43 protein-coding genes, 1 pseudogene and 1 riboswitch (1 of these 45 running past the window's edge) are annotated in these 57,671 nt (G+C 46.4%); of the genes and pseudogenes, 24 read left to right on the plus strand and 20 right to left on the minus strand.

What is annotated here, in order from left to right; all coding sequences use genetic code 11:
• Positions 1-166 precede the first annotated feature (166 nt).
• The 5 genes from ACTQ16_RS11620 to ACTQ16_RS11640 all read left to right on the plus strand — a co-directional run bounded on the left by ACTQ16_RS11620 (position 167) and on the right by ACTQ16_RS11640 (position 5,816).
• Positions 167-526 carry a Fic family protein gene (locus tag ACTQ16_RS11620; RefSeq protein ID WP_441937517.1) on the plus strand — a complete coding sequence of 120 codons (360 nt, stop codon included), beginning with the start codon at positions 167-169 and terminating at the stop codon, positions 524-526.
• A 105-nt stretch (positions 527-631) separates the two neighbouring features.
• Positions 632-2,122: a DUF262 domain-containing protein gene (locus tag ACTQ16_RS11625; protein WP_441937518.1), complete on the plus strand. Its 1,491-nt coding sequence runs from the start codon at positions 632-634 to the stop codon at positions 2,120-2,122.
• 8 nt (positions 2,123-2,130) lie between these two features.
• Positions 2,131-4,197, plus strand: coding sequence for a DUF262 domain-containing protein (locus ACTQ16_RS11630; protein ID WP_441937520.1), 2,067 nt, complete (start codon positions 2,131-2,133; stop codon positions 4,195-4,197).
• 28 nt (positions 4,198-4,225) lie between these two features.
• Positions 4,226-4,792, plus strand: coding sequence for a hypothetical protein (locus ACTQ16_RS11635; RefSeq protein WP_441203754.1), 567 nt, complete (start codon positions 4,226-4,228; stop codon positions 4,790-4,792).
• A complete protein-coding gene (locus tag ACTQ16_RS11640; RefSeq protein ID WP_441937522.1) occupies positions 4,773-5,816 on the plus strand; it encodes a radical SAM/SPASM domain-containing protein in 1,044 nt (347 codons plus the stop codon). Before ACTQ16_RS11635 ends, ACTQ16_RS11640 begins: the two co-directional genes overlap by 20 nt.
• Before the next feature lie 202 nt (positions 5,817-6,018).
• Here ACTQ16_RS11640 and pepI read toward each other — a convergent pair whose 3' ends face one another.
• Both pepI and ACTQ16_RS11650 read right to left on the minus strand, forming a co-directional pair.
• Positions 6,019-6,906, minus strand: a complete 888-nt coding sequence (gene pepI, locus ACTQ16_RS11645) for a proline iminopeptidase (RefSeq protein ID WP_288283590.1) — start codon at positions 6,904-6,906, stop codon at positions 6,019-6,021.
• A gap of 54 nt (positions 6,907-6,960) precedes the next feature.
• A complete protein-coding gene (locus ACTQ16_RS11650) occupies positions 6,961-8,145 on the minus strand; it encodes a PDDEXK nuclease domain-containing protein (RefSeq protein WP_294972357.1) in 1,185 nt (394 codons plus the stop codon).
• A 201-nt stretch (positions 8,146-8,346) separates the two neighbouring features.
• On the opposite strand from ACTQ16_RS11650, the gene ACTQ16_RS11655 reads away from it, so the two are divergent.
• Positions 8,347-8,949: a riboflavin synthase gene (locus ACTQ16_RS11655; RefSeq protein WP_294972355.1), complete on the plus strand. Its 603-nt coding sequence runs from the start codon at positions 8,347-8,349 to the stop codon at positions 8,947-8,949.
• A gap of 137 nt (positions 8,950-9,086) precedes the next feature.
• Here the strand turns inward: ACTQ16_RS11655 and ACTQ16_RS11660 are convergent, their stop codons facing one another.
• On the minus strand, positions 9,087-10,253 hold the full coding sequence (locus ACTQ16_RS11660) for an adenylyltransferase/cytidyltransferase family protein (protein ID WP_441937524.1): 1,167 nt from the start codon (positions 10,251-10,253) through the stop codon (positions 9,087-9,089).
• Positions 10,254-10,613: 360 nt separating this feature from the next.
• Here ACTQ16_RS11660 and ACTQ16_RS11665 point away from each other — a divergent pair, with 360 nt between their 5' ends.
• From ACTQ16_RS11665 to ACTQ16_RS11675, 3 genes are read left to right on the plus strand one after another with little or no spacing between them, the layout of a single operon-like run.
• On the plus strand, positions 10,614-11,483 hold the full coding sequence (locus ACTQ16_RS11665; protein WP_006847063.1) for an electron transfer flavoprotein subunit beta/FixA family protein: 870 nt from the start codon (positions 10,614-10,616) through the stop codon (positions 11,481-11,483).
• A 13-nt stretch (positions 11,484-11,496) separates the two neighbouring features.
• The gene (locus ACTQ16_RS11670) at positions 11,497-12,519 is read left to right on the plus strand and encodes an electron transfer flavoprotein subunit alpha/FixB family protein (RefSeq protein WP_154482077.1); all 1,023 of its coding nucleotides are present in this window, start codon (positions 11,497-11,499) and stop codon (positions 12,517-12,519) included.
• Between the two features lie 35 nt (positions 12,520-12,554).
• Complete coding sequence (locus tag ACTQ16_RS11675) at positions 12,555-14,258, plus strand: acyl-CoA dehydrogenase family protein (RefSeq protein WP_295347360.1); 1,704 nt, start codon at positions 12,555-12,557, stop codon at positions 14,256-14,258.
• 100 nt (positions 14,259-14,358) lie between these two features.
• On the opposite strand, the pseudogene ACTQ16_RS11680 reads toward ACTQ16_RS11675, so the two are convergent.
• The 3 genes and pseudogenes from ACTQ16_RS11680 to ACTQ16_RS11690 all read right to left on the minus strand — a co-directional run.
• Positions 14,359-14,730 (minus strand): annotated as a pseudogene (locus tag ACTQ16_RS11680) (hypothetical protein); the annotation flags it as partial.
• A 384-nt stretch (positions 14,731-15,114) separates the two neighbouring features.
• A complete protein-coding gene (locus ACTQ16_RS11685; RefSeq protein WP_441937527.1) occupies positions 15,115-16,020 on the minus strand; it encodes an Rpn family recombination-promoting nuclease/putative transposase in 906 nt (301 codons plus the stop codon).
• Between the two features lie 111 nt (positions 16,021-16,131).
• On the minus strand, positions 16,132-17,037 hold the full coding sequence (locus tag ACTQ16_RS11690; protein ID WP_441937528.1) for a hypothetical protein: 906 nt from the start codon (positions 17,035-17,037) through the stop codon (positions 16,132-16,134).
• A 1,034-nt stretch (positions 17,038-18,071) separates the two neighbouring features.
• Here ACTQ16_RS11690 and ACTQ16_RS11695 point away from each other — a divergent pair.
• From ACTQ16_RS11695 to ACTQ16_RS11715, 5 genes are all read left to right on the plus strand, one after another.
• Complete coding sequence (locus ACTQ16_RS11695) at positions 18,072-18,737, plus strand: DUF4476 domain-containing protein (RefSeq protein WP_441937529.1); 666 nt, start codon at positions 18,072-18,074, stop codon at positions 18,735-18,737.
• Positions 18,738-19,000: 263 nt separating this feature from the next.
• Positions 19,001-20,335, plus strand: a complete 1,335-nt coding sequence (locus tag ACTQ16_RS11700; RefSeq protein WP_441937530.1) for a TolC family protein — start codon at positions 19,001-19,003, stop codon at positions 20,333-20,335.
• 138 nt (positions 20,336-20,473) lie between these two features.
• Positions 20,474-21,247: an ABC transporter ATP-binding protein gene (locus ACTQ16_RS11705; RefSeq protein WP_295345871.1), complete on the plus strand. Its 774-nt coding sequence runs from the start codon at positions 20,474-20,476 to the stop codon at positions 21,245-21,247.
• Between the two features lie 126 nt (positions 21,248-21,373).
• Positions 21,374-22,612, plus strand: a complete 1,239-nt coding sequence (locus ACTQ16_RS11710) for an ABC transporter permease (RefSeq protein WP_441937532.1) — start codon at positions 21,374-21,376, stop codon at positions 22,610-22,612.
• Between the two features lie 102 nt (positions 22,613-22,714).
• The gene (locus ACTQ16_RS11715; protein ID WP_441937534.1) at positions 22,715-23,503 is read left to right on the plus strand and encodes a class I SAM-dependent methyltransferase; all 789 of its coding nucleotides are present in this window, start codon (positions 22,715-22,717) and stop codon (positions 23,501-23,503) included.
• Between the two features lie 116 nt (positions 23,504-23,619).
• Here ACTQ16_RS11715 and ACTQ16_RS11720 read toward each other — a convergent pair whose 3' ends face one another.
• The 3 genes from ACTQ16_RS11720 to ACTQ16_RS11730 all read right to left on the minus strand — a co-directional run bounded on the left by ACTQ16_RS11720 (position 23,620) and on the right by ACTQ16_RS11730 (position 28,251).
• Positions 23,620-24,273: an MgtC/SapB family protein gene (locus ACTQ16_RS11720; RefSeq protein ID WP_153125516.1), complete on the minus strand. Its 654-nt coding sequence runs from the start codon at positions 24,271-24,273 to the stop codon at positions 23,620-23,622.
• 671 nt (positions 24,274-24,944) lie between these two features.
• Complete coding sequence (locus ACTQ16_RS11725; RefSeq protein WP_441937535.1) at positions 24,945-26,102, minus strand: YncE family protein; 1,158 nt, start codon at positions 26,100-26,102, stop codon at positions 24,945-24,947.
• A 43-nt stretch (positions 26,103-26,145) separates the two neighbouring features.
• Complete coding sequence (locus tag ACTQ16_RS11730) at positions 26,146-28,251, minus strand: TonB-dependent receptor plug domain-containing protein (RefSeq protein WP_441937536.1); 2,106 nt, start codon at positions 28,249-28,251, stop codon at positions 26,146-26,148.
• A gap of 106 nt (positions 28,252-28,357) precedes the next feature.
• Positions 28,358-28,610, minus strand: a riboswitch (cobalamin riboswitch).
• 112 nt (positions 28,611-28,722) lie between these two features.
• Here ACTQ16_RS11730 and ettA point away from each other — a divergent pair.
• The gene (gene ettA, locus ACTQ16_RS11735) at positions 28,723-30,420 is read left to right on the plus strand and encodes an energy-dependent translational throttle protein EttA (RefSeq protein ID WP_006847047.1); all 1,698 of its coding nucleotides are present in this window, start codon (positions 28,723-28,725) and stop codon (positions 30,418-30,420) included.
• Between the two features lie 151 nt (positions 30,421-30,571).
• The gene (gene bglX / locus ACTQ16_RS11740) at positions 30,572-32,914 is read left to right on the plus strand and encodes a beta-glucosidase BglX (RefSeq protein ID WP_295345877.1); all 2,343 of its coding nucleotides are present in this window, start codon (positions 30,572-30,574) and stop codon (positions 32,912-32,914) included.
• 182 nt (positions 32,915-33,096) lie between these two features.
• On the opposite strand, the gene ACTQ16_RS11745 is transcribed toward bglX, so the two are convergent.
• The 5 genes from ACTQ16_RS11745 to ACTQ16_RS11765 form a co-directional block, all read right to left on the minus strand.
• Positions 33,097-33,774 carry an HAD family hydrolase gene (locus ACTQ16_RS11745; RefSeq protein WP_441937538.1) on the minus strand — a complete coding sequence of 226 codons (678 nt, stop codon included), beginning with the start codon at positions 33,772-33,774 and terminating at the stop codon, positions 33,097-33,099.
• A 145-nt stretch (positions 33,775-33,919) separates the two neighbouring features.
• Positions 33,920-35,113 (minus strand): glycerate kinase family protein, encoded by a 1,194-nt coding sequence (locus tag ACTQ16_RS11750; RefSeq protein WP_441937540.1) that lies wholly within the window; start codon positions 35,111-35,113, stop codon positions 33,920-33,922.
• Positions 35,114-35,119: 6 nt separating this feature from the next.
• The gene (locus tag ACTQ16_RS11755) at positions 35,120-35,851 is read right to left on the minus strand and encodes a response regulator transcription factor (protein ID WP_441937542.1); all 732 of its coding nucleotides are present in this window, start codon (positions 35,849-35,851) and stop codon (positions 35,120-35,122) included.
• Between the two features lie 103 nt (positions 35,852-35,954).
• Positions 35,955-37,460, minus strand: a complete 1,506-nt coding sequence (locus tag ACTQ16_RS11760; RefSeq protein ID WP_441937543.1) for a sensor histidine kinase — start codon at positions 37,458-37,460, stop codon at positions 35,955-35,957.
• A gap of 40 nt (positions 37,461-37,500) precedes the next feature.
• Complete coding sequence (locus tag ACTQ16_RS11765) at positions 37,501-38,244, minus strand: hypothetical protein (protein ID WP_441937545.1); 744 nt, start codon at positions 38,242-38,244, stop codon at positions 37,501-37,503.
• 202 nt (positions 38,245-38,446) lie between these two features.
• Here ACTQ16_RS11765 and ACTQ16_RS11770 point away from each other — a divergent pair, with 202 nt between their 5' ends.
• The 4 genes from ACTQ16_RS11770 (at position 38,447) to ACTQ16_RS11785 (ending at position 44,394) form a co-directional block, all read left to right on the plus strand.
• A complete protein-coding gene (locus ACTQ16_RS11770; protein ID WP_441937547.1) occupies positions 38,447-40,495 on the plus strand; it encodes an outer membrane beta-barrel protein in 2,049 nt (682 codons plus the stop codon).
• Between the two features lie 277 nt (positions 40,496-40,772).
• The gene (locus tag ACTQ16_RS11775) at positions 40,773-41,210 is read left to right on the plus strand and encodes an Hsp20/alpha crystallin family protein (RefSeq protein ID WP_264967282.1); all 438 of its coding nucleotides are present in this window, start codon (positions 40,773-40,775) and stop codon (positions 41,208-41,210) included.
• A gap of 238 nt (positions 41,211-41,448) precedes the next feature.
• Positions 41,449-43,434, plus strand: a complete 1,986-nt coding sequence (locus tag ACTQ16_RS11780; protein WP_441937548.1) for a heavy metal translocating P-type ATPase — start codon at positions 41,449-41,451, stop codon at positions 43,432-43,434.
• A 102-nt stretch (positions 43,435-43,536) separates the two neighbouring features.
• Positions 43,537-44,394, plus strand: coding sequence for an Rpn family recombination-promoting nuclease/putative transposase (locus ACTQ16_RS11785; RefSeq protein WP_295345888.1), 858 nt, complete (start codon positions 43,537-43,539; stop codon positions 44,392-44,394).
• Positions 44,395-45,586: 1,192 nt separating this feature from the next.
• On the opposite strand, the gene ACTQ16_RS11790 is transcribed toward ACTQ16_RS11785, so the two are convergent.
• Positions 45,587-46,060: a PaaI family thioesterase gene (locus ACTQ16_RS11790; RefSeq protein ID WP_022121659.1), complete on the minus strand. Its 474-nt coding sequence runs from the start codon at positions 46,058-46,060 to the stop codon at positions 45,587-45,589.
• Between the two features lie 352 nt (positions 46,061-46,412).
• On the opposite strand from ACTQ16_RS11790, the gene ACTQ16_RS11795 reads away from it, so the two are divergent.
• Positions 46,413-47,453, plus strand: a complete 1,041-nt coding sequence (locus ACTQ16_RS11795) for a carbohydrate porin (RefSeq protein WP_296973681.1) — start codon at positions 46,413-46,415, stop codon at positions 47,451-47,453.
• Here the strand turns inward: ACTQ16_RS11795 and ACTQ16_RS11800 are convergent.
• Both ACTQ16_RS11800 and ACTQ16_RS11805 read right to left on the minus strand, forming a co-directional pair.
• Entirely contained in the window at positions 47,443-48,468 is a 1,026-nt protein-coding gene (locus ACTQ16_RS11800) for a lysylphosphatidylglycerol synthase transmembrane domain-containing protein (RefSeq protein ID WP_295345893.1), read from the minus strand. The two genes, ACTQ16_RS11795 and ACTQ16_RS11800, sit on opposite strands and share 11 nt — an antisense overlap.
• Before the next feature lie 174 nt (positions 48,469-48,642).
• Positions 48,643-50,679, minus strand: a complete 2,037-nt coding sequence (locus ACTQ16_RS11805; protein WP_441937550.1) for a family 20 glycosylhydrolase — start codon at positions 50,677-50,679, stop codon at positions 48,643-48,645.
• 314 nt (positions 50,680-50,993) lie between these two features.
• Between ACTQ16_RS11805 and ACTQ16_RS11810 the strand changes: the two genes are divergently transcribed.
• Positions 50,994-52,130, plus strand: coding sequence for an ATP-binding protein (locus tag ACTQ16_RS11810; RefSeq protein ID WP_441937552.1), 1,137 nt, complete (start codon positions 50,994-50,996; stop codon positions 52,128-52,130).
• A gap of 164 nt (positions 52,131-52,294) precedes the next feature.
• Here ACTQ16_RS11810 and ACTQ16_RS11815 read toward each other — a convergent pair whose 3' ends face one another.
• On the minus strand, positions 52,295-52,672 hold the full coding sequence (locus ACTQ16_RS11815) for an L-rhamnose mutarotase (protein ID WP_089544357.1): 378 nt from the start codon (positions 52,670-52,672) through the stop codon (positions 52,295-52,297).
• Between the two features lie 190 nt (positions 52,673-52,862).
• Here ACTQ16_RS11815 and ACTQ16_RS11820 point away from each other — a divergent pair, with 190 nt between their 5' ends.
• Both ACTQ16_RS11820 and ACTQ16_RS11825 read left to right on the plus strand, forming a co-directional pair.
• Positions 52,863-54,518 carry a carboxylesterase/lipase family protein gene (locus ACTQ16_RS11820; RefSeq protein WP_441937554.1) on the plus strand — a complete coding sequence of 552 codons (1,656 nt, stop codon included), beginning with the start codon at positions 52,863-52,865 and terminating at the stop codon, positions 54,516-54,518.
• Positions 54,519-54,520: 2 nt separating this feature from the next.
• The gene (locus tag ACTQ16_RS11825) at positions 54,521-54,811 is read left to right on the plus strand and encodes a hypothetical protein (RefSeq protein ID WP_441937556.1); all 291 of its coding nucleotides are present in this window, start codon (positions 54,521-54,523) and stop codon (positions 54,809-54,811) included.
• Here ACTQ16_RS11825 and ACTQ16_RS11830 read toward each other — a convergent pair.
• Together ACTQ16_RS11830 and ACTQ16_RS11835 are read right to left on the minus strand one after the other, a co-directional pair.
• Positions 54,808-55,368 carry a DUF5675 family protein gene (locus ACTQ16_RS11830; protein ID WP_441937557.1) on the minus strand — a complete coding sequence of 187 codons (561 nt, stop codon included), beginning with the start codon at positions 55,366-55,368 and terminating at the stop codon, positions 54,808-54,810. The genes ACTQ16_RS11825 and ACTQ16_RS11830 overlap by 4 nt on opposite strands.
• A 21-nt stretch (positions 55,369-55,389) precedes the next feature.
• Positions 55,390-57,671, minus strand: partial view of a hypothetical protein gene (locus ACTQ16_RS11835; protein WP_441937560.1) — the 3' portion only. It continues 430 nt past the right edge of the window; 2,282 of the gene's 2,712 nt are visible here — the last part of the coding sequence; its start codon lies beyond the right edge, outside the window; it ends in the stop codon at positions 55,390-55,392.

The raw sequence follows: 57,671 nt of genomic DNA on the forward strand, positions 1-57,671 counted from the left end.
CACTCCATTGCTGAAACTGCTATGAAGAACGGAAATTCTAAATTCAATGCAATTCTTGCTGTAGTACAACAGTAAGACGATTACTCATGCCCATAGGGGTGCTGAGTAGTTCGCCAAGATATTCAGACTCGTAAATCTATCAGAAACTATCGGTTATGGTTTCGACATGATGAATGAGTGGAAAGAAATCACAGGCAATGACGTAACTTTCGAGAGTGATATTTGTACCAGCACTGTCACTTTTTGGCTGGATAGTGACAGAGCTAGTGACAGAGCAGAAGATGATACATATATCGATGCCACAGACAAAGTTGTATCCATTCTTAGATTCTGCAAAGAAGCAAAATTTAGAAAAGAAATATTTGAACTACTAGGTGTTACTTACCAATTCAAGAACTTCAAAGCATTCATCGAGCCACTGCTCCAACATGATTATCTGGAACTTACGGTTTCAGACAAGCCGACAAGCCCTAAACAGCAATACAGAACAACCAAAAAGGGACTTTTGTTCTTGGAGACTGTATAAACAGTAACAGAGCTGGTAACAGAGCTGGTAACAGATCTAGTAACAGAGCTAGTAACTATGTCGGTAACCATGTTGGTAACTATGTCACAAAAAATATAATATACAATGAGCAACTTAACATTATCAATAACAACCATCGGTGATTTACTTCTTCGCCAGAAGATAACGAATGGTGATAAGCCCATAGAAGATGTTAGCCTCAACATCCCTATCTATCAGCGACCATATAAATGGACAGCACGCAATGCCATCCAATTGCTTGATGACATCATCGAAGCGATGAATAGCAACAAAGAAAAGTATAGAGTAGGCTCTCTCATCTTGCACCAGCAAAAAGGAGACCGTTATGACATTGTAGATGGGCAGCAACGTACCATCACATTCTCTCTGTTATTAACTGCATTAGGCGAAAAGAATATCAGTTTCTTACAGCAGTCAGTTTACAACAATGAGCATAACAGTCGTAATATTCCAAACATTTATCAGGCTTTGTGTCGCCGCATAGGTAAGAAGTCTGAAGATAAAAATGATGAGCACGAGAAGGAAAAAGAAAGATTGAAAGGGTATATTGAAAATAATTGCGAACTGATTGTTGTAATTACAAAAGATATATCAGAAGCTTTCCAATTCTTCGATTCTCAAAATGCTCGTGGCAAGGCTCTCTATCCTCACGACTTGTTGAAGGCATATCATCTACGAGAGATGGCAGGTGTAAGCGAAGAAGAAACAGAAAAAATTGTCAAAGGATGGGAACAAGTCTCCCAAAGCAACTTGGCTAATCTTTTTGGCAACTATCTCTATCGCATCAAGGAATGGGTAAATGGTAACAAAGCTAATGTACTCAATGAACATAACATTCAAATGTTCAAGGGCATTACTCGTTATGCCAAAACTCCTTATGCCCAGTTCTTCAAGGCAGCATATTGCTATGCCGACATGGTAAATTCATCTGCAATGCCATTTGTATCAGGCATACGTAACATCAACGCTTTCCAATTGAATACACCAATCATTGCAGGTAAGCCTTTTTTCGAATATACCAAACATTACTATAACATCTTGAAAGATATTCAAGACAATAGTAAGTACGAAGGTTTTTACATCAACGACAATGAGATTGTAAAGACTCTCGATAAATATTTCAAGCGAGGAACGGGGAATGGCATAGCACGTTTGCTGTTTGACACATCAGTTTTGCTTTACGTAGATCGGTTCTGCCCTGAAACTTACCCATCCAAGGAAGATTTGGCACAATTTGAACAATTCGTAGTCTATGCCTTCATTTGGGCTTACTCTCTGAGAGCACAATATAGAAATTTGGGCTGGTTGTCTGCGCAGAATTACATTATGGGCGAAAGCAACAAATTTGGTATCATCAATGGCTTTAACATGTACCAATTAATTGCTCGACAAGATTCCCCAACATCCCTTCTCTGTGCCCTTGCCGACAAATTATGTTCTCTATCAATCGGAGACATATATGACGGTAGAGTACTTGAAAGCAGCAGTACTAGCAAAAATATAGATGCCAAAGATGAGAATGAAATTTCTTGCAATTACCTCTATTTCTTCAAGGAAAATGGATTTTATAAATAATGACAAGCATGAAAGATTTATCACATATTCTGAAAGAATGTTCTGTAAAAGACATCTATTATGTCAATAGTGGAACAGTTACCTACTACAAAATTCCCATCTATCAGCGTAATTACGCCTGGGAACGAGATGAGATTTCTGCATTAATAAAGGATATCTATGACTCCATGGTCATAGACAAGCCTATATACTATATCGGAACACTTGTAACCTTTAAACGTGACGAGAATGTATTCGAGGTTATAGACGGACAACAACGTCTTACTACAATATACATTATCCTCACTGCTATGGGCGAGAAGGTTACCAACAAACTTGCATATTCCTCACGCAAAGCTTCTACTCAAACCATAGAAGTCATGTCTAAGTTTGAGAAAAATAAGGAAGTAAAAGATTCTGATTTTGGGGAGGAATATGACCTTGGCATAAAGAATGGCTATAACTTTGCCAAAGAAGCACTAAAGGAAATAGTAGGTGAAAATCAAGTTGATATGGACAAATTCAAGGAGTATTTTTTGAACCATGTGCATATCATACATTATCGTGTGCCTAAGGATGTTGAGTTGAATCATTATTTTGAAGTAATGAACTCTCGTGGCGAGCAACTTGAAAAGCATGAAATTGTAAAAGCCAAATTGAGTGATCAACTGAAGAATGACAATAAAGCGATGGAAAAGTTCTGTAAAATTTGGGAGGCTTGTAGCGATATGAGTTTCTATATCCAACAAAAGTTACCTAACATGACTGAGATATTCGGTAAAGATATGAGCAACTTCAAGTTGGAGAGATTTGACGATTTTCCTATTGCGCCACAACAATTAGACAACTCCTTTGGGATGAAGACAATAGAAAAACTACTCGATATTCCTGTAAAAAAGGAAAAGGAGGTGAGCGAAATTGACTATAACGATTCGTTCCAACCAATCATTGATTTTCCAAATTTTCTGTTGATTGTTCTCAAAATTACAAGAATGCAAGAGAAAGATTTTAATCCATCAGACTTCACACTCGATGACAAGGAACTTATCAATGAGTTTGACAAAGTCAAGCTCACTCCAGAATTTGTCAAGCAGTTTGCCTATAACCTGCTATTGGCAAAATATTATCTCGACAACTACATGGTGCACCACATAAATGGTGAAGATAAAGCCATTGAGAATCCTTGGAAACTACAATATTACTGCAAGAAGGGCAAGTCTGCCTACATGGCAGATTTGATTGACAATGACAAGTCTAAACAAAGAGAGTTGGTTCATCTTTTATCTATGTTTGAGGTGGCATTTACAGCCAAGCAACGCAAGAACTATCTCTTCTACTGCTTGTTGCACCTATTCCAGGACTGGAATGAAGATAACTATTTGAAGTTCGTGAGAAATTTAGCAGACAAGTACTTCTTCGATGTATATTTGGATGCAAACAAACTGAATGAAAGAAACCAGCCAAAGCCAAATAGTTTCGATGAAACCATCATTCGAAATGGCAAACAGAGTGTTGAATTGGAAAATGTGGATCGTCCCTTCGATGATGTCTATCCCAAAGGTTCAAGCAATATACCTCTCTTTGTATTCAACTATACCGACTATAGATTGTGGAAGAAATACGCAGAAGTATTGCGAGGAAACAGAGCCAAGAAAGGTTCAAAAGCTAGAATTGAATTCTTTACCGCCTTGGGATGCAGCGACTTTGGCCTTGATACATTTGACAATTTCTATTTCTCTCGAACTCGCAAAAGCCTTGAGCATTACTATCCTCAGGCAAAAGCTGGAGAAGATAAGCCTATCACATCAGAAGAGATAAACTGCTTTGGCAATTTTGCCATGATTGGTTCCGATGCCAATAGTTCTGGCTCCAACTGGAATCCTATAGATAAGAAGAATCGTTATCTTGATTCCAAATCAAATCAAGTAAGCGTGGCTTCCTTGAAATTTAGAATCATGCTACAGATGTGTCAAGACAATTATGATGAAGGCATTAAAAATGGTATCAAGCGTGAATTTGGATACGAGTGGAATGCTGAAGATATGCAAAAGCATCAGGAAAAGATGCTATGCATCATCATGCAACCAACGCACTAGAATTACGCAATTTAAATAGGAAGGAAATATGAAACATTCATTAAATAGAGAAGAACTTATTGAGCAGCTAAAGGAATTGGCTGCTCAAGAACTGCCAACGTATCTTGCAAATCACATAGGAGCCATGTGCTATGCACCTTCGATGATAGATAGTTTCTCCGCTACATGTCAACATTGCCATCGCCCATTGGTCTATCAGGCTTTCCGTAACGATGAAGAAAAGCTTAATTCTATCATCAGTGAGATAAAAGATTTGGGATATGATGTTACATTTGAAATTATATGTGGTTCATGCGCCCTAAAGGCGAAGGAAGAGGCAGATTTTTTCGATTTACCGTTAACCTCCGAGGATGACATCTACGAAGAAGGAACATATCATTTGTTCTGTTTCAAGGCAAAAAGCGATAAAGACTATCATCAAGCTATAACCGACATAGAGTCATTTGATGACTACCAAGCCGTATTGGCTTTTTTGAAAGGGGATGCCTACTTTAAAGACTGTTATGATCGCTACCATAGCATCATGGATGAGCAAGATACTATCAAGAGAATGACAGGAATAGGAATAAAAGAAAATGATAGCAATGAAGAATAGCATACCCATACTTCCGAAGTCAGTCGCTTTGGAACTGACATATAGGTGCAATCACCATTGCTTGTTTTGCTCATGCCCTTGGTATGCGCCTATCTCTTCGTATCCATTTGGGAAAGAGCTATCTACCACACAATGGAAATGGGTAATAGAAAAAATATACGACTATGGAGTAAAGACATTTTCTTTGTCTGGCGGAGAAGCATTGCTAAGAGAAGACCTTCATGAAATCATAAGGCACATCAGAACAATTGGTAATCAGAGGAAAATAGATTATCCCATCATACTCATCTCCAATGGAAGACTCATGAATGAAGAACATCTCAAATTCTTCAAGGAAATGAATGTTCATCTTAGCATGAGCCTTCCTGGCTACCAATCATTTGAAGAGCATACAGGAGTTGCTAATGCAGATTATGTGTTAGAATACTTTTCGAAAGCCAAAGAAATCGGCTTAGAATGCACAGCAAACATTACCGTTACAAAAAAGAACTATCATGAGCTATTTGAGACCATATCGCTTGCCCTCATCAATGGAGCTACAGAAATTCTTCTCAACCGTTTTCTGCCTGGTGGACGTGGTTTGAAATATATGAATGAACTTTGCCTTTCCACAGAGCAAATCAACGGAATGCTTGATACTGCAGAAGAAGTACTAACACTAGCTAATCGCTATGGAAATGTGGGTACAGAAATACCAAAGTGCATCATAGCTTCTGCTAATTCATACAAAAGAATACATGTAGGGTATCTATGCGCTGCGGCAAAAGGATTCTTCGTTATTGATCCAGCAGGACAAATAAGAACCTGCAATCATTCTCCTCACATCGTAGGAAATGTATGCGAAGAACCTTGGATTAAGGATACAGATTATTGGAACAAATTTACATCCCGCTCTTATCAACCTACCTTCTGCAATGATTGTTCAACTAACCAGCATTGTGATTGTGGATGTAGAGAAGTAACCGATATTTTAGGACTTGGTATCAATGGAATTGAACCCAACTTAACTCTCAAGAAACAATAGTTTCTCTATAAAAGTGCCGATAGTGGTGCCAAAAGTGCTTTAAAAAACGACTTTTGGCACCACTATCAGCACTTTTTCCATTGATTTCATCCAATCAATTGGACGGTTTTATGCTTATTTTATCCAATCAATTGGACAAAAAGAGAGTCAACCTCTCTGATACTGACAATGGAATCATGAAATAAAAGGGGAAAGTGCCAAATCACTTTCCCTCTTTCTCCTCCATCCATTCTTCCAACACCTTGCAATATTCATCGTTTTGCTCGACAAATGGCATGTGGCGGGCTCCTACGAAGAGATGCCACTTGGAATCTTGGATACCATCATAAAGTGTCTTTGCTACCAAAGGAGTGCAGAGATCGTTGGTGCCACTCATCACCAAGCATGGCACTTGTATCTCGCCAAGGCGGTCGGTGTAATCATAATCACGAAGCGTGCCAGTCGGGGTGTATTCATTTGGTCCCCAACCATGGAGATAAGCCTCAGCACCAGCACGCTTCTTCCGGCGAAGACACTCTGGACTATCCTCCGTCACCTCACCGGCACAATGCAGGAGCATGAAGTGTTCATTCGCCTTGGCATACGCCTCGCTCGAAAAGTCATCCTTCGCCTCAGCCTCAGCGATGGCACGCTGGTCTTCCTCCGACATAAACTTAATCATGCGATGTTGCTCACTTGCCCAAAGCTTGCTGCTCGAAAGAGTGCTGCTGAGGATGGCAGACTTCACGCCCTTTGCTTGCTTCTCTATCAGATAGATGATGGCGAGCATGCCACCCCACGACTGTCCCAAGAGATGAAAATGGTCGATGTGGAGATAGTCGATGAGCACACAGAGTTCGTTGAGCCAAGTCTCAGGAGTCCAGAGTTCGGGATGTCCCTCCACAAATGAGTTGCCACAGCCCAACTGGTCGTACATGATGACAGCTCTACCTGATTCCGCTACCCTATCCAATAGCTCGAAATAGTTGTGGGTACTGCCTGGTCCACCATGCAAGAGGATGATAGGGCTCTTGCCCTCCTCTGTTTTACCTACGATACGATAATATGTTTGATAGCCCATGAAGGGCATATATCCTTCCTTGATTTCCATTGTCTTCAAATGTTTTTATTGTTACCTAAACTGTGTTATCTAATTTTGCTGCTCCTAATTATATAGTCCCTCATTTTCCTTACGCAAGAACTCTGTCATTCGTTCCTTTGAAGGCACATTGAGTTGATACTTGGAGATAAACACACTCTCATCCAAATCAAGCAAAGAATACTCTGCCATTTCCTGTCCTACTTCCGAGCAAAGGAGAATACCGATTGGTGGGTTATCATCTGGCAGCATGATATTCTTTCGATAGTAAGCAAGATACAGGTGGAGTTGGGCGGCATCGGCATAGTTCAAACGATTCGCTTTCAATTCGATGATGACATGGCGTTTCAATATCCTATGATAGAAGACAAGGTCTGCCTTGAAATAGCGGTCGTCAATCAACATTTTCTTCTGACGCTCCTCAAAACAGAAGCCCATACCAAGCTCCAAGATAAAGTCTTGAAGATGGGTGATGAGGGCTGTCTCCAAGTCAGACTCTTCCACTACATCCTTGGCTTGTAAACCCAAAAATTCAAAGGTAAATGGCGACTTGATGTCAAGGGCGAGCGTATCTGTCTCAGCCTTGCCTTCCACCAACTTCGCCAACGCTTCAGGCTTTTGACTCCATCCACTGCGGAAATAATAGTTGGAATCAATCTGGCGTTGCAATTCTCTAACACTCCAAGTGCCACGAATTGCCATCGTCTCGTAGAAAGCACGCTCCAGAGGGTCAGTAATAGAAAGCAATAGCGACAGATGCGAAAAGGACATTTTATTGAATAACAATTCTGGCTTTGTCTGTATTTCTTTATCAACCAACGTCGCTATTGGCAATTTGGCAGACACCGTCTGCATTTTTCCTACATTCTGACTAACAGACAGTTGGAATTGTGCAGACACTGTCTGCACAATTGACGGCAAAGACAAAACAAAATGCTTAATTTGGTCATTCAACGCAGGATAGGTCAAATAAAACTTTCGATAAATATTTAGGCTTCTATAGCTGAAAGTCTTCTTGTCTTTCAACTTCTCTGCCAACTTCTTCAAAAGTTGCTCACCATACTTAGCTCTATCAGCTCCCTTCTGCTCATACTCCACAATATAATAGCCCGTCAACCAAGCCTTGGCTGTGACGTGGCGATTAATCACTAAGCGAGCATTGTTCTGCAATACATCTTGCGTTTGCTGAATATGGGCTACAAGACCATCGAAGTCATTGTTTTGCGACATTTGGGTTTCATTATTCTTCATATTCGGTGGAGTTTTGGAAAGACATGTATATCACATTTATCATGTGCATATATTATAATGTGCAAAAATATAAAAAATATGGCAATTAAACAAATATATCTTGCTTATTTTATCAAAAGAACTTAAATAATTTGGCTGTTTCTAGCTAATGCAATATCTTTGCATTCTAAATAATAATGAAACCAAATAAAAATAGAATATATGTTTAGTGGAATCGTAGAAGAAATGGCTACCGTAGTAGCTATCAAGCATGATAAGGAGAACATCGACTTTACGTTGAAGTGCTCTTTCGTTGATGAACTCGGTATCGACCAAAGTGTGGCTCATAATGGTGTGTGCCTCACCGTAGTGGAAATAAAAGATGGCACGTATACCGTTACTGCCATGAAGGAAACCCTGGACCGCAGTAATCTGGGTCTGCTCAAGGTGGGCGACAAGGTGAACGTAGAGCGCTCTATGGTGATGAACGGCCGTCTGGATGGTCATATCGTACAGGGACACGTGGACGAGACTGCCAAATGTATCGCAATGAAAGACGCTGATGGCTCTACTTATTTTACTTTCGAATATAAGCTCAATAAGGAAATGGCAAGAAAAGGCTATTTCACGGTCGACAAAGGCAGCGTGACCGTGAACGGCGTTTCGCTCACCGTCTGCGAGCCTACCGACAACACCTTCACCGTTGCCATCATTCCTTATACACGAGAGAACACCAACTTCTGCAACATCGAAGTGGGAACCGTGGTGAACATCGAATTCGATATTCTCGGCAAATATATTGCAAGACTGAAAAGCTTCGAATAAGAGGGTGTAGCAGATTTTAGGCACGGATTACACGGAGATTTTAGACGATAATGCAAAAAGCGCATTTATAATTTAAAGGAAAATCCGTGCAATCCGTGCCTAATCTATACACAGGGCAGATGGTTCAACCGCCCTCGCTACTTTCTTCTAATCGTCAAATCAATAGTCTCCGGATGCTTTTCGGCAAATGCCTTCACATCATCAACAACCAGTACCAGATAGCCGCCGCCACCAGCTCCCGGCATCTTCCATGCATGAACCTCAGGAAGGACGGAATACTCATCTATGAAGCCCTGAACGCAACCCTGAATCATGGCAGGGAACATGGCTACCTGAGCATCAAACGACGCCTTGAAGGCAGAGGCAAAGGCAGGGAAATCCTTCCGGAGAATGGCATTCCAACAGTCATCGGCTGCCTTGGCAAGATTCTTCACCTTTGGCTCGGTAATGTCCTTGCCTTCTACCACGGAACAGCCCGGACGGCGTGGCTCCATCGGAATCATGCAGACATGACTCTCCACCCAGGTGAGAACGTCCTCGTCAAGACAGGTCTCGAACTTATCCGGCCAGAAACGGTTGTCGTAATAGTGACGCACCAGTCCAGGCATACAGATCCCTATGGAATCCTGTGCCCCGCTCACAATGCCATCGTTGCGCTCAGGATCGTTCTCAAAACAGAACACCAGCTTGGCAAGAATCTCCGGATTCATATCAGGCAACTTCACCGGCCAGATCTTCTTGATCATGTTGCGGGTAGAAGTGGAAAGACCACAACGCTCACGCACCTCGAAGGTAGGAATCAGCGACATGGTTATCGCCCAGCCCGGAGCATGGCAGCTGACGTAAGGCTGGTCTATCCAAGTACCTGCCAAATCAAGACGGGTAGGAAGCTGGCAGGTGGAATCCTTGATGTCGGTGCTGGAACGTGCCTTCAGGCCCTCGGCAGGCGTGCGCTGCAACACAACATACTCAATGCCTCGCTCCTCGCAGAACCTGCGCTTGGTTTCGCTGCTGCCGTCTGCATTCACCACGAAGATGTCAGGCTTCACAAAATCCACCGTCGGAATAAAATCCATAATGCCATCACCCTGGTTGATAAAGGCATCCTTTACATATTTAATAGACTTCACCATGAAAAGGCGCTCCTGCTCGGGATAGAACGTCTTATGATGCTTGTAGCCGAGAATCGTCTGGTCGGAACCTATACCTACGTATAAGTCGCCATACTGAGACGCCTGGCGGAAAAACTCAACGTGACCGCTATGCAGCAAGTCATAGCAACCACTTACAAAAACTTTCTTCATTATTATTTAAGCTACTTTTCTTAGATTTATTCTTTTTGTTTCCAAGACTTCTGTCCCTCAGTTTCCAAGACATGAATCTTTTGCCTACAAAACTACAACTTTTCTTTCATTCTTCCAAGAAAAACCTGCACAAATATTCCATTTTGCGCACAAACCATCCTATTTTGTGCATTTTTCTAACGAAATATTTGGGTAACACGCAAAAAAGTGTTACTTTTGCGGCTGTGTTTTGACCCAATATGGACATTTGAAAGTCCTGTATCGGACAGATTACCGTCTGACTATGAACTCGAAAACAGACATCTTGAGAATCAAGCACTAACAAACTTAGGAAAAATTTAACAATAACCATTAATTGATATGAGTTTAAAAATCGTAGTACTTGCCAAGCAAGTACCTGATACAAGAAATGTGGGTAAGGATGCGATGACAGCTGAAGGCACCGTAAACCGTGCTGCCCTTCCTGCTATCTTCAATCCTGAAGATTTGAACGCATTGGAGCAGGCTCTCCGCTTGAAGGAGCAGAATCCAGGTTCTACAGTTGGAATTTTGACCATGGGTCCTCCACGTGCTGGAGAAATCATCCGCCAGGGTCTTTATCGTGGTGCAGATACGGGTTGGTTGCTCACCGACCGTCTCTTTGCCGGTGCTGATACTTTGGCTACTTCCTATGCCCTTGCTACTGGAATCCAGAAGATTGGTGACGTTGACATCGTGATCGGTGGTCGCCAGGCTATCGATGGTGATACAGCCCAGGTAGGTCCGCAGGTGGCTCAGAAGTTGGGATTGAACCAGGTAACCTACGCAGAGGAAATCCTCAAGGTAGAGGATGGCAAGGCTACTATACGCCGCCTCATTGATGGTGGTGTGGAGACTGTTGAGGCTCCATTGCCATTGGTTATCACCGTAAACGGAAGTGCTGCTCCATGTCGCCCTTGCAACGTGAAGCTCGTAATGAAATATAAATACGCTACCTGCCCTATGGAGCGCAAGGGTGATGAGCCTTGGGCCAACCTCTATGAAGAGCGCCCTTACTTGACTCTGAACCAGTGGAGTGTTGCCGATGTTGACGGCGACCCTGCACAGTGCGGTTTGAGCGGTTCACCTACCAAGGTGAAGGCCGTGAAGAACATCGTGTTCCAGGCTAAGGAAAGCAAGACCTTGACCAGCAGCGATGAAGACATCGACGGACTGATGAAGGAATTGTTGAACGAAAGTATTATCGGATAATTTTGAAAAGACAATGAACAACGTATTTGTATATTGCGAGGTAGAAGGCACAACCGTTGCCGAAGTATCTCAGGAATTGCTCACCAAGGGTCGTAAGCTCGCTAACCAGCAGGGCGTAGAGCTCCATGCCATCGTAGCTGGTACCGGCATCAAGGGCAAGGTAGAGGATCAGATTCTCCCTTATGGTGTAGATAAATTATTTGTTTTCGATGCTGAGGGATTGTTCCCATATACTTCAGCTCCTCATACAGACATTCTCGTCAACCTCTTCAAGGAGGAGAAGCCTCAGATTGCACTGATGGGTGCTACCGTTATCGGTCGCGACCTCGGTCCTCGTGTTTCTTCTTCATTGACCAGCGGTCTTACCGCCGACTGTACAGAGCTTGAAATCGGTGATTACGACGACAAGAAGAGCGGCAAGCACTACGAGGGTCTGCTCTATCAGATTCGTCCTGCCTTCGGTGGTAACATCGTGGCTACTATCGTAAACCCAGACCACCGTCCACAGATGGCTACAGTCCGCTCTGGCGTGATGCAGAAGAGCATCTACGAGGGTGAGTGCAAGAAGGAAGTGGTTTACCCTGAGGTAAGCAAGTATGTTCCTGCTGAGGACTTCGTAGTAAAGGTACTCGACCACCACGTAGAGGCTGCCAAGCACAACCTGAAGGGTTCTGCCATCGTCGTAGCCGGCGGTTATGGCGTAGGAAGCAAGGAAGGCTTCGACCAGCTCTTCGAATTGGCTCATCTCCTCCATGGTGAGGTTGGTGCTTCTCGTGCTGCAGTAGATGCAGGTTGGGTAGATCACGACCGTCAGATTGGTCAGACTGGTGTTACCGTTCATCCTAAGGTATATATCGCCTGCGGAATCTCTGGTCAGATTCAGCACATCGCCGGTATGCAGGATTCAGGCATCATCATCTCTGTAAACAACGACCCAGATGCTCCAATCAACAAGATTGCCGACTACGTTATCAACGGTAATGTAGAGGATGTGGTTCCTAAGCTCATCAAGTACTACAAGCAGAATTCTAAGTAATCTGCATTATACATTATTTAAATAAGAAAAGCAAAATGGCTAATTACTATAGTGATCACCCTGAGATTGAATTTCATCTCAATCACCCATTGATGAAGCGTGTTGTTGACTTGAAGGAGCGCAACTACGCTGAAAAAGACCAGTTTGAAGATGCTCCTGTCAACTACGAGGATGCCATCGAGAACTACAAGCGATTGCTGGATATTACCGGCGATGTAGCTGCTAACATCATCGAACCAAACTCTGAGGATGTTGACCTCGAAGGTCCACACCTGGAGAACGGCCGCATGATTTATGCCAGCAAGACATTCGAGAACCTCGATGCTACCCGCAAGGCTGGCCTCTGGGGCTTGTCAATGCCTCGTCGTTACGGCGGCTTGAACCTGCCTAACGCCATCTTCTCTATGGCTTCAGAGATTATCGCTGCAGCTGATGCAGGTTTCCAGAACATCTGGTCGCTCCAGAGCTGTATCGATACTCTTTATGAGTTCGGTTCTGAGGAGCAGCGCCAGAAGTACATCCCTCGCATCTGCGCTGGCGAGACCATGAGTATGGACTTGACTGAGCCTGATGCAGGTTCTGACTTGCAGCGCGTGATGCTGAAGGCTACACAGGATGAGGACGGCACATGGCGTCTGAATGGTGTGAAGCGTTTCATCACCAATGGTGACTCAGACATCCACCTGGTTCTGGCTCGTTCAGAGGAAGGCACCAAGGATGGTCGTGGTCTTTCTATGTTCATCTACGACAAGCGTGATGGTGGCGTAACCGTTCGTCACATCGAGCACAAGTTGGGTATTCACGGTTCTCCTACCTGCGAGTTGGTTTACAAGAATGCCAAGGCAGAGCTTTGCGGTAACACCCGTCTCGGTTTGATTAAGTACGTGATGGCTCTGATGAACGGTGCCCGTCTGGGTATTGCAGCTCAGAGTGTAGGTGTTGAGCAGGAGGCTTACAATGAGGGTTTGGCCTATGCCAAGGAGCGTGCTCAGTTTGGTGAGAAGATCATCAACTTCCCAGCCGTTTATGACATGCTTTCAAGAATGAAGGCTAAGTTGGATGCAGGCCGTTCACTCCTCTACTGCTGCGCTCGCTACGTAGATATCTACAAGGCTTTGGAAGACATTGCCCGCGACACTAAGCTCACTCCAGAGGAGCGTCAGGAGATGAAGAAATACACCCGCTTGGCTGATGCATTCACACCATTGGCTAAGGGTATGAACTCAGAGTATGCTAACCAGAATGCATACGATGCCATCAGCATCCACGGTGGTTCTGGTTTCATCATGGAGTACAAGTGCCAGCGCCTGTTCCGTGATGCCCGCATCTTCTCTATCTACGAGGGTACCACCCAGCTTCAGGTTGTTGCAGCTATCCGCTACATCACCAACGGTACTTATCTCAGCATCATCAAGGAGATGTTGGAGAGCGAGGTATCAGATGACTTGAAGCCATTGAAGGAGCGTGTTGCCAAGCTCGTAGATCTTTACGAGGCAGCCATCAACAAGGTGAAGGAAGCTAACGATCAGGCAATTCACGACTTCCTGGCTCGCCGTCTCTACAACATGACTGGCGACATCGTAATGTCTCTCCTCATCCTCGATGATGCTACCAAGGCACCAGAGATGTTTGCCAAGAGTGCCAACGTATATGTTCGCATGGCAGAGGAGGAAGTTCTCGGTCATTCTGCATACATCCAGAACTTCAAGGCAGAAGATTTGGAGAGCTTCAAGGCATAAGACATTTATAAGAATCAGATAATTTTAAAAAGTCCGTGGGCAAACGAATGTTCACGGACTTTTTTTATATAAGGCTGTACTTGGCAGTATCAATCTCCTAGATAATCAGTTTTTCAGGGCGTTTGCGCTTATCCTTATTGGCACCCTTGCGCATCATTTCATCCTTCCATTCCTTCTCACGCTTCAGGTTTTCGGCATCTCTTTTACGGATATTCTCCATAATGAAATCGATAGGTTTCTGTACACAACTTTTACCTGCACCTGTGCCTGCAAGCAGCACACTCGCCAGGGTAGCTTCGTGCTCCACGTTATCGATATATCTGAATCTGGTTCTTCAGAGATGGGTAGCCAGCGGAGGAAAAATGGCGCAAGCCACAGCCGGCTGATAGATTTCCGGAGTCTTGAAAATCAGCTGCTCCACCAGCTTCAGCAGCTTCTTCGGCATCGGAGGCGGAGCAGAATAATCCTCGTCTTCGGAACTTTGAACTCCGTTACTTTGAACTTGGAACTTTGAACTTGGAACTGTATGATTACCATAGCCTGCCATTTGCCCCATAAAGCCCCCCGCCAGGCGTCCCGGGGATTTACAATTAGGTATTTTCAGCTGGTCGATGGCATAAGCAAACTCCTGCTCAGATATACGCTTGGGGTTCAATTCGCCTTTCTTGGCTCCCTCATCATCAGGAGCCCACTGGTTGCTTTTTGGTTGTAGTTCTTCTTCATTCATATTATTATGGTTTTTAAGTATACGCAAAAGCCCCGCCTAACGAGAGCGTTGTACTCTGCTAGGCGGGGCTTGCGTTCTTTATTGTTATGTTGTTATTCTTTTAGAATAGGCTATTATATTATCATTCTACTATTTTAACTCCAGCTGCTCAGCCGACAGCCCTGTTATTTTCATCACCGTGGCTGTATCCATACCATTCGCCAGCATCTTCCTGGCTATTTCAAGGCTACGCTGGGTCATACCCCTCTCCATTCCTTCAGCCAACCCTTTCTCCATTCCTTCAGCCAGTCCTTCTTCTTTTCCTTCTCTCTTGGCTGTATCTATCGAATTCTTGATATCACGATACGCCATCTTGCTGGCTTCGTACTCCCGCTGCTCCTGCGGAGTGAATCTTGCTATCTCGGCTTCTTCAAAGAGGCGGTCGAAGACCTTATCGCATAAGGCCTCAGGGCGCTGGGTGAGCTTATAGAGGTTCTTCAGGGCATAGAGCCACTTGTCGTAGAGCGTTTCCAACTCGTCCAGCGATTTGTTGAACTTGGCGATTTCCACGTAGATAAATTCCAGCTTATCGTAAAATATCTTGTGCGTGGCAGTATCGCATAGCTGTACGTGATGTCGGATTTTTTCCTTATCGAAGGCATCCTCGTTCATGTTGAAGTTAAGCAGGGCAATCGTGTAGATATGGTTGAGCTTGAAGTCCCATTCATTACCCTTGGGAGCCTGCTCACGGATAGGGAAGGTGGAATAGAACAGGGCACGGTCCTTGAAGTATGTCTGGTATGCATTCTGCATTTCCACGATAAACTTCTCGCCGTTTTCTCCTTCGCAATATACGTCAAAGATGGCCTTGCGGTCGGTATATATGTCGCCCACTTTCTCCGGATTCAGATACTTCACGTCCTTAACAACCTGTCTTCCGTTGAACAAGCTGTTAAGGAAACAGATCAGCAAATCCTTGTTGGGAGCTGATCCGAAAATTCGCTTGAAACCGAAATCGGTCAACAAACTGATATATCTTTCTTCTACCTGCTTCATAATCCCAATGTTATTAATATTTCTATTGCATCAGCAAAGTTACGATTTTATTTTCATACTCGCAAGAGTTTTCCGATAAAAGTTTTGAATAAAGTTCAATCAGCCCACTGCCTACAACTTCATTAGTTCAGACTTGCTTTCTTTTTCCGGTAATGCCGAAATGTCTAGCAAGCGCTTGCCAAACTGATGGAGTACCGGATTATCCACCCCTTCTGTAAGATCAAGAATATCAATGGACAAATAAAAACACAATTCACTAAATTTTCTGAAGTTTTCATGGCGCTTCTGAAAATCAGCCTTCAACATCGGGAATGTAGCGACATATTTTTTAAAATTCTCCACTCTTCGTTTTTCATACAAAAAATTGTCATCAGACTTTTTGCCAGGATAATTATCCAGACGCTGATCATATAACAGCTCTGCCAAATTCAACAGCTGCTCGGTATGCAGCATGTCAAAGGATACAAAGGTATGATGCAATATATACGGATCGTAATCGGCAATTTCAGAGAAGGAACAACCATTGGGAAATATCGTAAAGCTCTCCATGCCGAGCTTGGGATGCTCCACTATCTTAAAAAACGATTCAACAAACTGAGAGCGTATAAAATGCTTCACTATATCCATCATCTGTAATGAAGAATCATGAAGGTATCGCTCGTTGTAACGCTGAAAAAAATGATGAGTGAAAAACTGCACATGAATCCATGGCAATACCGTATGTGAATATACAGCCATATTGAGCTCACCCTTATATAGGAAAACACAGCAAACATTAATAAAAGGACCATTTTCCCGTGTTTCCTTCTTATTCCTGCTTAATGGTGTAAGCAGCATCTTGTTGTGTCTGGGAGATGTCCACTCCACAGTCTTGAACAAGACCTTGCCATTAGGTCGGTTCATAACCTCTTTCATATACTTCTTAACGGGCAGGTGGACTTGGTATCTGACTACGTTCTTATAATCCTCTTCCAATTCCTTTGCAATATCTGCATAGCTCATTGTATCTGTTATCATACTAATTTTTATTAAGTGATTCATATTCCATAAGTTCTCACTAAAGCGGAGGATAGCCTAGCCATGACAGCGAAGACCAAAGAGTTCATCTGCAAAGATAAGCTTTTTCTACGATATATGCAAATCTTTGAGCGTTTTTTTCGAGAGGCATCCTTGGAGTTTTATTTACATCGAAAGAAGTCACATGGAGATTATCTGTTGATACTGACACGAACCTAGGATTTGGCCCGGTTTGACTCAATTACTCAGTTACTCAATTACTCAGTTTATTTCTAGCCCCCTATACCTGGAACTTGGTTATAAATTGAAAGTATATTTTTTATATTATATATTTATATAAATATATAATATACTATCTATACAAGAAGAAACATACGGGCAGAATAAAACTGAGTAATTGAGTAACTGAGTAATTGAGTACGATTTCGAGGAAGAACGGACAGACGCCTTATAATGGATTAAATGATTATTTAATAGTAGTTTAGACTGAATCTCTATGTTTTTCTGCCAGCAACTCTATATTTCTCTCTTCTCTTTCTTACGAGTTAGGATTATTAACGCAGTTTCAAATTGAAAGCTGCTGAAAATCGGCCCTTATCACACCCAGAAATTTGGTGGTTCCAGACAAAAGCTGTATCTTTGCACCGTCATTCAGAGATAAGGAGACTTATCGGAAGAATGACAAAAAAACTGAATGAGTAACCATTAAAATTGAATTATTAACCCTTTAAAAAACTGATTGACTATGGGACAAGGAACTAGTAAGGCAAGATTACACGTACCCCTCAGACGGGTGAGAACGCAGGTAAGAAGCTCTGGTATGCTACTGCCGTGAGCGACCGTGTGTCTTTTTCACCCCTGAGGTCGTAACCTTTCACCCTAATCAGAAATAGGGATTCCCCCTTCTACTTTAGGGAATCCTTCTCGTTTCTTTTCGGAAGAAAGTAGTACTTTTGCAGGCGCAAACAAGATAATGACCGAGCACTCTTTTTTAAAGGGGCTCAAGATTATAACTTTCAAAAACAGTATCGCTTATGAAAAGAAATGAAGTAATGGCGCTTATCGCCACAACCATATTGATGTTTGCCGTATGCCTCTCGGCTTCGGCTAAGGGAAAAAGAAACGTGGAGCGGGGAATGACAAAGCAGGAGGTAATCGCCATTCTTGGAGAACCTAAGCTCACCAGTTTCGACATGTTTGGGGACAAATGGGAATATGCCAAATATAATAATCTGTTTGGAGATTCCAAGTACATCACGGTTTTCTTCGACAGAAACGGGAAGGTGGTGCAATACAACACGAGGATCATAGAACCGAACAGCCAGCAGTCGAATGCTCAGCAGCCTCAACACCCTACTCCACCCCTCTATGATGGAAGATGTGATCCCGATGACAGAATGGATTACGGCTACAGCCTCGATGATGCTTCCTTCTCCAAACTATATAATAAGGTAAAGCAAGCAAGCTTCAACGACAACAAGTTCGACCTGATAGATGTGGCAAGCCTCGGCTGCTATTATTCCTGCGCCCAGGTGGTCCGCATCATGAAGATATTCCCTTTCGACGACGAACAGCTGAAAGCGCTCAAAATGATGGCGCCACATATCGTGGATCTTCAGAATACAGGCCTCATCTATAAAGTATTCAGCTTTGACAGCGAAAAGGAAAAAGCTGAGGAAATCATCAGAAATAGCAAATAAATAAGGTGATTGATGCGGATTGCAAATCCGCAGAGTATAAAAGGTTAGGTCATTTTTTGATGCCGGATTGCAAATCCGGCAGGACGCCTAACGGATACCAGATAACCACGGATTTTTCTTTTCCCCTCCCTTTCCATTTTTTACAAAAATCACAAGGATTGTTAAAATTGAAACTTTAAGATAAACTTTTCCGTCTAAATGCAATCAGATTAATATCTTTCTGAAATAAATAAAACGGGATAAAAAGAAAATAGAAGAAGATTATGAACGGAAAAGTAAAAAACGCAATGGCTGCTCTGCTTCTTGTGGCGGCACCATTGGCTACGCAGGCAAAACAATGGTCGCTGAAAGACTGTATCGACTATGCGCTTGCCAACAACATTTCTCTTCAGAAGACGCAACTCACCAAGGCCAGCGCCCAAGAAGATTATCTGCAGTCGAAAGCTGCTCTGCTTCCTTCGCTCAGCGCCAGCACCAACCAAAGCGTGAACTATACGCCGTGGGTAGCTAGCGGAATCAGCGGAGACGGTTTCTCGAGAGCAAGTATAGACAAGGTTTATTACAATGGAAATTATTCCGTATCGGGAAACTACACCATCTGGAACGGAAACAAGAATCACAATCAGATTAAGCTGAACAAACTTGCTGCCGAGGCTGCCGACCTTGATTCTGCCACTCAGGCTATCAAGCTGCAGGAACAGATTGCACAGCTCTATGTTCAGATTCTCTATTCTACTGAGGCTATCCAGGTGAACAAGGAGAGCTATCAGTCGAGCTTGCAGAACGAAAAACGGGGCAAGGAGATGGTGAAAATTGGAAAGATGAGCAAGGCTGATCTGGCGCAGCTCACCGCTCAGAGAGCACAGGATGAATTCAACATCGTACAGGCTGAAAGCAATGTGAAGAACTACAAGCGACAGCTGAAAGAACTGCTTCAGATTACAAGCGATGAGGCGTTCGACATCGAGATTCCTAACACTACCGATGAGATGGCACTCGCTGCGGTTCCTGCCCTGAATGGTATTTATGAAGCTGCACTCGACAATCGTCCTGAGTTCAAGACCTTCCAGAATCAATTGGCACAGAACGATTTGAGCATCAAGATTGCAAAGGCGGGCAAACTGCCTACCATCAGCGCCAACGGTGGTATTACAACCAGCAATACTTCCATGAACAGTACAAGCTTGGGCAAGCAGCTGAAGACCAACTTCAATGTTGGAGGCGGCATTGGTGTCAGCATTCCTCTCTTTGAGAACCGCTCTACCAAGACACAGGTGAACAAGGCGTTGATTCAGCGCGAAAGCATTCAGCTCGACCTGAAGAACCAGCAGACTCAGCTCTATTCTACCATTGAGAATTACTGGTTGCAGGCAACAACCAACCAGAGTCAGTTCAAGGCGGCTAAGGTTAGCAGCGAGAGTGCTCAGACCAGTTACGATCTGCTGAGCGAGCAGTTTAAGCTGGGATTGAAGAATATCGTTGAGCTCCGAACAGGAAAGGATAACCTGCTCAAGGCGAAGCAGAACGAGCTCCAGGCCAAATACCTCGCCATCCTCAATATCAATATGTTGAAATTCTATAAGGAGGGACATATTTAAGGAGTTAAGGAGTTAAGACATATGTTTTGCTGCTTGAAAACTACGCCAAAAGACTATTGTCTTAACTCCTCAGCGACCGCAGGGAGCGATAACTCCTTTAACTCCTTAACTCCTATCAAATCCCATAAAAGAATAATTATGTCTGAAACATCAAATAACAACGAGAACAAGAAAGTGGTGATAGAGCTCGACAACGTGCGTCGCGACTTTCTTGTGGGTGATGAAACCGTCCACGCCCTGAAAGGCGTAAGCTTCAAGATCTACGAGGGCGAGTTCGTCACCATTATGGGTAAGTCGGGTTCCGGCAAATCCACCCTGCTCAACCAGCTGGGCTGCCTCGACACCCCTTCCAAGGGTGAATATTACCTGGACGGCGTAAGCGTGCGCAAGATGAGCCGCAACGACAGAGCCATCCTGCGCAACCGCAAGATTGGCTTCATCTTCCAGAACTACAATCTTCTGCCAAAGACCACGAGCGTAGAGAATGTAGAGCTACCGCTGATGCACAATCCTGCCATCAGCGCAGAAGAGCGCAAGCAGCGTGCCATCGAAGCTCTGAAGGCTGTAGGATTGGGCGAGAGACTCTACCATAAGAGCAACCAGATGTCGGGTGGACAGATGCAGCGTGTAGCCATCGCCCGTGCGCTGGTGAACAATCCTGCCGTGATTCTCGCCGACGAGGCAACGGGTAATCTGGATACGAGAACCAGCTTCGAGATCCTGGTTCTCTTCCAGAAGCTCTATGCTGAGGGCAGAACCATCATCTTCGTAACCCACAACCCGGATATCGCCAAATATTCCAGCCGCAACATAGAATTGCGCGACGGACACATCATCAGCGATACCTATAATGACCACATCCTTTCGGCAGCAGAAGGCCTTGCCGCCCTGCCAGACAATACGGACGAATAAGGGAAGTGAAGAACGAAGAGTGAAGAACGAAGAGTGAAGAATGAAGAGTGAAGAGTGAAGAATTCAACAGCTTTACTAATCATAAAGTTCAAAGCTCAAAGTTCAAAGTAAATAAGTTCAAAGTAAATGAATTATCAGAATCTTTTAAAGATAGCCCTTCGAGCGATAGCAGCCAACAAGATGCGCTCCTTCCTCACAGCCCTGGGCATCATCATCGGTATTGTAGCCGTGATTACGATGCTTGCCATCGGACAGGGTAGTAAGGCGAGCATCAAGGCGAACATCGCCGAGATGGGTAGTAATATGATTATGATTTCGCCGGGTGCAGACATGAGAGGCGGTGTGCGACAGGATGCTTCCTCGATGGAGACCCTGAAGCAGGCAGACTACCAGAGCATCAAGGAGGATTGTAATTACATCAGTGCCATTTCGCCTACCGTAAACAGTTCGGGACAGTGGATTTATGGCAATAACAATACGCAGAGTTCCATCTATGGCGTGAATCAGGACTACCTGAGCATCCGACAGCTGAAGGTGGCAGATGGAGAATTGTTTACCAATACCGACATCAAGGCAGCTGCCAAGGTCTGCATCCTGGGTCAGACCGTAGTGGATTATCTTTTTCCCGACGGCAGCGACCCGATCGGCAAGGTAGTACGTTTCAACAGCATCCCGTTCCGTGTAGTAGGTGTGCTCCAGAAGAAGGGTTACAACTCCATGGGAATGGACCAGGATGACCTCGTACTCGCCCCATACACCACCGTGATGAAGCGAATCCTGGCACAGACCTATCTGGGCGGAATCGTATGTTCTGCCATTACCGAGGAAGCTTCGCAGCCGGCTCAGGATCAGATTTCAGAAATCCTCCGTCGCAACCATAAGCTGAAAGACGCTACCGAGACCACCGAGGCAGATGAGGATGATTTCAACATCCGTTCGCAGGAGGAAATCTCCAGCATGATGAATTCCACCATGTCCACCATCACCATCCTTTTGGGTAGTGTGGCTGGAATCTCCCTGTTGGTGGGCGGTATTGGAATCATGAACATCATGTACGTTTCAGTTACCGAGCGAACCCGCGAAATCGGTCTCCGAATGAGTGTGGGAGCCAGGGGTATCGATATTCTGAACCAGTTCCTCATCGAGGCGATTCTGCTCTCAGTGACCGGCGGAATCATCGGAGTGATATTGGGTGTGAGTCTGTCGCTGAGTCTGAATGCCTTCCTGCATATTGCCACTCAGATAGAGCCTTGGAGCATCATCATGAGCTTCGCCGTCTGCACCTTCACCGGCGTTTTCTTCGGCTGGTATCCGGCAAAGAAGGCTGCAAGACTCGACCCTATCGAGGCAATCAGATACGAGTAAAAAACTGATTAGTTTTTTCTGAAATATATCTGTTTTATCCAAACTTTATTGTATTTTTGCAGAAGAATTCAATAAACTTAAGATAAAACAGATAGAAAGAAAATGAATACAGAAATATTATCAGCAGATAAAGACCCGATGGGCGCAGCTATTCTCGACTTCCAGCAGCATGGGAAAGCAGCCCGACTGAGAGTGCTCTCTTCGATGTTCGAGGAAGACGAAATGCCAGTGAAACATCTGTTCAGAAGCACCCGGGAAATGCCGATGCTGGAACAGAAGGCCTTACAGCTTGCCAAGGGACGGGTGCTGGATATTGGAGCCGGAGCCGGCTGCCATACGCTCGCCTTGCAGGAGAAGGGACTGGCAGTGAAGGCGATTGATATTTCGCCCTTGAGCTGCGAAGCGATGAAGCTGAGAGGGGTGAAGGATGCGGAATGCATCAATCTCTTCGATCCGCATCTGAGCAGTGGGAATCATTCCAGAGAGCACCAGGAGACTCATTCCGAAGAGAACCAGGAACAGTTTGAAGGCGGTTTCGATACGATTCTCCTTCTGATGAACGGAACGGGAATTGCCGGAAAAATAGAAAATCTCCCTGCTCTCTTCCTGCGTCTGAAAGCGTTGCTGAATCCGGGCGGTCAGATTCTCATCGATTCCTCTGATCTGAAATATATCTACGAGAATGAGGATGGGAGTTTCGACATCAATCTGAATGGAGCCTATTACGGAGAAGTAGATTATCAGATGATCTACAAGGATGTAAAGGGCGACCGTTTCGATTGGCTCTACGTAGATTTCCCATTACTCAAGTCCATTGCCGAAACCTGCGGGTTGCATGGTGAACTCGTGGAAGAAGGCGAGCATTATGACTATCTGGCTAGGTTTTTCTAATGATTTCAAAGGATTTTTTGAAACTTCATAAAAGGATTTTCTAAAAAACATCATAAAAAAGTGAAGGAGCTAAGACAAATGTTCTTGGCTCCTTCATTTTTTCCTCCTAACCTATTTTATTTTATCGTTGAAATCGTGACATCCGAGAAATCTTTCATGTAATCAAGAATCTCCATGGTGTGGAAATCGCGCTTTGCCTTGATTTCTATGTTCGCTTCCAGGAATTCCTCCTTCGAGAAGCGGCGCTCTTTCAGCTCATAGGAATGAACTTCCAGGCCTTTCTGCTTGATTTGCTTGATAAACTCCTTCACGCTTTCACGCGATGGCGCGGAGAAGGTCAAGTCGACGGTAGTTGTTCCCAACTGCGGAATCCAGTAGTTCAATACTTCCAGTCCCAGCAGCACCATCGCCGTGGTAATAGCTGCAGCCATATACATTCCCGTACCGCACGCCAGACCAATAGCCGCTGTCACCCACAAACCAGCCGCCGTGGTAAGACCTCTCACTACGTTTTTCTGGAAGATAATCGTTCCAGCGCCCAGGAATCCAATGCCCGAAACCACCTGCGCAGCCACACGGGAAGAATCCTTTAAATCAAATCCAAATCCATACTGGGAAACAACACAGAAGAGCGCACTTCCCAATGCCACGAGAAAGTGAGTACGGAAACCAGCCTCCTTGGCACGATATTCTCGCTCTATTCCTATCGCACCTCCTAAAAGCAGGGCGAGAGACAGGCGAATGGTCAGGTCAATATAAGTTGCATCCATAAAATATCCTTTCTTTTAAAGTTTGCTTGCAAAGATAATATAATTCGAAGACAATACAAAATAAATCTATTGATTTTATGACGAAAACATTTTTTTCCTTGGTAATTCAAGAAAAAAGCGTATTGCAGCCAAGTCTAATTCCTCTACCGACGGAGAGTTATTTACCGATAAAGAACACTTACGTAAAGTTGGAATAACACTTACGTAAAGTTCAAGTGAGGCTCATTTGGAGTTCAAAAGAGGCTTACTTGAAGTCCAAAAGAGGCTTACTTGAAGTTCAAAAGAGGCTTACTTGAAGTCCAAAAGAGACTCACTTAAAGTTGGAAAAGCCTTACCAGATGGCAGCCAGGACGTTCTGGAAACTGCATCGCGACGTTTCTGACTGTACGTCGGGACATAACGGTTATTACGTCGGGACGTATCAAATGCTACATCGGGACGTAATTTCTTCTTTACCGTGGCAATGCGTGGCAATAAGGTGGCAATAAAAAAGCGCTTATTGCCACGCGTTATCAGTTTATAATCAAAGAGTTAAGTGCAAGTGTGATAGATGTGGCATTAATTTAGAGAAAAAAAATATACTTTGTCCGACACACATAAAAAAGGGAAGCGCCGAAACGACACTTCCCCATGGATTGGATAAGTTATATAATCATCTGTCTCGCGACATCTTATTCTGCGTATGCTGTCTTGTAGGCAGAGTCAAAGAACATAGCGCAAGAACCTACGCCAGTCTCATACTCATGCTGCTTCTGACCAGCGCTGTCATACTCCACTACGTAGCCATTGCCATTATAGTCGGCATAGCCATTATCGCCCATTTTATAAGAGAGCACGAAGATATGACCGTTCAATGGGTCGGCGAAAATGCCGCATGGGCTCACAGGCATCTCAGAGAGCGTCATCGCCTGTGGTTGTGTACTTCCTGCTGCAAGCACACTCACACTAGGAGTGCCTCCAAAAGGTGCATTGAGCACAAAGAAATAAGGACGAACCACCTGCGTACGTGTTATAGCACCAGGGGTTACGCATACAGCATAGTTGCCATCTGCCACCTTCTGTGACTTGCCCTTGTCGAAGAGTACCACACGGAGGGCATTCTCGCCAGTGGTCGCATAGTCAGGAGCAGGTCCATACACAGGGTTGTCGATGACATAGACACGCCCCGAAGCATAATAGATGCTGGTAGGATTGTTCACACCCTCGATATTCTTTGTCTCTACATTGTCGTTGTAAAGATTGATGCAAGAGATGTTTCCACCACCAGCACCATAGTTGCTGTTGGCAACGTAGAGATTGCCATTACCGATGACCAAGCCCTCAGGATAGCTGCCCACCTGCCACTTCTTTTGAAGAGCAAAACTTGTGGTGTCCACGGCTGCTACATAGCCTCCGTATGTAGTGAAATAAACCTTGCCACCGTCGGCGATGATATGGCGAGGCTCTGCACCCTCAGCATTGCCTAGCAACTCTGTGGTTTTGATTTGCTTGATACTCTGCTTGGTTTTCTTGTCGATTACCTCGATGGTGTTGCTCTGGTCTACGGCAAGATAAATCTTGTTGCCATAAACGATGCCGTCATTGGCAGTATTACCGAGCGAACGACCGTTAGCAGCCTTGAATACGTTCTGTGTGGCTGTGCTTGAAGCATAGTCGATGGCTGTGAGAGAGCTCTCAATTTTGTTATACATGTTACCTGAATTCACGACATAAGCGCCCGTACTATACACCTGGAGATAAGTCTCAGGACCATCGTTGTCGTCGCTACATGATGTCATCACTGCAGTGCCCATCAAGAGCACCGCCAAACCTAATAAATACTTTTTCATTTTCTTTTTTATCTGTTTATATTTGAATCTAATTTGTTACTATCTAGAAGTTATACCCGATGCTTAACATCCAGCTGCGGCGAGGCATCGGATAATGCCCTACTAGTTCATACTGCTCCGACAGCAGGTTCTTCACATCCATTCTGACCTTCACACCTCTCAGGGATTTCCCCAAAAGACTCAGTCCGTCCAGCTGACGATAGAGCGTCAACCCCATGTCCCAGTAGCCATCCACTTCGGTGCCTTCATAATGCTCATTGTTGGCCCATCGCTTGCTCATTCCCTGTCCATGGAGTGAGACATTCACCCAGGGATTCTCCCACCCCAAGGCAATACTGCCCGAGTGCAGAGGGATATAGGCTACTTGATTGCCATAATATTTGGACGAGCGGTCGGTATGGTTCACCACATGCTGGTAGCTATACGACCCTTGCAGCGAGAGTTGCTGCCCCGGAGCCATCTGCCAAGTGCCACGCAAAGAAGCATCCACGCCAACGACATCAACCCGTGCCAGGTTTACGGTACGCCAAACGAACATATTGTAAGGAACGCCCACAATCTTGTCGGTCACCCGATTGTTGTAGCCGTCCAGCGTTGCTTGAAGATTCCATCCCCTGTAACGCAGGGATTCGCCGTTTCCCCCATCTTCTGAAGAAGTTTTTTTCCACGTAAGCCCGATATTCAACTGTCGGGTTTTCTCAGGCTTCAGATCAGAACTTCCATAATGGAAGAAATAGTTCTCGTTGAAATTAGGAACCCGGAAGATGTCCTTGTACGAAGCCCTGAGATAAAGTTCATCGCTGGCAGTACCATTCCCCAGGAGCCGATAAGAAAGCGAAAGCGATGGCGAAAGCCGGCGTGCATCCTTGGCAGCCTGTCCTGCCTTGGTAGGATTGGCACTGCCTGGCTGAGTCTCTATCTTGCGCCCCACGCTGTTGAGGTAAACCGAAGCCAGCATTCTGGCTAGAGCTACCCATCTTCCCTTCGCATATCGGGCAGAGAGCGACTGCAGGATGCCATGTCGATGAGGTCGCAGATCGGTGGCGAGGGTGCTGTTGAGCGAGTTCATCATCCAGTCGGCAGAGTAATCCACCGCCCAGCCATCATCCGGCATCCACATCAGTGCTGCCGAAGTATAATATTCCCTCTGCCAGTAGGTAGCATCATTGCGCCGATTTGCCACGAGCGTGTCCTGATAGGCAGAACTCACCCAGTTCATCTTGGCTTGCACCTTCAGCATCCAACGGTCATCAAGACTTCTGGCTTGCCATCTCGCCTGAGCAAAGGCGTTGCGGTCGTGCAACTGTTCGGCTGTTACATCGGTATAAAATCTCACGATGCCTGGCAACTGTCGGTCGTTGTCATAATAGTAGAGCTTTGCCCACAATTGGTTCCGGCTCATGCCATCGGATCGTCTGCCCATCATCCAGTGCATATTCAGTTCGCCATGCCCCGAGTTCATCCGGCTGTTGGTTCTTCGCTCATGGGTAGTATATTTACCGTTGCGCAAGAGGAAAGGATAGTCGTTTTCGGCATAGGTATACTCACCCATCGCCTGGAGGGTGAACCTATCAGACAATCTCTGCACATAGCGCAGATAAGGCGAGACATATCCGAAGGATCCCACCTGCAACTGAGTAGAGAGGTGAGGCTGCTGGTCGATGGGAATCTCGCTCATGGTCTCGATGGCAAGTAAAGCTGCCACCGAGGCTTGCCGAGCCGAAATGAAGATGTCGTCGTTGTCACCAATGGTGAGTCGCAATGTCTGCACTTGGCCGAGCGAATAACGGGACACATCAATTTCGCCGCCCTGACATTCGCTGAGCAGCACACCATCGTAACTCACTCCCGTATGTCCCGCTCCGAATCCACGCACAGCTACCGTTTTCATTCCTCCTGCCCCACCATAGTCGCGCAGATTGATGCCTGGCATGCGGTGCAAAGCGTCGGCCATATCCGTAACGCCAAGCCTTAACATATCCCCCTTGTCCAAAAGCTGGAGAGGCGATGTGCTCGTAAGTATCCAGTGCTGCCGAGCATTCACTTTTACTTCCTGCAAGTGCTCGGTACGAATGGAATCTTGCCCCATACCCACTTGTGCATACAACAGTAGCAAGCCACCGAGACAAAATATCCTCAATGCCTTCATTCATTCTATCTTTTATATTATTATCTGTGTCTCCATCACGAACCCATCCCACGGGGTTGGATAGAATCATCGGAATCTCTTATCCTAAAGACACTCTTTCATCATATTGTTTCCGATGGCAACGGCAGGTCTTCTGACTTGCGTCCTCCCAGCATCTTACTCTATGTAAACATAAAAAGATGCAAAACTCATGGCAAGCGGTCTTCCCGAAAAAATGTCAGTGACCATGGTGCTTACCGCAATAAGACGCTTACAGCAGCGGGACTGTCCGGGCTTCTCACCCGATTCCCTTTTAATCACTACGCACTCATCCTGCCTGAGGCGGCAGAAGGTGGCAGCAAACCAATTGCGAGTGCAAAGGTACGATAAAAAAATGAATTAACAGCTAACTTCATGCGCTTTTTATTTGGTAATTTGCGATTTTCTTCTTAAATTTGCGGAAAAATTAAAAATCATACATTTTAATATTATATGGCAACAGTTGACGACAAGAAGATTATCTTTTCGATGGTGGGCGTATCTAAGATTATCCCACAAAACCAGAAACAGATTCTGAAGAACATCTACCTATCGTTCTTCTACGGAGCAAAAATCGGCATCATCGGTTTGAACGGTGCCGGTAAATCTACGTTGATGAAAATCATCGCAGGACTTGAGCAACCTACCCAGGGTGAGGTGGTTTGGAGCCCAGGCTACTCTGTGGGCTACTTGCCTCAGGATCCTCCGCTCGACGAGAACAAGACCGTGAAGGAAAACGTGATGGAGGGTGTGCAGAAAATCTATGATGCACTCGCAGAATACGAGGACATCAACAATAAGTTCGGTCTCGAAGAATATTACGGAGACCCTGATAAGATGGACAAGCTGATGCAGCGTCAGGCTGAGGTGCAGGATATCATTGATGCTACTGATGCCTGGAACATCGACTCCAAGCTGGAGCGTGCGATGGCTGCCCTACATTGTCCTCCTGGCGATTGGCCTGTTACCAATCTCTCGGGTGGTGAGCGCCGCCGCGTGGCTCTCTGCCGCCTGCTCCTGCAGAAGCCGGATGTACTCCTGCTCGATGAGCCAACCAACCACCTGGATGCTGAGAGCATCGACTGGCTGGAGCAGCACCTGCAGCAGTATGAGGGTACCGTAATCGCCGTAACCCACGACCGCTACTTCCTCGACGACGTGAGCGAGTGGATTCTGGAGTTGGATCGTGGCGAGGGTATTCCATGGAAGGGCAACTACTCTTCATGGCTCGACCAGAAGACCAAGCGAATGATTCAGGAGGAGAAGACTGCCTCTAAGCGCCGCAAGACATTGGAGCGCGAGTTGGAATGGGTTCGCATGGCACCTAAGGCCCGTCAGGCTAAGGGTAAGGCTCGTCTGAACTCTTACGAGCAGATGCTCAACCAGGAGCAGAAGGAGCGCGAGGAGAAGCTGGAAATCTTCATCCCTAACGGTCCTCGTCTGGGCAACAAGGTGATTGAGGCTCAGCACGTTAAAAAGGCGTTCGGCGAGAAGGTTCTCTTCAACGACCTCAACTTCATGCTTCCTCCTAACGGCATCGTAGGTGTGATTGGTCCTAACGGAGCCGGCAAGACTACCCTCTTCCGCCTCATCATGGGCTTGGATCAGGCAGATGGCGGCACATTCGAGGTGGGTGAGACCGTGAAGCTGGCTTATGTTGACCAGCAGCACAAGGACATCGACCCTCAGAAGACCGTTTACGAGGTGATTTCCCAGGGCAACGAAACCTTGCGTCTGGGTGGCAGAGACGTGAATGCACGTGCTTATATCAGCCGTTTCAACTTCTCGGGCACCGACCAGAGCAAGCTCTGCAGTGTTCTCTCGGGTGGTGAGCGCAACCGTCTGCAGTTGGCCTTGGCATTGAAGCAGGAAGGTAATGTGTTGCTCCTCGATGAGCCAACCAACGATATCGACGTGAACACACTGCGTGCCTTGGAGGAAGGTTTGGAAGCATTTGCCGGTTGTGCTGTGGTTATCAGCCACGACCGCTGGTTCCTCGACCGAATCTGTACCCACATTCTTGCCTTCGAGGGCAATGGTGAGGTCTTCTTCTTCGAGGGCAGCTATTCTGAGTATGAAATCAACAAGGCGCGCCGCCTGGGCGATACAGAGATCAAGAAAGGTCGCTATCGCAAGTTGATGGAGGAATAAGTTGATGGAGAAATAAAAAGGAGAAGCCCCCATCGGGTCTTCTCCTTTTTTATTCCAGCAACTGGTGTCAACACCATCATCCATAAGCAGCACTCTGCTTCTAAGATTTTAAAAACTAACAATATAAACGTTTTAAACTAACAATATAAATATGAGAGCAGCATTCATATCACTATCATTTCTGCTGGCTGGCTCGCTGATGGTTCCTGCCATCGCACATACACCTGCAAGCAAGAAGAAAGTTGCAACTACAACTCAAAAAAGTAAAATCCTGCCGATGAAGGAGTATATCGACCAGCTGATGGCAAAGATGACCCTGCAGGAGAAAATCGGTCAGCTCAACCTGATGGTGGCTGGCGACATCACTACCGGTGGAGCCCTGAACACCCAGGTGGGTGGCGACATTGCAAAAGGCAACATGGGCGGCGTATTCAACATCAAGGGACTCGACAAGATCAAGGCTCTCCAGGACATCGCCATCAAGAATAGCCGTCTGGGCATTCCGCTGCTGGTGGGCATGGACGTAATCCATGGTTACGAGACTATGTTCCCTATCCCTCTCGCCCTCTCCTGCTCCTGGGATACAGAAGCGATGAAGAAGGTAGGCGAAGTATCGGCTAAGGAAGCCAGTGCTGCAGGAATCAACTGGACTTACTCGCCCATGGTAGATATTGCACTCGACGCCCGATGGGGACGAATCAGCGAGGGTAACGGAGAGGATCCTTACCTGAGCGGCGTGATGGGTGCCGCACTCACACAGGGTTACCAGGGCGCCGATATGCGCACAGAGGAGATATTGAAAGCCGATAGAATCATGGCTTGTCTCAAGCACTTTGCCCTCTACGGAGCCGTGGAGAGCGGCAAGGAATACAATACAGTAGATATGAGTCGCATACGTATGATGAACCAATACCTGCCTCCTTACGAAGCCGTAGTAAAGGCTGGCGTAGGCAGCGTAATGTCTTCGTTCAACCTGATAGATTACACCCCTGCCACCGCCAACCACTGGATGATGACTGATGTTTTGAGAAAACAATGGGGATTCAAGGGCTTTCTCGTAACAGATTATGCATCTATCGCCGAGATTCTGAACCACGGCACTGCCAAGGATCTGAAAGAAGCATCAGAACAGGCACTCCTGGCTGGCACGGATATGGATATGTGCTCCAATGCCTTCGTCAAGCATCTGGCACAAAGCGTGGCTGAGGGCAAGGTGACAGAGGAAGATATCAACATCGCCTGCCGACGCATCCTCGAGGCAAAATACAAACTGGGATTGTTCAGCAATCCTTACCGCTACTGCAATACCAAGCGAAACAAGACCGACATCTACTCTGCCGAAAACCGACAGATAGCTCGCGACGTAGCAGCCGAGACTTTCGTGCTTCTGAAAAATGAAGGAAATCTTCTTCCTCTGAAGAAGCAGGGAAAGATAGCTCTGATTGGTCCTCTTGCAGATACCCGCAACAATATTGCCGGCACATGGAGTGTAGCTCAGGCTCCTGAGAAATACACCACCATCAAGGAGGCGATGGAGAAAGCGCTCAATGGCAAAGCCACCTTATTATATGCTCAAGGTAGCAATATCTGGCGCAACCATGAACTTCAGAAGAACGGCGAACTGGGCAAGTCTATAGCCTGGGGAGATGAGGTAAAGATGAAGAACGAGGCACTGCAGATAGCAAAGGAAGCAGACGTAATAGTATGCGCTATGGGCGAAACAGCCGACATGAGCGGTGAATGCGCAAGCCGCACTAATCTGGAAATGCCAGATGTGCAACAGGAACTTCTGGCAGAACTCGCAAAGACGGGTAAGCCTATCGTATTGCTCAACTTTGCCGGTCGTCCTACAGTTTTGTCATGGGAGAATGAACACATTCCTGCCATCATGAACGTATGGTTTGGTGGTTCTGAAGTGGGAGACGCACTTTGCGATGTCATCTTCGGCGACAAATCGCCATCGGGTAAGCTCACCACTTCGATGCCTAAGACTACCGGTCAGGAGCCTCTCTACTACAACCATCAGAACACCGGTCGCCCTGTACCAGACGATAATGAGAAGTTTGCCAAGTTTGCCAGCAATTGTCTGGATGTAAGCAATGGTCCTCTCTATCCATTCGGCTATGGATTGAGCTACACCACTTTCGAGTATGGCGATTTGAAGCTAAGCAGCCATGAAGTCAATACGGATGACTGGAAGATTACCGCCACCATCAACTTAAAGAATACAGGTAGCCGAGATGCCGACGAGATAGTTCAGCTCTATATCCGTGATATGGTAGCCAGCATCTCTCGCCCAGTCAAGGAGCTGAAAGGTTTCCAGCGAATCCATCTGGCTGCAGGAGAAAGTAGGGAAATCAGCTTCGATATCACTCCTGAAATGCTCAAATTCTATAACGCAGAATTAAAGCATGTGATTGAACCAGGCGACTTCCAGATTATGGTGGGAGGAAACAGTAAAGAGGTAAAGACACAGAACCTCACTGTAAAATAAATCAAGTTTCTCAAGTGAGGAAATTGGTTGAAGTTAAAGAAGTTATCACTCCCTACAGTCGTTCGGGAAGTTAAGAGACAATAGTCTTCCGGTGTAAAACGTAGGACATTTGTCCCTTAACTTCCCTCTTACTTTCCTAATTTCCATTAACTTCTCCACATACGACAGTTCTGTAATTAATCTCAGACCAGCCCCAGGAGTTCTGCAAAATCATCAATGATAAATTCGGCAGAAGCCAACTGCTCGCGGGTTCCGTTTCCGTAAGTTACGGCACAGGCCTTGCAACCGGCATTGTGAGCCATATCTACATCAAAGGTCATGTCACCAACCACCAAGACTTCATCAAGCAAATCCTCCACATCTCCTGATTCTGCTGAAGTTACGGGATTCTTCATTCCCTTCATTTCTCCCAAAGCCATGAAAACCATGTCGGGTGCTGGCTTCACATGCTCTACATCATCGCCAGCCACAATAGAAGAGAAAATACCTTCCAGCTGCATCTGCTTCACGTATCCGTCGAGCGAGCAATGGTTGCGGCTGCTTGCCATACCCAGAATAAAACCCTGGCGATGTAATTCTCTCAGGGTTTCTATTACATGAGGGAAGGGCTGCACGATCATCGTCTTCTTGTTATCCAGGAAGATTTCGCGATAGGTTGCCGCACATTCCATTCCTTCCTCAGCACTCATTCCGAAGAGCGAGATGAAAGCCTCATCCAGTCTTAAACCGATGGTCTTGGCACAAGCCTCATCCGATTTCACTTCCAGTTTTCTTGCCCGCATCGTATCCTGCAAGGTCTTCACAATCAAGCTCTGCGAATCTCCGATGGTTCCATCAAAATCAAAAATTATATACTTCATTACTTTCTTGTTCTAATTTCGCATGCAAGCTCCACACGCCCTGAGCCAACGGTCACCGACCGAAGGGAAAGGTAAAGGGCGAGAGTCTTGCAGGAGCTTTTGAGCTTTCAGCCCATCTAGAACCACATGCGAAAGTTCTGTTGTTTTATTTGTTCTTTATCACTTTTATGATGTTGTTACGGGCCACATCCGGCTTCATCGCCTCATCCAGCGGCATTCCTTCCGGAGTAACCTGAATAACCCTATCAAATCCTGCATCCAGCATCGTCTGCCTGTCGCTCACGCCACCCGACACGAGCCACACAAGGGGGAAAGAAGATTCCGGGGATTTACAATCCCCGGCAAGCTGTGAGCAAGCCACATGGCTTTTATCCGATTCCTTACACTTCAGAACATGCTCCAGAATCCTTTGCGGCAGTTTCCCCATCAAGGTCTGACGGTCGCTATGTCCCTCGCCCGTAATCACGAGATCAGCATCCTGAATGAGCGCATCAAACCCAATCTCATCCAAGAGAAGCTCAGCCCCAGGACGAGCCTCAGCATTGAAATATTGCAGGAAGGCATAGCCCAAACCTCCGGCTGCACCAGCTCCGGGAACCTCACTCCTATCATATCCGAAATGCCTGGAGCTTACCTCGGCAAACTTCCTTGCCCTATCATCCAACATCTGCACCATCTTAGCATCAGCTCCCTTCTGAGGCGCAAAGACATAAGCCGCCCCGTTTTCGCCACAGAGCGGATTGGTAACGTCCGAAGCCAGCACAAAACTGCATTTCTGTCGGATTTTCTTCCAGTCGTCGCCCATCGCCTTGAGCATTCCGATGCCACAATCGGATGTGGCGCTTCCGCCCAAGCCCACGATGAAATGGCGCACGCCCCGGCGATAAGCATTCATAATCATCTCGCCAACGCCCCAGGAAGTAGCCTTCATCGGGTTGCGCTGTTCTGGCTCAATCAGAGCCAGTCCAGCGGTCTGCGCAATCTCGATAATCGCGGTATCATCCACGATTCCGTATTCCGCCTCAATCCATCTCATCAGCGCATCATGGGCATGAATCCTCACTCGCTCTCCCTTCATCCCCGAGAGAAAAGCATTGAGCATTCCCTCTCCCCCATCACTCATTTCCAGGGTAATGATTTCGGGAGAAGCATCTTCTGAATCCAATATCTTTATTTCAGAAGCAGCATCAGGAGACAATTTCTTTATTTCGGGAGAAGCATCATCCGCATTCCATTCCTTTACACCCGAAGCAATCGCCTCATTCACCTCTCTGCTCGAAAGGCAGCCCTTATAAGAGTCGCAAGCAATTATTATCTTCTTCTTTTTAACCATTGTCATTTTTCTCTAATAAATCATTTTATACCCAATTCCCCTCACATTGATGATTCTGATATTTTCATCGGCAGATAACTTGTGGCGGAGCTTGGTGATGAAAACATGGAGACTGCGGGAATTGAAAAAGCTGTCATCACCCCAAAGTTTCAGGAGAATATCCTTGCTCTCTACCACATTGTTCTTGCTCTCCACAAGCATGCGAAGGATTTCTGATTCACGATGTGACAGTTCTGTATCTTTACCATCCAACTGCAGAATCTGACTGGTAACATTCAGGCGATAACGACCGATGGAGAGCCATTGATCAGCAGCATCCGGATTATCAGGATAAACATTCCCCCCATCCTGTTCTTCAGAAGAAATATTTCCTGCAGAAACCCGATGACAAAGCGACTTGATACGGACGATGAGCTCCTGGATGGCAAACGGCTTCTTCAGATAATCATTGCCACCCAATTCAAATCCCTCTACCACATCATTCACCGCCGAACGAGCTGTGAGGAAAAGCACAGGAGTACGGGAATCCGTCTTGCGGATACGGCGCACCATCTCGAAACCATCCATTTTGGGCATCATCACATCCGCAACCAGCACATCAGGCTTCTGGTCATCAAACATACGAAGCCCCTCTTCGCCATCACGCGCCGTGCGCATCTCGAAGCCCTGTGCCTCCAAGGTGTCGCTCAGAATCATCGCCAAGGATGTTTCGTCTTCTACCAGTAATACTTTTATCTTATTCATTGCTTCTTTTACCTTTAAGATTTGGGAGACCAGCGATGGAATCGCTGGGAACGGGGGTGCAAAGGAGACTAGGTTCTTTTAACCTTTTTACCCTTTTAGCCTTTTACCCTTTAAGAAAATGCAGGGTGAAGCAGCTTCCTTTTCCCGGCTCGCTTTCTACGGAAACAGAACCACCCATTTTCTCCATCAGGCTCTTGACATAGAAAAGCCCGAGACCATAGCCCTTAACCGTATATTTATTGCCATCCGTCACCCGATAGAACTTGTCGAAAATATAAGGCAATTTATCGTGAGCAATACCGATTCCATTATCTGATACGGAAACCAGCACTTCATCCTCGGCTTTTTGGAAAGCCTTGATTTCTATCTTCACGCTATCTTCAGAATACTTGATGGCATTGTCTATGAGATTGCTCACGATGTTTGAGAAATGCATCCGGTCGGCATGAACCATCAGATTTTCCGGTTCTACAGACAACGAAACATTCACCTTTTTATCCGTTCTTACTTCTGATTTCACTTTCAGCTGATGCTGGGAGATTAATGGTTCAATCACCTCTTTCACTGGAACTTCCACGATATTGAGCAGCATCGATTTCCGTCGTTCCATACTCATCGACAGAATCTGCTCCACCAATCCGCTGAGCGTCTGCAACTGCTCCTGGGCGATGGTGAGATACTTGCGCGCCTTATCAGGATGCTGGAGCATTCCGTAGTTCAGCAGGGAGTCGGTGGCAGCATAGGCTACTGCTATCGGAGTCTTCAATTCGTGCGTGATGTTATTGGTGAAATTACTCTTCATCTCATCAAGCGTCTTCTGCTTGAGCATCGTATGAATAAGGAACCAGAAGACGAAAGCCAGGATGAGCATGATGAAGAGCGATGTGGCAAGGATGCCTGCCATCTGGCTGAGCACAGTCATCGTAAGAGGCTCTAGGCTAAGGACATATTTCTCCTCATTCGCCTCCCCCTCATTACAAACCACATATTGGTATTGCTTGGCATTGGCGGAAGGCACATACCCCTTCGTCGTCACTTTCGCCAAAACCTTCTTTCCTGCTAAAAGCTGAATCTGATGCGGAAGCGGATGAATATCGTCGCCCACCAACAAACTGTCTGAAAGCATCTTGGCAACCCATGCACTGTCATAGTCATTGATGTCAGGTTTGGCGATTTCATTCAATTTGCCAAACAGTGCCTGTTGTACCATAGTTGCCAGCTTGCCCGACATCATCATCATCAATTCCTGGTCCTTGTCATCTTCACTACGCTTCTCTTGCTTGGTAAAAGTTGTTTGAACAGACTGAACGATCTTTCCTCCACGAACCTTTTTCACCTTTACCTTTTGATCAATATCATCGTCTTCATCCATAGAAAAAGCAACAGAACCCGTCAGTTGTCTATGAGGCCCTTTATCATCATTGCGCAATCGTTCGATTCGCTTCTTCATCTCCATGAAGTGAGCGTACTCCATTCCACCCTTGATTTTCGCTTCAACCTCCTTTTCCTGAGACTGATAAAGCCCCACGAGCCAATAGGTCTGATATGCGAAGATGCAGACCAAAGCCGTGATGACGAGCGTAACTATGTATTTAAGATTCAACTTCATTCTTTCCTTTATTAAAGATTTTTCCAGATGAATTCAATACTCATTTTCTGAAAATCGGATAAACCTCCGTGGTATTCTTCCATCCCCATTTACCATTCTTTTGTGGCGCAAACTCTCGTCCCATCTTGGCTCCTATCCCCCAATGTTGATTGAACATCACTTCCATGAAGCCACCATAGCTGCTTTTGGGATTGAAAGGAGACATGATGACGCTTCGAGGATCAGAGGTTTTCGTTGGAACATATTGTCCATAGAATCCCACTGTGAGCCAGTCGTTTACCTGATAAGCCATTCGTCCACCAAAAGAAGCTTTGGTGAGATTGCCAAATCCATATACTCCCGTGTTTATTTTTTCTATCCCGACATAAGGAGAAAAAACAAAACGCCCGAAATTTTGTTGATAAACAACCCCTGCAGTCTGACTGTTCATCAGTCCCGGGACTTCAATACCCGAAGAATATACCGCCATCGTACCCAAATTCGGGGAAGGAAGAGAAAAATGAGGTATTGCATTCGGTGCAATCTCCAAAGGTTTTCCTTCTTCCGACATCCAAGGTGCATTCGATTCAGAGTAATAAGATTTGCCTTGAAGTACAGGAAAACCACCGAGCGAAGGACGAGAATATTCCAACGACATACCTTCCTTAAACGACATACCTTCCTTAGGTAAAGATGCCTTCGGAACGGAATCCAAAGAAACACTCTTCACTTCCTGCGCTTGCATTACCAATGTACAAAAGCAAGCCACAACTGCCAATATGAATATTCTTCGTTTCTCTTTCATGCTTGCAAAAGTAATAAAAAAGAAGATAAGTAAGATACTTTTCAGGAAATTATTTCTGATTTGATAAGACTAAATAACACTTCTGATAAGACTTGATAATCAAAATTCCTTGCTGACACGAGATATTTGCAGTACTTTTGCAACCGAAATCGGGAGGGTTTCTTCCGAAAGAACGATAAAAAGATAAAACGATAAGAAGAATATGAAAAGATTGGTTATATTAAGCGCTTGCCTGGCAATCAGTCTTGCCGGCTGGGCACAAGGAAACAGAAATGATTCCCTGAGAATGGACAGCATCATCCATTCCCTCCCCGATGTGATGGTAAAAGGCAACCGACCTATCGTAAAGGTAAAAGGGGCGACATTGACCTATGACCTGCCTCAACTCATCAAAAACCATCCGGTGGACAATGCCTATGAAGCCATCAAGCAACTGCCTGGCGTGAGCGAACAAGATGAAGCCTTGACGCTCAACGCCCAATCCGTAACCGTGATGATAGACGGCAAAACTTCCACCATGACGAGCGAGCAGCTCTATTCGCTTCTGAAAACGATTCCTACCAGCCGCATCGCCAACGCTGAAGTTGTCTATTCAGCCCCAGCCCGCTATCAGGTAAAGGGACAAGTCATCAACCTCCTGCTGAAGCACAACACAGGCTTTCACTCCCTGCAAGGCGAGTTCTTCGGCGGCTACACCCACCAGAACCGCAACAGTTACACAGAGCGCACCTCCTTGCTCTTCACCAACAAGAAATGGGAAATAGACATGCTCTATTCCTTCGGTCATGGCAAGAGATATTATTACTATGAAAATGAGTTTGCCCACACCTTGACTGATGGCACTTCCTATGCCTTCTCTACACATAGCGACAATATCAAACGTCATCTCAACCACAACATCCGACTGGGAATCAACTATCATCTGGCAAAGGATCATCAGCTCAGCTTTGCCTACACCTCACAACTCAATAACACGAGAGGAACTTCAGAGGATGATGGCGATTTCACATCCCTTCTCAGAATCCATGCCAAGAGTCAGTTTCACAATTTCCGCCTGGATTACTCTACCCCATTCGGCTTCTCGGCAGGAGCAGAATACACCTATTATAATTCACCGGATGAACAATGGCTGAAAAGCAGTCTCTACGATGAGATTTACGACATCACAAGCCAGCAACGAATCGACAAATGGTACGCTTACCTCAAGCAGGAGCACGACTTAGGAAAAGACTGGGGCTTGAACTACGGCATCAATTACACCACATCAAGAGACAAGAGTTCGCAGGAAAACAACAACAAGTCTTCTGATGGCAACACCATTCAAACCGAAGACCAAATGTGTTTCTATATCGGAGCCAGCAAGTCGTTCGGCCAAAAACTCACGATGGAAGCATCGCTCATGGAAGAATATTACCACACCCCAATCTGGGATGAGTGGAACCTCTTCCCTACACTCTCCATCACCTATCTTCCAAAGGCAGGACACATCATCCAATTCGACTTTGATTGCGACAGAGACTACCCTACCTATTGGTCGGTGAAGAACTTCACCACCTATAATGCGGGCGGATATGGAAAGATTGTAGGAAACCCGACGTTGAAGCCATCACGAGACCTCAGCCTCTCGCTTACCTATATTCTGCACAGCAGATACGTGGCAAGTCTCTTCTTCAACAACTCGAAAGATGAATTTCGTCAGCTTCCTTACCAGAGCGACAAGAAGAAGGAGATGGAATACAAGCATGTCAACTTCGACCATGTAAACCAGGTAGGCTTGATGCTCACAGCCCCAATCAACATAGGCAACTGGTGGCAGAATCGCCTTACCTTCACTGGCGTTTATCAGAACGATAAGAATTCCCACTTCTATGATCTTCCATTCGACCGCAGCAAATGGTTCTGTCAAGCCCAATGGAACGGCACTTTTCTCTTTGGTAAGCATGTGCTTCTCAACCTCGATGCTTCCGTTCATACCGACGCCATCCAGGGAATCATCGACATCCCAGCCTCAGGCTATCTCAACGCTGCCCTCACCTGGAAGCCTCTCAAGGACGACAAGTTCCAGCTGAAAGCCTACTGCAACGACATCTTCGAGACAGGCGACAACCATCTGCACGATACCTATCGAGGTCAGCACGTCATCAACAAAATGTACTTTGGCAGAATCATAGGCCTCTCCCTCACCTATCGTTTCGGCGGCTACAAGGCCAAGCAGCATGAAGAAGTAGATACTTCCAGATTCGGGAAATAAAACGAGAGCACCTAGTTTAAGAAAAGCCTCCCATTTTGGCAGCAAAGTTTAAATTATTTATACTTTGCTGCCAATATTGTCATCAATCCGACACTGGCACGCAAGTTGCTCAACATAAGAGTGAAAGCTGAAGCTAAAAGATGAAGGAGTTCGAAAGGACAACGGAGTTTCGAGGCGAAGGCAATCAAAAGAACAGATAAATAAATAACAAGCAGAAATCCCGACGGGACCGCAAGGAACCGAGAGGACGAGTAAAATAAAATTGGAGGTTTTAATTATGTTGTTAGCACGTAGAAATAATAATTCAGATTGGTTGAGTAACTTCTTTGATGATGCATTTTTCAACACAGAGTTGATGCCACGTATGAATGCTACCGCTCCTGCCATTAACGTAAAGGAGACAGAGAAAGCTTACCAGATGGAGATTGCAGCTCCTGGACTGAAGAAGGAATGGGTTCGCATCAACATCGATAACGATGGCAACCTGAATGTGGCTATCGAGAACAAGATGGAACACAAGGATGAAGATAAGCACGAGCACTATCTGCGCCGCGAGTTCTCTTACAGCAACTATCAGCAGAGCTACACACTCCCTGAGGACGCTGACCGTGAGAAGATTTCAGCAAAGGTAGCTGATGGTGTTCTTGAGGTTGAGATTCCAAAGCTTGCTCCTAAGGAGGAGGCTAAGGCTACCAAGAATATCGAAGTCAAATAATCATCTCCCATAAATGATTGAGGCAGATTCCAAGGCAATTTGGAACCTGCCTTTTTTTGTTCCCTTACCTGAGCCACCACATTTTTCATCTACCTTATTATAGTGGTTTTCATCTATCCATCAGGATATTTCTTCCATAAATCTTGTGGGGGTCATAATTAATATGTAATTTTGCAGGCAGAAAAGCAGATATGAAAGCTTCTGCTTATAAAATTCATAACATTTATATAAAAAACAGATGAAGAAAACAATTCCAGTAATAGGCATGGCTTGCAGCGTATGCTCTGCCAATGTAGAAAAGAAGCTGCAGTCGCTAGAGGGCATCAACTCTGCCTCGGTTTCCCTGGCGAGCCGAACTGCCCTGGTAGATTATGACCCCGACATTATCTCTCTGGAAGATATGAAACGGGAAATCAGCAACGCCGGCTACGACCTCGTTATCGAAAACGACAGAAGCGTGGAGGAAATCAACCGCCGTGAGTTCACCCTCCTGCGTCGCCGAACCCTCGCTTCCTGGCTCTTCGCCATCCTGACCATGTGTTTCTCTATGGGTTGGATTTCCCTGGGTATGGAACAGAATATGTTTTCAGATGGCGTTGCCTCGGCTCATCACTCGAGTTCCTTCGCCAACCAGATCTGTCTGCTCCTGGCACTCGCCAACCTGCTCTACTGCGGCAAACAGTTTTATGTTTCCGCCTGGAAGCAGCTTTTGCATCATACGGCAAACATGGATTCGCTCGTAGCACTCAGCACCCTCATCGCCTTCCTCTTCAGCACCTTCAACACCTTCTTCGGAGAAATGGTATGGGGAGCGAGAGGCATAGAATGGCACACTTATTTCGATGCTTCCGTGATGATCATCACCTTCGTGCTGACCGGCAGATGCCTGGAAGAAAAGGCGAAAGACAGTACGGCGAGCAGCATCCGACAACTGATGGGAATGCAGCCGAAAACCGCCCGACTGGTGACTTACGAGAAGATAGAAGGCACCAACGACTACAAGATGGAGGAAGTTCCGATTTCCACCATTCAGATAGGCGACATGATAGAGGTAAGAGCCGGCGAGAAGATTCCGGTGGATGGCGTGGTTACCCAGGCAGAGAGTTTCATGACTCCCGATGCTGCCTATGTAGATGAAGCAATGATCAGCGGCGAACCTACTCCGGCGATGAAAAAGGCAGGCGACAACGTGCTGGCTGGCACCATTCCGAGTCAGGGAAAGCTCCGCATGAGAGCCAAGCAGATTGGCGAGAACACCGCCCTGGCACACATCATCCGCATGGTTCAGGAGGCACAGGGCAGTAAGGCGCCCGTGCAACGCATCGTGGATAAAGCGGCGCTGATTTTCGTTCCAGCCGTGGCAGCCATCGCCCTCATCACCTTTTTAATATGGTGGCTGATAGGCGGCAACGCTGCTCTTCCGCAGGCCATCCTTTCAGCCGTAGCCGTATTGGTCATCGCCTGTCCTTGCGCCATGGGCTTAGCTACTCCTACCGCCCTGATGGTGGGCATCGGCAAGGCGGCGCAGAAGCAGATTCTCATCAAGGATGCGTCGGCGCTGGAGAATCTCCACAAGATCAACGCCCTCGTCATCGACAAGACCGGCACCCTCACCATTCCTAACCAGAACATCGATTTCACCAAGCAGGAGGATTTGGACCTGGAGACGAGAGAGACCCTCAAGCCTCATGCCCAGGAAGCGATGAAGCAGTTGCAGGAAAAGGGAATAGAGGTCTATATGATGAGTGGCGACAAGGAGGAAGCGGCTCACTACTGGGCTGAGAAAGCCGGCATCAAGCATTACCAGAGCAAGGTGCTGCCTGGCGACAAGCAGGCATTGGTAAAGAAACTTCAGGACGAAGGCAAGCAGGTAGCAATGGTGGGCGACGGAATCAACGACACCCAGGCTCTGGCCCTTGCCAACGTGAGCATGGCGATAGGAAAGGGAACAGATGTGGCGATGGATGTGGCGCAGATTACGCTGATGAGCGACGACCTGCTGGCACTTCCGGAAGCCGTAAAACTGAGTCAGAAGACGGTTCACATGATTTGGCAGAATCTGTTCTGGGCGTTCATCTACAACATCATCTGCATCCCGCTGGCAGCCGGCGCCCTTCATATCTTCGGCATTGATTTCCAGATAACCCCGATGTGGGCAAGTGCCCTGATGGCCTTCTCCAGCGTAAGCGTAGTGCTTAATTCATTGAGGTTGAGATTAGCGTAAAATGAAAGAAAATCCTAGAATTTCTTGGCAGTTTCAATAAAAAAGTGTATCTTCGCAGCAGAATTGCAATATTGCGTCCACGACCTTATAAAACGTAAGAAGATGGGAAGATTTATAGACCCACGTGTCGATTGGGCTTTCAAGCGAATCTTTGGAAGCGAGGACACTAAAGAATGCCTGATAACATTCCTCAACGGACTGTTTGAAGACGAGTTGGTAATCAAGGACGTGACGTTTGCCAAGACCGAAAAACTTGGCTTGCGCCCCGATGACCGTGGTGTGGTCTTCGATGTCTATTGCGTCACAAACGAGGGCAAGCATATCATCGTTGAGATGCAGAAGAAAGAACAGGAATACTTTGCCGACAGGGCATTGTATTACACGGCACGTGCCATCGTGCAGCAGGGCGTTCGTGGAATCTGGGACTATCATTTGGCTCCAGTCTATACGGTGTGTTTCATGGACTTCGTGTCGGAAAGTCCGATGCTAAAAGAGTTTCGTACCGACTTGGTGCTTACCGATTTGCAGACACGCCAGCGAGTGTCCGACAGGATACGTATTGTGTACCTCCAGTTGCCATTGTTCGACAAGCATACGGAGGCAGAGTGTATGGATATATTTGATTGTTGGATTTATATAATGAAGAATATGAACATGTTTGAGCAGATGCCATTCAGCGAGAAGTATCCAGTCTTCCGCAAATTGGCAGAGATAGGCGACCTCCGCAAGCTCTCCCGCGAGGAACTTGAGCTTTATGACGAGGACATCAAGAATATGCGTGATATATATGCCACCAGAAAGTTTGATGAGAAGAGAGGAATGGAAAAAGGAATGGCGAAAGGAATGGCGAAAGAAAAGATAGCCACAGCTTACCGCCTTTTGTCAATGGGACTTTCTGAAGCGCAAGTATCAACGGCCACAGAGCTTCCACTGGAGGAAATTCAGAAAATAAGAAAATAAGAACTAGCTTTGAAAAATTGATTTATGAGACTTCTTGGCATTCAAACCAAGAAGTCTCTTTTATAAATATAGACAACACACTTTTCCTATAAATCAATAGTTAAAAACTACACTTTTCCTATAAAAACGAGGGCTGGAAACCACACTTTTCCGAAAAAAAGCGGTATTTTACCCTTATAAAACATGGATTTTACCCCATAAACCACTCTTTTAGTAAAGGCGATTTTCAGGACAAATCGTAAAGGACTTTTAAGGGATTAGAAAACCTTAATGACCGATAATGACCTTGACCTTAATGACCTTAACGACCTTATCCCCTAAATAGCCAGACTCCATTGTCAACAGAAAATCACATTACCCAAGCAAAAATGACAAGAAAGGCAGGATTGTTTTTTTTCAGAGAAAGAAGGAGAAAAATGCTCTTAAGAGCAAGAAAAAGTGGTTCCGATGGCACTTTTCACCCCTTCAGAAGGCAAAAATAAGAGGGGTAAAAGGCTGAATGAAGGGGGGAAAACGAGGAACTTCTTGATATATTTTGCCAAGATTCTCATAAAAAGAGCAAAAAACTGGGATAGAGCGAAGAGGAATATGTACGGTTTTAGCTGTACAAAGCATGGTACTCTGCAGAAGCACTGTGCAAACTATTCCACTGACTGTCACTATCTTACAAACAAACATCATCCTTTCCGAATAACTTTCAGAAGCCTGATCCGGTCATTAAGAACCCGGTCATTATCGGTCATTAAGGATTTTCGGGGGCGGCGAAAATGGTGTATAGTATAATATTAAAATATTTAATATTATACTATAGGACAAAATGACCAGAACTGATTTTCCTTAATGACCGTTAATGACCGGGGGCTTAATGACCGGATGACTATGATTTACCATTACCCCATTTCACAAAACAGGGGAAAAGTGAAATCAAGTAAGGGGAAAACTATTGCATCCTCGGATGATTTATTGTATCTTTGCACCGGCAATCGAAAGAACAGTCTTCTTGTGCCAAGAGTCGGTCATCTATGCCGACCGAGGCTGGTCTTAATAGATGGCAGGCGCCGGTCATCAATGAAGACCACAAAATGGGCAGGAAACGGCTTTCTGGGGAATTGTGATTCAAGGAACTCTTAAACGCAGACTGAGCATGATCAACTTCAAGAAAGACTCCAGCATTACAAACAAGTGGGGAGAGTTATTCCTCCCCCTCTACCTTGCAGCTGTCGAATCCCATCTCCTTGGCTTTATCAGGACCAAAGGTAAAGTAGATGGCTTCGCCCTCATCACAAACCTCGCCTTTGGAGTTCTCCAGAGTCAGGTGGATAGTAACGATATTACGGCGCTGACTGGCGATGTGACCACGCACCGTAATCTGCGAATCGGTGGTCATCACAGGCTTCTTATACTTCACGTTGAGCTGCATCGTCACACCCGTGGTCTGCAGTTTGCGGTTGATAACCCAGCCTGCCACTTCATCCATCAGCATACTGATGATTCCGCCATGCAGGGTATTGATCCAGCCCTGATAATTCTCGCCGGGATTCCAGATGGTAAGCACATCCTCACCCTCTTCCCAAAACTCAAGATGCAATCCTACAGGATTGTTGGGGGCACAGCAAACGCAGTTGTAACCCTCCTTGTTCAAATATGGATTTAATATCTTCTTCATTTTTCCAACTGATTAAACTGATTTTTAACTGATTTCTTACTGATAAAACTGTTTAAAGACCACGCAAAGGTACGAATAATATCTGATAAGGCAAAGTTTTTAAAAAATATTATTATTAATTCCCTCTGATTACCTGAAAATAGAGGGTCAGACGGAGCCCAAACTGTTTAGAATAAATAAAAATACCTAGAAATGAGGATAAAGATAAAGCCTCCACTATTTAGCAGAAATGAAAATACCGTTTATTAAGTATTGCAGGATTTTGAAATACCCAGTACCTTTGCAGCGTGAATTAAAGATACTCGCAAGCGGCAGGCAAGTGCGCAAGAAACAATATAAAAACATAAAAGAAATGAAGAGATTTTTTTTTATTATTTTAGGCAGCATCAATATTTGCCTTGCTCATGCACAGAGCTTTAACGGACAGTATATTTCTGAATGGCAATGGGACATGAACAAGAATACCAATCTGATCAATCAGCTGAGATTGGAACTGAGTGTTCCGATAGGAAAAGGAAAGGATTCGTTCGAGGCGGCTACGCTGCATGTGGCAAAGACCAACGATGGCATTATTGATGACTGGCAGGGATTTTCGAACATAGATGCAGACAATAACTTCGCCATGCTTGCCGTGCTGGGCTACATGCACGAGTGGAATTCGGGCCATCTGTTTGTGGGTGTGAGAAACGTGAACGAGGATTTCTTCACCTCTGATGTTACGGCTCTTTTCCAGAACAGTTCTGAGGGAATTTTTCCTACCGTTGCTTCCAGCTATCCGATAGCCAACTATCCGTATTCAGGCTTGACCCTTTACTTTGATGTAACCAAGGGAAAATGGACTTTCAGAAACAGTCTGTATAATGGTGCGGGATATAATGGCTGGAAAGCCCACGACAATCCTTTCCTGGTCCGCCCGAAGAAGGATGGAATCTTCAATATGTCGCAGTTGGAGTACAACGATAAAGGTGGAAAATATTTTGCAGGTGCTGCCGTTCATACCCGTCAATATCCGATAAACGAGGATGGCGAAATGGTTTCTGCCGATGAATCCAAGGGCAAAACAACCTGTGCCTGGTGGGTCTATGGAGAGCAGAGTGTATGGAAGGCTGGCGACAAGAACATTTCGTGCATGGTGCAATATTCCGAGAACACCAGTCATCAGAATGCCTGCTACCGATACGCAGAGTTGGACGGTGCCTATCTGGACGAGAAGAACGAGTGCGGCTTGTCGGGCCAGTACGCCCGCTTCCAGCAGGGTTCAGAATATTCGCTGGAAGTAACCTGGAAAAGACAGCTGACGGAATCCATTTCCCTTCAGCCATCGTTCCAGTACATCAAAAACGACAATGGAGATTTCACGACGCTCAGTGCCCGACTCTATGTCAGTTTCTAGCAATCCATTTCGGCAAGACCAGGATGCCCATCACCAGGAAAGGGTAATAGAAGATGGCGCGCCAGAGCATGGCGGCGAGGATGGCTACCGAGGCATCGGGCAGGAAATCGGCATAATAAAGGCGGAACATCAACTCCGCCACGCCGCTTCCGCCGGGCGTAGGACTCAGGATGGAAATCATCCACATCACCCATTGCCTGCACCAAGCCACCAGCATGTTGCCCTGACAATGGAAGGCAATGAGAATAGCTACCACGATGGCGAATCTCGACAACCACGCCAGGGAAGTATAACCCATCAGCTGCAGCCAGAATCTTCCGCCCTCCAGCTTTGCCTCCTCCGAAGCCATCGTCATCTCCTCGGAAAACTTCTCTACCTTGGGCAGGAATCTGCGAAGGAAAGGAATCTTGCAGCACCCCTTCAATACCCATCCCAAAATTTGGGGACGATGCAGCAACAAGAGATAGAGAATGGCTGTCCAGACAACCACAATAAGGGTGCTGACGATGAAGACAACCTGTACTCCACCCTTGACCCATTCGTTTGTTGTATCCGTAGAAATTCCCACTCCATCTGCCAGACTGAAAAGCAGATGCGATGGAACACAGAAATACAACAGGCAGCAGCTGATGGCAAGGAATGCCTCATCAGCCAGCAGGGCTGCAAACATAGTGAAGATGCTTCTGCCCATCGATATCCCCTCACGGTTCAGATAGACAAAAGCCAAGCCACTGCCACCCACCGCCGAAGGAGTAACGGCAGAAGTAAACTCACAAAGTACATTGATGCGAAACGCCTCGGCTATCGACAACTTGCGCTGGCAAAGATGTCGGAAACGGAGAGTGAGCATCAGATTCTGGACGGCAAAGAGCAATACAGCCAAACCTACCCCCAGAAAAAATCTCGGAGACAATTCTATCCTGCTCAAAACTTCCACGTCAAACTCCCGAATCATCATTCCGGCGATGACCACCAAGCCGATGGAAGCTGCCACCCATAAATGCCATTTTTTCATATTATTCTCAAAATAAAACTATACCTTAATCATATATAGTAATATAACGATTAAATGGCCAATCTATTTTGTTGTCTGTCATTAAATGTTGATATCTATCCAAAACTTCTACAGCTATGTCATTCCAAGAGCGCACCAGAGTCTCCGCGGTTGCAATTTATGGGCATTTATAGACTATTTCTGCTCCACCTTCACTCCCGTAATCCGGCTCTTGAAATCGCCTGCCTTCTGGAGCGGGAACACCAGCGTGCGCTGATAATACATCTTGGCTGAAGGATTATACACGATAGGCTGAGTGGCTGCAGCATCGCTCTTCTGGAATGTAGCCAGGTCTTTCTGCTGCATCGCATAAAGAGTGATAGGACCCAACTCCTCGCGCAACTTGCCATCCACATAAAGACAGGTCTTCCTGTTGTCGCCAGTAATCGCCAGAGTTACCTTCTTGCCCTTCTCTACCCTGTAGTTGAACTTGTTGAGATAACCCTCGTGGGCAAAACCAAGCTGACCGCTTTCAGGGTCAGAAAGATAGAACGTGGCGTTATCTGATGAGAACAGCACCGTGCCCTTCGGCTCATCGGCTCCCTCGATGGTGAACTCCACCCGATAGCCATAGCCCACTTCCTTCTCGCCCGTGGTCTGACCAGGGTTCAAAGTCTCTATCCTGAGCTGCTTGCCCTTCTGCCAGCGTGCTGACTCGTTTACCGCTGGAGCCTCGCTGAGCGCAAGGCGAAGACGATTGAAATCTTCAAAGGAGAAAGATGTAGCAGCACCCGTCCAGCATTTTGCCGACAGCGTCTGCAGGGCAGGGAACAGTCGGTCGTGAATATCCTTCACCGTAATGCCGTTGCCCGCATGGTCGTTCCATACGGCAAACATTCCGCCGAGAATGGCAGGGTCGTTCTCCTCGAACTTCTCGTTGCCAATCTGCGCCGGAGTCCAAGAATCGTAAAGATACCGGCAATTCAGGTAATCGTAATAATAGCCCGCTGCCGGAACGATGTAAACCAATCCGTCAGGAATGCTCACCAGTTTATAGCCCAGGCGCTTCATCTCCTTCGGGTCAGCATAACCATTGTACCAGCAATGCATCATCACGTTCTCCGACTTCACCTTGGTATCGCCCTTGGCATGAGTAAGTGCGCCCCAAACGGCTGCCTGCTTGCCAAACGACTCCACATATTTAATATAATGGTCGGTGAAATAACGGAATTTCTCCACCACCTCCTTCTTGGCGTTGGAATACTCATCGGTTCCGATATGCACTACCTTGCCCCGGAACACGGGGTTCTTGCCCTCCAGATACTCCTTGAAGAGCCCATCCACAAACTTGTAGGTCTCGGGATTGAAGAGGTCGAGATGATCCATGCCATATTCCTTGGAACCGATTTCCGGCTTGTAATGGGTGAAGGCGAGCGAATGGGCAGGCACATCTATCTCGGGGATGATGTTGACGCCATACTGCTCTGCCAGTTTCTGGAGTTCGATGAACTCAGCCTTGGAATAGCTGCCATCTTTCGCCGTGAGTCCCGGATAGGTGTCGCATTCCAGGCGGAAGGCTGCCGGAGTTTTCGCCCAATCGTTACCGAAGAACTGTCGGAATCCATTATCGTTGAGATGAATCTGCAGGGTGTTCATCTTGTAATAAGACATCATCTTGACCAGCGAGCGCAGATAAGACATCGGGATGAACTTTCTGCCGCAATCCATCATGAAGCCTCGCAGCCCATAGGCAGGCGTATCCTGGGCTGAACCCTTTGGCAGCACGAAACCTGCCGAACGCTGCTGCTCTGAAAGCTGCAGCACGGTGCGGGTTCCCCATACCAGTCCTTCTACCGAAGAAGCCGTGATGGTAGTTACGTCGCCGATGGTGAGGCGATAGCCTTCCTTGCCGAGCAGTCGGGCTGATTTCTTATCAGACTGGAGCACCAGCACGATGTCGCCGGCAGAGGGCTTTCCCGTCTTAGGCGTGAGCGATTTTCCCACCAGGGCGTGGTAATCGGCAGCAAAGAGTTTCGCCACCTCCTGGGCGTTCTTTCCGCCCTTCACCACGTATTTGCCCGATGGGGTAAACATTCCCTCTGCCCCGCTCCATTGCTTGAGTTCAGGGATTACAAAAGGTTTTTCGTTGACCGCTGCCCAGCCACACGAAAGCACCAAGGTGCAGCAAGCCGTCAGCAAGAGACGCTTGAAATCATTTAGGTTTTTCTTCATACTTTACTGTTTTATGTTATGAGTTAAATTTTTCATTATCAATCATTGATGCTGACATCAGAACATCTCATTACCAACAGTTGATGTCCGTATTCCCAGCATTCAGCGGCAAAGATACGAAGAAAAACCGAGACTTCTACTACTTTTTAGAGATTATTGACCGAAAACAGAAGAAAAAAGAAAATATCCTCCCGAAAACTTGTTCGTTTCTTAAAATAATCGTATCTTTGCTGCGGATATTCTATGAAAATCCGCAACGCTATTGCGGATAATCTATGAAAATCCGCAATAGAAACTTATAAAAAAGAGCTATTATGATTAAACGTATATGCCATATTGACAATGATTTAGAAGACAGCATTTTTCTGTTTGGAGCTAGACAAACAGGAAAAAGCACTTTCTTGCGCCAGACTTTTCCTGACTGTATCTATATTGACCTATTAGATACTACCATCAAAGGACGATTCAAACGCCGTCCTTCCCTGCTCTACGAGATGCTTTCAGAAAAAGAAACGGGAACATTGGTCATCATAGACGAAATACCGGAAGTGCCTGAACTACTCAACGAAGTGCATCGTCTGATGTCGGAAAAAGGAATCGTATTTATCCTATGCGGATCCAGTGCCCGAAAACTGAAGCGAAAGGGTTACAACACCTTAGGCGGAAGAGCTTATCCGGTTTTCCTCTTTCCATTCGTTAGTGCCGAGATTCCGGACTTCAATCTCCAACGAGCCATCAATTATGGAATGTTGCCCCCACATTACCTGGCAAAGAATCCGCATCGACGTCTTTCAGCCTATATTGATGTTTATCTGAAAGAAGAAATCAAGGAAGAAGCTTTGGTGAGAAACCTCAACTCTTTCCAGCGATTTCTAGAAGTTGCAGCCCTGACAGATGGTGAGATCATCAACCTCAATAACATCGCCCAGGATTGTGGAGTAAGCGCAAATACCGTAGGCAACTATTTCGACATTCTGGAAGATACTCTTTTAGGTTTTCGCATTCCAGCCTACACCAAGACGAAGAAGCGCAGATTGGTACAGGCTCCCCGCTTCTATTATTTTGATGTAGGTGTCGCCAACCATTTATTGCATCGCAAGGAACTGGTTAGAGGCACTGCAGAATATGGTCATGCCTTTGAGCACTTGGTAATACAGGAATTAAGAGCCTGGCTTTCCTACCAGGAAAGTACAGAACAATTGAGTTATTGGCGAGCCTATACAGGACAAGAAGTGGATGCCGTGATAGGTGACGGTAGAGTTGCCATTGAAATAAAATCTGTAGAGGAAGTATTGCCAAGGCATCTGAAAGGTCTCAAGACTTTTGCATCTGATTACCCGGAAAGCCGACAGATGATTGTATCGCTCGACCCGATAAATCGAAAGATAGGAGAAATCGAATGTATCTACATCCTCGATTTCTTGAAAAAACTTTGGAAGGAAGGAATATAATCCTTCCCTCCAAAGATTATCCGAGTAATTAATCATAGAGAGTGCTTAATCGTTGAGAGTGCTTAATCGTTGAGAGTGCTTAATCGTTGAGAGTGCTTAATCGTTGAGAGTGCTTAATCGTTGAGAGTGCTTAATCGTAGAGAGTACTTAATCGTAGAGAGTGCTTAATCGTAGAGATAGAAAATGCGCTCCATCATGTGCCACTTCTCATCGCTCGTAGCACCCTTGCCGCACTTCTGGAACTTGCCTACCACTTCCTCCCACTCAGCCTGTCTAGGAAGGGTGGCGAGCTCTGCCATTTTCTTGTCCCAATCGAAATCTACGGGAGCATCCACAACCATCACCAGTCGGTTGCCGAAGATGTAAATCTCCATCTCCAGGATACCAACCTGACGGATTCCGTCACGAATCTCCTTCCATTGCACACCTTCTGAATGCAGGCGGCGATATTCACGGATAGCCTCCTCATCAGATTCCAGTTCCAACCACTGCACGTAGCGCTTGGTGGCTACCGGATACTTCTTCTGTTCATAACCTTTCATCATAATCATCAGGGGTTTAAAGATTCAACTTTTTGTTATTTTGCTTATTTTCTGCAAAAATATGAAAAAAGATTGAACAAAACAAACCAAGTTACCGAGATTTTGTTTATTTTTGCATTATCATTGCAGAAATGCATGATCAAGATTTTCAAAACGATTCTATGAAATTTAAGAAACTAAAGATTAAGATATGAAGAAACTACTTTTATCCATCGCCTTTCTGCTCCCTACTATGGGAATGATGGCGCAGACTCAGGTAAAGACTGCTGAAGGTATTCTCGAAGGAAAAGACCTCTCAGGCATCACTGTTTTCAAGGGTGTTCCATTCGCAGCCCCACCGGTAGGAAATCTCCGCTGGAAGGCTCCTCAGCCAGCCCAGAAATGGCAGGGCGTTCGCGAGGCAAAGGAGTTCGGACCTAACCCGATGCAGGAACCCATCTTCGGCGATATGAACTTCGGTACGAAAACCAACAGCGAGGATTGTCTCTATCTGAATATCTGGACTCCGGCAAAGACCATGAAGGAGCATCTGCCGGTTTTGATTTATTTTAACGGCGGAGGACTGATGGCCGGTAGCGGAAGCGAACCTAGATATGCGGGCGATGCAATGGCGCGCGAGGGAATCATCTCCATCACAGCCAACTATCGTGAAGGCATCTTCGGCTTCTTCGCTCATCCTCAGCTCTCCAAGGAGACCTCCTATAAGGGTTCCGGCAACTATGGTTTCATGGACCAGGTGGCTGCCATCCAGTGGGTGAAGGACAATATTGAGGCCTTCGGCGGCGACCCTAACCGCATCACCATCGTGGGCGAATCGGCTGGTTCCATGTCTGTAAGCGCCCTGATGGCTTCTCCTCTCTGCCAGGGACTCTTTGCCCAGGCTATGGGTTCCAGCGGTTCGGTGATGGGATTCAAGAAGATTGCCACCCAGAAGGAAGCCGAGGAGAAAGGCGTGCAGCTTGCCCAGAAAATAGCAGAGAAGATGGGTAAGGAAACAGGCAAGAAGGTGAAAAAGAACGTAGGAATGAAGAACCTCGACGAACTTCGTGCCCTGCCTGCCGAGAAACTGATGAAGCTGGCGGGCATAAGAGCCGTTCCGGTCTATAACATCGACGGATATTTCATGAAAGAACAGCCTATAGAGGTTTTTTCCAAGGGCGAACAGACCAAAGTGCCTCTGCTCATTGGCGGTAACAACCAGGAGATGACTCCATGGGCGGTATTGATGGGCAAACAGCCTACCGTTGAAAATCTGAAGGCTGGTGCCAAGGCTACTTTCGGAGAAGAGAACATCGATGAACTCTTCCGTCTTTACGGAATCAACAGCGACAAGGATGTGTTGGAGCAGCCGGGTGTAGATCTGGCTTCAGATATCTTCCTGGATTATTCTACCTGGAAGTGGGGCAACATGCACAAGCTGACCGGCGGACAGCCAGTTTACCGCTACCGCTATTGTCATCCTCGTCCTGCGATGGCCATCAAGGGCAAGGTGGCAGCTTTGGCTGGCGGCGTGGTAGATGCCAAGGAAGGTGCAGCTCCTGCTCCACGAGATAAGGGTGCCGTTCACTCTGCCGACATCGAGTATGCAATGGGCACATTGCCAACCAACCGCGTATTCGACTGGCAGCCTGACGATTACATGATCAGCGACATCTTCAACCAGTATTACGTCAACTTTGTAAAGACCGGCAATCCGAATGGTCTGGGTCTGCCTGAGTGGCCATCCACCAACGGCAAGGCAGTAGCCCCTGTGCTTCAGATTGATGAGAACACCGTCGTAAAGTCTGATGCCCAGATGGAGAAGCGCTATGATTTCATCGACAAAATGTTCTGGGAGAAGAAATAGAGATGTTTCAGAAATTCATCATCAATAGAGACGGAGTGCTGAAGTTCGGCCACGTCTACCTGCATCGCGACATGCTGGCTCCAGGCGAGCAATGCACCTACGGCGGCGGATTGTGGAAGATAGACGAAGGCAGAGGTGCCATCGTACTTTATGGCAGAAGTTTTGACTTCGGTCCTCCCGATTTCGACTTTGTGAAACAGATAGACTGGACGGGCTTGGGGGGACCCCCTCGCCCGCTCCTCTATCTGCCTCATTGGCCTGACGAAGAAGAGATTGTGCCAGTCATCATTTAAACTATGGTTATCCATACGGCTTCGCCCTCTTTCTGCACCTCCCTGATGCGTTTCATCAGGCGATGCAGCCAGATGCGGGAGTTCACCACCATGCCTTTCAGCCTGTTCTCGCCCACCAGGATGCAGCCCTGGGTATCGTCGGGATAATTGCCGGCATGGATGCGGATGCCCTCAAAATCAGGCACGCCCTGGACATACGGCAGCCACTCCTTGAATCGTGGTGACAGGGTGATGAGCACCCGATAGGAACCTTCGGGAATGGCGGTATGCCCCGGAATCTTTCTCGCCACCTTACCGCTCTGACGACTGTACCTGGCATCCACCTCCTCCGGCCTCAAGTCTATCCCCTTCAGGTTGCGCCACGTCGGTTCCAGGGTATCGCAGAAGTAAGTATCCTTCGACAGCTTCTCCATGTCGAAACAGTTTCTGAAGCTGCGCTTGTCGCCGGCATTCCTGCCCGACAGCGCCTTGCGCTTCACATCACCATCAGCCAGCAGATACAGTCGGCCGATGGTATAAGTATTCTTCTTAGCTATTCGCTTAACTACTATTTCCATACGCTAAATTCTGATTTCATTCTAACTCTTAGGATAGGTTTTAAAATAAACTGAGTCACTGAGTTTCTGAGTCACTGAGTCGCTTTCCTCTATCTCAATATAGCCACGGCGTATCCAGTTTCTCAGCATTTTTGCCGTACCCTTGGCGTTCATGTCATTCTTCAGACGCAAGCTCTCTACCTGCTGGTAGTTGAATTTTTCGGGCAGGAATTCAAGGATACTGCTTGGTCCCTTCTTGCTTTCCTGATCTCCTTCGCGCATAGCCTTCTTGATGGCATCCCCGAAGAAGCGCATCTTGCAATAGAGATCGTAGCGCTCGCTCCAGCGGATGAAATCCGCTATCTCCGGTTCCCATTTGTAGCCGTTAGCCACATAGAGCACGCAGGCTTTCAGATAGCCGATGACGTTGGCACGAAAGCTCAGGTTCTCGTAGACTCTATCCTGCGACAGACGGGAGAACTCCGCATTCTCATCCTTCAACACCTTGGCTAGCTCGAACGCCTCCTGACATTCCACCAGTCCCGTTGCCATACAGAGATTGTCAATGTAGGGTTTCAGGGCATTTCTGAATTCTTCATCGTAGGTGCCGTAGATGGGAATATCCTCACCGATATCACGCTCCGGGATGGTGCAGAAATTGATACGTGAGATAGGTCCGTCGGTCAGCACCCTCTTGAAGTATTTGATGCCCTTCTGGATGGTGGTGGAAGCATTCCAGTTGAAACGGATGGTGACACGCTCGGTTACGCTCTGGGTTCCCACACGAGTCTGACCATATTGATTATCTGGGTCGAAAGCGAGACACATGATGCGGAACTGCTGACTGCCGATACCTTTCAGCGCATCAAACTGGTCGATTTCGTTCAGCGAAGTGTAAAGGAAATGTTCCTTGGCTTCAGCTGTACGCATCACGAAGGCTGGGTTGGTCATGTCGGCATCAATCTCCTGGATGATGAGGTTTTCGGGGCGCTTGCGCTTGTCCTTGTTGGCACCCTTGCGCATCATTTCGTCCTTCCATTCCTTCTCACGTTTCAGGTTTTCCTGGTCACGCTTACGGATATCCTCCATGATGAAATCGATAGGTTTCTGCACGCAGCTCTTTCCTGCTCCTGTGCCGGCAAGCAGCACGCTGGATAGGGTTGCCTCATGCTCCACATTGTCGATATATCTGAATCTCGTCTTCCAGAGATGAGTGGCGAGAGGAGGAAAGATGGCACAAGCCACGGCTGGCTGATAAATCTCCGGTGTCCTGGAAATCAGCAGCTCCACCAGCTTCGGCAGCTTCTTCGGCATCGGTGGAGGGGCGGGATACTCGGTCTCTTCTGTACTTTGAACTTCGTTACTTTGAACTTGGAACATTGAACTTTGAACTGTATGATTACCATAAGCCGTTGAATTCTTCACTCTTCGTTCTTCACTCTTCACTCCCAATGCAGCCTGTTCTGCGGTGGCGTTGATGCGGATCACGTCTCTTGAAAAAGGCTTCGAGCTGTCGCCATATTTCGCATAGAAATCATGGATTAATTGATGGCAGTCAGGTTCCTGATAATAGCTCGGCATCTTCTCTGCCACCACCTTCATCAGCTCCTCTTCGCTCATCACTCGTGATGCTCCGGCACTCATGATGGCGAGCAGGGAGGAATGTCTGGACCCCACGGTGTCAATATTCATCCCCTTCAGTCCCGCAGATTCCTGAAACAGGTCGAAGGCTATCAGATTCTTCTCACTGGCAGAACCTGCTTCTGTGGCTGCCACTCTGCCAGCATTCTGAGCATCTCCAGCAGGGCTGAGATGAGAATCATCAACACGATTGCTATCACCAGGTTGGGCAGGCTGAATAGCAGAGCCAGAAGAAACAGCGTTATCGCCACTAGTGCCCGGAAGTCTATTGTCTTCACTTTGAACATTGAACTTTGAACTTGGAACTTTATGATTACTTTGAACTTTGAGATTTGAACTTGGAACTTTATGATTACTATCATTAGGTACTTGCCCCTGAAAGTCCCCCACCAGGCGTTCCGGGGATTTGCAATCCCCGGCAAGCAAGCTATAGCGAGCCGTCCCCCTGCCGTCAATCGTCAGGCCACGCTTCAGAAAAGCCTCTCTGCGGGCTTTCAGCTCCTCTGCGGGCAGCACCCCATACCAGTCCTTGGAACGGTAGATTTCGGAGCCTTTATCCGTGATGAAGATGATTCTTTCGGGCGTGATGCAGCTCTTGTCATACGGGATTCCAGCAGCCTCACAATACGCCTTCTGCGTCTCCTCGATGGTCATCCCCATCGGCATGCGGATGTCGATATGCA

This window comes from Prevotella sp. LCP21S3_D2, assembly GCF_052118345.1.
Lineage (GTDB): Bacteria > Bacteroidota > Bacteroidia > Bacteroidales > Bacteroidaceae > Prevotella.

Bases quoted from the DNA above. Each gene is read 5' to 3' on its own strand.
- ACTQ16_RS11820 (WP_441937554.1), top strand. From the start codon at position 52,863: ATGAAGAAACTACTTTTATCCATCGCCTTTCTGCTCCCTACTATGGGA.
- ACTQ16_RS11635 (WP_441203754.1), top strand. From the start codon at position 4,226: ATGAAACATTCATTAAATAGAGAAGAACTTATTGAGCAGCTAAAGGAA.
- ACTQ16_RS11650 (WP_294972357.1), bottom strand. From the start codon at position 8,145: ATGAAGAATAATGAAACCCAAATGTCGCAAAACAATGACTTCGATGGT.
- ACTQ16_RS11630 (WP_441937520.1), top strand. From the start codon at position 2,131: ATGAAAGATTTATCACATATTCTGAAAGAATGTTCTGTAAAAGACATC.
- ACTQ16_RS11795 (WP_296973681.1), top strand. From the start codon at position 46,413: ATGAAGAGATTTTTTTTTATTATTTTAGGCAGCATCAATATTTGCCTT.
- ACTQ16_RS11755 (WP_441937542.1), bottom strand. From the start codon at position 35,851: ATGAATAAGATAAAAGTATTACTGGTAGAAGACGAAACATCCTTGGCG.
- ACTQ16_RS11710 (WP_441937532.1), top strand. From the start codon at position 21,374: ATGAATTATCAGAATCTTTTAAAGATAGCCCTTCGAGCGATAGCAGCC.
- ACTQ16_RS11760 (WP_441937543.1), bottom strand. From the start codon at position 37,460: ATGAAGTTGAATCTTAAATACATAGTTACGCTCGTCATCACGGCTTTG.
- ACTQ16_RS11780 (WP_441937548.1), top strand. From the start codon at position 41,449: ATGAAGAAAACAATTCCAGTAATAGGCATGGCTTGCAGCGTATGCTCT.
- ACTQ16_RS11785 (WP_295345888.1), top strand. From the start codon at position 43,537: ATGGGAAGATTTATAGACCCACGTGTCGATTGGGCTTTCAAGCGAATC.
- ACTQ16_RS11670 (WP_154482077.1), top strand. From the start codon at position 11,497: ATGAACAACGTATTTGTATATTGCGAGGTAGAAGGCACAACCGTTGCC.
- ACTQ16_RS11640 (WP_441937522.1), top strand. From the start codon at position 4,773: ATGATAGCAATGAAGAATAGCATACCCATACTTCCGAAGTCAGTCGCT.
- bglX (WP_295345877.1), top strand. From the start codon at position 30,572: ATGAGAGCAGCATTCATATCACTATCATTTCTGCTGGCTGGCTCGCTG.
- ACTQ16_RS11705 (WP_295345871.1), top strand. From the start codon at position 20,474: ATGTCTGAAACATCAAATAACAACGAGAACAAGAAAGTGGTGATAGAG.
- ACTQ16_RS11720 (WP_153125516.1), bottom strand. From the start codon at position 24,273: ATGGATGCAACTTATATTGACCTGACCATTCGCCTGTCTCTCGCCCTG.
- ACTQ16_RS11810 (WP_441937552.1), top strand. From the start codon at position 50,994: ATGATTAAACGTATATGCCATATTGACAATGATTTAGAAGACAGCATT.
- ACTQ16_RS11765 (WP_441937545.1), bottom strand. From the start codon at position 38,244: ATGAAAGAGAAACGAAGAATATTCATATTGGCAGTTGTGGCTTGCTTT.
- pepI (WP_288283590.1), bottom strand. From the start codon at position 6,906: ATGGAAATCAAGGAAGGATATATGCCCTTCATGGGCTATCAAACATAT.
- ACTQ16_RS11800 (WP_295345893.1), bottom strand. From the start codon at position 48,468: ATGAAAAAATGGCATTTATGGGTGGCAGCTTCCATCGGCTTGGTGGTC.
- ACTQ16_RS11815 (WP_089544357.1), bottom strand. From the start codon at position 52,672: ATGAAAGGTTATGAACAGAAGAAGTATCCGGTAGCCACCAAGCGCTAC.
- ACTQ16_RS11695 (WP_441937529.1), top strand. From the start codon at position 18,072: ATGAAAAGAAATGAAGTAATGGCGCTTATCGCCACAACCATATTGATG.
- ACTQ16_RS11730 (WP_441937536.1), bottom strand. From the start codon at position 28,251: ATGAAGGCATTGAGGATATTTTGTCTCGGTGGCTTGCTACTGTTGTAT.
- ACTQ16_RS11625 (WP_441937518.1), top strand. From the start codon at position 632: ATGAGCAACTTAACATTATCAATAACAACCATCGGTGATTTACTTCTT.
- ACTQ16_RS11750 (WP_441937540.1), bottom strand. From the start codon at position 35,113: ATGACAATGGTTAAAAAGAAGAAGATAATAATTGCTTGCGACTCTTAT.
- ACTQ16_RS11685 (WP_441937527.1), bottom strand. From the start codon at position 16,020: ATGAAGCAGGTAGAAGAAAGATATATCAGTTTGTTGACCGATTTCGGT.
- ACTQ16_RS11665 (WP_006847063.1), top strand. From the start codon at position 10,614: ATGAGTTTAAAAATCGTAGTACTTGCCAAGCAAGTACCTGATACAAGA.
- ACTQ16_RS11620 (WP_441937517.1), top strand. From the start codon at position 167: ATGATGAATGAGTGGAAAGAAATCACAGGCAATGACGTAACTTTCGAG.
- ACTQ16_RS11700 (WP_441937530.1), top strand. From the start codon at position 19,001: ATGAACGGAAAAGTAAAAAACGCAATGGCTGCTCTGCTTCTTGTGGCG.
- ACTQ16_RS11825 (WP_441937556.1), top strand. From the start codon at position 54,521: ATGTTTCAGAAATTCATCATCAATAGAGACGGAGTGCTGAAGTTCGGC.
- ACTQ16_RS11830 (WP_441937557.1), bottom strand. From the start codon at position 55,368: ATGGAAATAGTAGTTAAGCGAATAGCTAAGAAGAATACTTATACCATC.
- ACTQ16_RS11805 (WP_441937550.1), bottom strand. From the start codon at position 50,679: ATGAAGAAAAACCTAAATGATTTCAAGCGTCTCTTGCTGACGGCTTGC.
- ACTQ16_RS11775 (WP_264967282.1), top strand. From the start codon at position 40,773: ATGTTGTTAGCACGTAGAAATAATAATTCAGATTGGTTGAGTAACTTC.
- ACTQ16_RS11715 (WP_441937534.1), top strand. From the start codon at position 22,715: ATGAATACAGAAATATTATCAGCAGATAAAGACCCGATGGGCGCAGCT.
- ACTQ16_RS11790 (WP_022121659.1), bottom strand. From the start codon at position 46,060: ATGAAGAAGATATTAAATCCATATTTGAACAAGGAGGGTTACAACTGC.
- ACTQ16_RS11660 (WP_441937524.1), bottom strand. From the start codon at position 10,253: ATGAAGAAAGTTTTTGTAAGTGGTTGCTATGACTTGCTGCATAGCGGT.
- ACTQ16_RS11745 (WP_441937538.1), bottom strand. From the start codon at position 33,774: ATGAAGTATATAATTTTTGATTTTGATGGAACCATCGGAGATTCGCAG.
- ACTQ16_RS11655 (WP_294972355.1), top strand. From the start codon at position 8,347: ATGTTTAGTGGAATCGTAGAAGAAATGGCTACCGTAGTAGCTATCAAG.
- ACTQ16_RS11770 (WP_441937547.1), top strand. From the start codon at position 38,447: ATGAAAAGATTGGTTATATTAAGCGCTTGCCTGGCAATCAGTCTTGCC.
- ettA (WP_006847047.1), top strand. From the start codon at position 28,723: ATGGCAACAGTTGACGACAAGAAGATTATCTTTTCGATGGTGGGCGTA.
- ACTQ16_RS11690 (WP_441937528.1), bottom strand. From the start codon at position 17,037: ATGATAACAGATACAATGAGCTATGCAGATATTGCAAAGGAATTGGAA.
- ACTQ16_RS11725 (WP_441937535.1), bottom strand. From the start codon at position 26,102: ATGAAAAAGTATTTATTAGGTTTGGCGGTGCTCTTGATGGGCACTGCA.
- ACTQ16_RS11675 (WP_295347360.1), top strand. From the start codon at position 12,555: ATGGCTAATTACTATAGTGATCACCCTGAGATTGAATTTCATCTCAAT.